This window comes from Thermosynechococcus sp. HN-54 (assembly GCF_023650955.1).
In the GTDB taxonomy this organism is placed as follows: Bacteria; Cyanobacteriota; Cyanobacteriia; order Thermosynechococcales; family Thermosynechococcaceae; genus Thermosynechococcus.
Window position 1 is genome coordinate 2070646 of record NZ_CP098039.1, and the last position, 56424, is coordinate 2127069.

Annotated in this window: 56 protein-coding genes, 1 pseudogene and 1 CRISPR repeat array (2 of these 58 cut by a window edge); of the genes and pseudogenes, 31 read left to right on the plus strand and 26 right to left on the minus strand. The window is 52.9% G+C overall.

Going from position 1 to position 56424, the window contains the following annotated elements; translation table 11 throughout:
- A protein-coding gene (locus tag NBE99_RS09950; protein WP_250681929.1) for a putative PEP-binding protein crosses the window boundary here: on the minus strand, positions 1 to 396 show its 5' portion. 1644 nt of this gene lie to the left of the window's left edge; 396 of the gene's 2040 nt are visible here — the first part of the coding sequence; it begins with the start codon at positions 394 to 396; its stop codon lies off the left edge, out of view.
- 51 nt (positions 397 to 447) lie between these two features.
- Positions 448 to 2679 (minus strand): bifunctional (p)ppGpp synthetase/guanosine-3',5'-bis(diphosphate) 3'-pyrophosphohydrolase, encoded by a 2232-nt coding sequence (locus tag NBE99_RS09955; protein WP_250681930.1) that lies wholly within the window; start codon positions 2677 to 2679, stop codon positions 448 to 450.
- 217 nt (positions 2680 to 2896) lie between these two features.
- Here NBE99_RS09955 and NBE99_RS09960 point away from each other — a divergent pair, with 217 nt between their 5' ends.
- Positions 2897 to 3580 (plus strand): hypothetical protein, encoded by a 684-nt coding sequence (locus NBE99_RS09960; RefSeq protein ID WP_250681931.1) that lies wholly within the window; start codon positions 2897 to 2899, stop codon positions 3578 to 3580.
- Here the strand turns inward: NBE99_RS09960 and purE are convergent.
- Positions 3555 to 4076: a 5-(carboxyamino)imidazole ribonucleotide mutase gene (purE, locus tag NBE99_RS09965; RefSeq protein ID WP_250681932.1), complete on the minus strand. Its 522-nt coding sequence runs from the start codon at positions 4074 to 4076 to the stop codon at positions 3555 to 3557. The two genes, NBE99_RS09960 and purE, sit on opposite strands and share 26 nt — an antisense overlap.
- Positions 4077 to 4140: 64 nt before the next feature.
- Between purE and queG the strand changes: the two genes are divergently transcribed.
- Both queG and NBE99_RS09975 read left to right on the plus strand, forming a co-directional pair.
- The gene (queG, locus tag NBE99_RS09970; RefSeq protein ID WP_250681933.1) at positions 4141 to 5079 is read left to right on the plus strand and encodes a tRNA epoxyqueuosine(34) reductase QueG; all 939 of its coding nucleotides are present in this window, start codon (positions 4141 to 4143) and stop codon (positions 5077 to 5079) included.
- A gap of 26 nt (positions 5080 to 5105) precedes the next feature.
- Positions 5106 to 6005 (plus strand): vitamin K epoxide reductase family protein, encoded by a 900-nt coding sequence (locus tag NBE99_RS09975; RefSeq protein ID WP_250681934.1) that lies wholly within the window; start codon positions 5106 to 5108, stop codon positions 6003 to 6005.
- A 69-nt stretch (positions 6006 to 6074) separates the two neighbouring features.
- Here the strand turns inward: NBE99_RS09975 and NBE99_RS09980 are convergent, their stop codons facing one another.
- A complete protein-coding gene (locus NBE99_RS09980) occupies positions 6075 to 6335 on the minus strand; it encodes a hypothetical protein (RefSeq protein ID WP_250681935.1) in 261 nt (86 codons plus the stop codon).
- Between the two features lie 179 nt (positions 6336 to 6514).
- On the opposite strand from NBE99_RS09980, the gene NBE99_RS09985 reads away from it, so the two are divergent.
- From NBE99_RS09985 to hisG, 3 genes are read left to right on the plus strand one after another with little or no spacing between them, the layout of a single operon-like run.
- The gene (locus NBE99_RS09985; protein WP_250681936.1) at positions 6515 to 7459 is read left to right on the plus strand and encodes a DnaJ domain-containing protein; all 945 of its coding nucleotides are present in this window, start codon (positions 6515 to 6517) and stop codon (positions 7457 to 7459) included.
- Between the two features lie 6 nt (positions 7460 to 7465).
- Positions 7466 to 8692 (plus strand): ATP phosphoribosyltransferase regulatory subunit, encoded by a 1227-nt coding sequence (locus NBE99_RS09990; protein WP_250681937.1) that lies wholly within the window; start codon positions 7466 to 7468, stop codon positions 8690 to 8692.
- Between the two features lie 3 nt (positions 8693 to 8695).
- Positions 8696 to 9331 (plus strand): ATP phosphoribosyltransferase, encoded by a 636-nt coding sequence (gene hisG / locus NBE99_RS09995; RefSeq protein ID WP_250681938.1) that lies wholly within the window; start codon positions 8696 to 8698, stop codon positions 9329 to 9331.
- Positions 9332 to 9333: 2 nt separating this feature from the next.
- Here the strand turns inward: hisG and btpA are convergent, their stop codons facing one another.
- Complete coding sequence (gene btpA, locus NBE99_RS10000) at positions 9334 to 10224, minus strand: photosystem I biogenesis protein BtpA (RefSeq protein WP_250681939.1); 891 nt, start codon at positions 10222 to 10224, stop codon at positions 9334 to 9336.
- Positions 10225 to 10294: 70 nt separating this feature from the next.
- Here btpA and folK point away from each other — a divergent pair, with 70 nt between their 5' ends.
- Complete coding sequence (gene folK, locus NBE99_RS10005) at positions 10295 to 10876, plus strand: 2-amino-4-hydroxy-6-hydroxymethyldihydropteridine diphosphokinase (protein ID WP_250681940.1); 582 nt, start codon at positions 10295 to 10297, stop codon at positions 10874 to 10876.
- Here folK and tadA read toward each other — a convergent pair.
- Complete coding sequence (gene tadA, locus NBE99_RS10010; RefSeq protein ID WP_250681941.1) at positions 10797 to 11291, minus strand: tRNA adenosine(34) deaminase TadA; 495 nt, start codon at positions 11289 to 11291, stop codon at positions 10797 to 10799. The genes folK and tadA overlap by 80 nt on opposite strands.
- A gap of 79 nt (positions 11292 to 11370) precedes the next feature.
- On the opposite strand from tadA, the gene NBE99_RS10015 reads away from it, so the two are divergent.
- Both NBE99_RS10015 and NBE99_RS10020 read left to right on the plus strand, forming a co-directional pair.
- Positions 11371 to 11511, plus strand: coding sequence for a photosystem II reaction center protein K (locus tag NBE99_RS10015; protein ID WP_399370463.1), 141 nt, complete (start codon positions 11371 to 11373; stop codon positions 11509 to 11511).
- A 101-nt stretch (positions 11512 to 11612) separates the two neighbouring features.
- Positions 11613 to 12365 carry a YebC/PmpR family DNA-binding transcriptional regulator gene (locus NBE99_RS10020; RefSeq protein ID WP_250681942.1) on the plus strand — a complete coding sequence of 251 codons (753 nt, stop codon included), beginning with the start codon at positions 11613 to 11615 and terminating at the stop codon, positions 12363 to 12365.
- A gap of 277 nt (positions 12366 to 12642) precedes the next feature.
- Here the strand turns inward: NBE99_RS10020 and recJ are convergent, their stop codons facing one another.
- Positions 12643 to 14889 carry a single-stranded-DNA-specific exonuclease RecJ gene (recJ, locus tag NBE99_RS10025; protein WP_250681943.1) on the minus strand — a complete coding sequence of 749 codons (2247 nt, stop codon included), beginning with the start codon at positions 14887 to 14889 and terminating at the stop codon, positions 12643 to 12645.
- Between the two features lie 167 nt (positions 14890 to 15056).
- Here recJ and NBE99_RS10030 point away from each other — a divergent pair, with 167 nt between their 5' ends.
- The 7 genes from NBE99_RS10030 to NBE99_RS10060 are packed head-to-tail and all read left to right on the plus strand — an operon-like array spanning position 15057 to position 21521.
- Positions 15057 to 15497: a hypothetical protein gene (locus NBE99_RS10030; RefSeq protein ID WP_250681944.1), complete on the plus strand. Its 441-nt coding sequence runs from the start codon at positions 15057 to 15059 to the stop codon at positions 15495 to 15497.
- A 12-nt stretch (positions 15498 to 15509) separates the two neighbouring features.
- Positions 15510 to 16499: an o-succinylbenzoate synthase gene (locus tag NBE99_RS10035; protein WP_250681945.1), complete on the plus strand. Its 990-nt coding sequence runs from the start codon at positions 15510 to 15512 to the stop codon at positions 16497 to 16499.
- Between the two features lie 23 nt (positions 16500 to 16522).
- Positions 16523 to 17836 carry a nicotinate phosphoribosyltransferase gene (locus tag NBE99_RS10040; protein WP_250681946.1) on the plus strand — a complete coding sequence of 438 codons (1314 nt, stop codon included), beginning with the start codon at positions 16523 to 16525 and terminating at the stop codon, positions 17834 to 17836.
- Positions 17833 to 18393 carry a nicotinate-nucleotide adenylyltransferase gene (locus NBE99_RS10045; RefSeq protein WP_250681947.1) on the plus strand — a complete coding sequence of 187 codons (561 nt, stop codon included), beginning with the start codon at positions 17833 to 17835 and terminating at the stop codon, positions 18391 to 18393. Before NBE99_RS10040 ends, NBE99_RS10045 begins: the two co-directional genes overlap by 4 nt.
- Positions 18390 to 19100 (plus strand): NrtR DNA-binding winged helix domain-containing protein, encoded by a 711-nt coding sequence (locus NBE99_RS10050; RefSeq protein WP_250681948.1) that lies wholly within the window; start codon positions 18390 to 18392, stop codon positions 19098 to 19100. The genes NBE99_RS10045 and NBE99_RS10050 overlap by 4 nt, the downstream gene beginning before the upstream one ends.
- Before the next feature lie 17 nt (positions 19101 to 19117).
- Entirely contained in the window at positions 19118 to 20833 is a 1716-nt protein-coding gene (locus NBE99_RS10055; protein ID WP_250681949.1) for an NAD+ synthase, read from the plus strand.
- 34 nt (positions 20834 to 20867) lie between these two features.
- The gene (locus tag NBE99_RS10060; protein ID WP_250681950.1) at positions 20868 to 21521 is read left to right on the plus strand and encodes a hypothetical protein; all 654 of its coding nucleotides are present in this window, start codon (positions 20868 to 20870) and stop codon (positions 21519 to 21521) included.
- A 6-nt stretch (positions 21522 to 21527) separates the two neighbouring features.
- Here the strand turns inward: NBE99_RS10060 and NBE99_RS10065 are convergent, their stop codons facing one another.
- Genes NBE99_RS10065 through murC form a run of 3 tightly spaced genes read right to left on the minus strand, consistent with a single transcriptional unit; the run spans position 21528 to position 24945 of the window.
- Positions 21528 to 22613, minus strand: a complete 1086-nt coding sequence (locus NBE99_RS10065) for a glycosyltransferase (protein WP_250681951.1) — start codon at positions 22611 to 22613, stop codon at positions 21528 to 21530.
- A 5-nt stretch (positions 22614 to 22618) separates the two neighbouring features.
- A complete protein-coding gene (gene murB / locus NBE99_RS10070) occupies positions 22619 to 23524 on the minus strand; it encodes a UDP-N-acetylmuramate dehydrogenase (protein WP_250681952.1) in 906 nt (301 codons plus the stop codon).
- Positions 23521 to 24945 (minus strand): UDP-N-acetylmuramate--L-alanine ligase, encoded by a 1425-nt coding sequence (gene murC, locus NBE99_RS10075; RefSeq protein ID WP_315897334.1) that lies wholly within the window; start codon positions 24943 to 24945, stop codon positions 23521 to 23523. Before murC ends, murB begins: the two co-directional genes overlap by 4 nt.
- A 353-nt stretch (positions 24946 to 25298) precedes the next feature.
- Here murC and NBE99_RS10080 point away from each other — a divergent pair, with 353 nt between their 5' ends.
- The 6 genes and pseudogenes from NBE99_RS10080 to NBE99_RS10105 all read left to right on the plus strand — a co-directional run.
- The gene (locus tag NBE99_RS10080) at positions 25299 to 26348 is read left to right on the plus strand and encodes a Ycf66 family protein (protein ID WP_250681953.1); all 1050 of its coding nucleotides are present in this window, start codon (positions 25299 to 25301) and stop codon (positions 26346 to 26348) included.
- A gap of 495 nt (positions 26349 to 26843) precedes the next feature.
- A complete protein-coding gene (locus NBE99_RS10085) occupies positions 26844 to 27047 on the plus strand; it encodes a DUF2811 domain-containing protein (protein ID WP_011056228.1) in 204 nt (67 codons plus the stop codon).
- A gap of 24 nt (positions 27048 to 27071) precedes the next feature.
- The gene (gene hemG, locus NBE99_RS10090; protein WP_250681954.1) at positions 27072 to 28475 is read left to right on the plus strand and encodes a protoporphyrinogen oxidase; all 1404 of its coding nucleotides are present in this window, start codon (positions 27072 to 27074) and stop codon (positions 28473 to 28475) included.
- 2 nt (positions 28476 to 28477) lie between these two features.
- Complete coding sequence (locus NBE99_RS10095) at positions 28478 to 28723, plus strand: type II toxin-antitoxin system HicB family antitoxin (RefSeq protein ID WP_250681955.1); 246 nt, start codon at positions 28478 to 28480, stop codon at positions 28721 to 28723.
- A gap of 159 nt (positions 28724 to 28882) precedes the next feature.
- Positions 28883 to 29962 carry a class II fructose-bisphosphate aldolase gene (gene fba, locus NBE99_RS10100; protein WP_149820867.1) on the plus strand — a complete coding sequence of 360 codons (1080 nt, stop codon included), beginning with the start codon at positions 28883 to 28885 and terminating at the stop codon, positions 29960 to 29962.
- Between the two features lie 106 nt (positions 29963 to 30068).
- A pseudogene (locus NBE99_RS10105) lies at positions 30069 to 30269 on the plus strand (IS701 family transposase); the annotation flags it as partial.
- Here the strand turns inward: NBE99_RS10105 and cas5 are convergent.
- From cas5 to NBE99_RS10155, 10 genes are all read right to left on the minus strand, one after another.
- Positions 30259 to 30888: a CRISPR-associated protein Cas5 gene (cas5, locus tag NBE99_RS10110; RefSeq protein WP_250681956.1), complete on the minus strand. Its 630-nt coding sequence runs from the start codon at positions 30886 to 30888 to the stop codon at positions 30259 to 30261. The pseudogene NBE99_RS10105 and the gene cas5 overlap by 11 nt on opposite strands.
- On the minus strand, positions 30888 to 31760 hold the full coding sequence (gene cas7i / locus NBE99_RS10115; protein WP_250681957.1) for a type I-B CRISPR-associated protein Cas7/Cst2/DevR: 873 nt from the start codon (positions 31758 to 31760) through the stop codon (positions 30888 to 30890). Before cas7i ends, cas5 begins: the two co-directional genes overlap by 1 nt.
- Before the next feature lie 28 nt (positions 31761 to 31788).
- On the minus strand, positions 31789 to 33306 hold the full coding sequence (cas8a1, locus tag NBE99_RS10120) for a type I-MYXAN CRISPR-associated Cas8a1/Cmx1 (RefSeq protein ID WP_250681958.1): 1518 nt from the start codon (positions 33304 to 33306) through the stop codon (positions 31789 to 31791).
- 473 nt (positions 33307 to 33779) lie between these two features.
- Positions 33780 to 36125: a CRISPR-associated helicase Cas3' gene (cas3, locus tag NBE99_RS10125; RefSeq protein ID WP_399370469.1), complete on the minus strand. Its 2346-nt coding sequence runs from the start codon at positions 36123 to 36125 to the stop codon at positions 33780 to 33782.
- Entirely contained in the window at positions 36052 to 36720 is a 669-nt protein-coding gene (cas6, locus tag NBE99_RS10130; protein ID WP_250681960.1) for a type I-MYXAN CRISPR-associated protein Cas6/Cmx6, read from the minus strand. Before cas6 ends, cas3 begins: the two co-directional genes overlap by 74 nt.
- A 283-nt stretch (positions 36721 to 37003) precedes the next feature.
- A CRISPR array of direct repeats spans positions 37004 to 37397; the repeat unit is 36 nt; unit sequence GTGCTCAACGCCTTACGGCATCAGTGGTAGAGGCAC.
- Positions 37398 to 37649: 252 nt separating this feature from the next.
- Positions 37650 to 37943 (minus strand): CRISPR-associated endonuclease Cas2, encoded by a 294-nt coding sequence (gene cas2, locus NBE99_RS10135; protein ID WP_250681961.1) that lies wholly within the window; start codon positions 37941 to 37943, stop codon positions 37650 to 37652.
- A 3-nt stretch (positions 37944 to 37946) separates the two neighbouring features.
- Positions 37947 to 39605 (minus strand): type I-MYXAN CRISPR-associated endonuclease Cas4/Cas1, encoded by a 1659-nt coding sequence (locus NBE99_RS10140; protein WP_250681962.1) that lies wholly within the window; start codon positions 39603 to 39605, stop codon positions 37947 to 37949.
- Positions 39606 to 39629: 24 nt separating this feature from the next.
- Complete coding sequence (locus tag NBE99_RS10145; RefSeq protein WP_250681963.1) at positions 39630 to 40223, minus strand: Uma2 family endonuclease; 594 nt, start codon at positions 40221 to 40223, stop codon at positions 39630 to 39632.
- A 41-nt stretch (positions 40224 to 40264) separates the two neighbouring features.
- Positions 40265 to 40876, minus strand: coding sequence for a hypothetical protein (locus tag NBE99_RS10150; protein WP_250681964.1), 612 nt, complete (start codon positions 40874 to 40876; stop codon positions 40265 to 40267).
- A gap of 12 nt (positions 40877 to 40888) precedes the next feature.
- On the minus strand, positions 40889 to 42643 hold the full coding sequence (locus NBE99_RS10155) for an RDD family protein (protein WP_250681965.1): 1755 nt from the start codon (positions 42641 to 42643) through the stop codon (positions 40889 to 40891).
- Between the two features lie 219 nt (positions 42644 to 42862).
- Between NBE99_RS10155 and NBE99_RS10160 the strand changes: the two genes are divergently transcribed.
- On the plus strand, positions 42863 to 43915 hold the full coding sequence (locus NBE99_RS10160) for an adenosine deaminase (protein WP_250681966.1): 1053 nt from the start codon (positions 42863 to 42865) through the stop codon (positions 43913 to 43915).
- 9 nt (positions 43916 to 43924) lie between these two features.
- Positions 43925 to 44515 (plus strand): 3-isopropylmalate dehydratase small subunit, encoded by a 591-nt coding sequence (gene leuD, locus NBE99_RS10165; RefSeq protein WP_250681967.1) that lies wholly within the window; start codon positions 43925 to 43927, stop codon positions 44513 to 44515.
- On the opposite strand, the gene NBE99_RS10170 is transcribed toward leuD, so the two are convergent.
- Positions 44508 to 45569, minus strand: a complete 1062-nt coding sequence (locus tag NBE99_RS10170; protein ID WP_250681968.1) for a glycosyltransferase — start codon at positions 45567 to 45569, stop codon at positions 44508 to 44510. The genes leuD and NBE99_RS10170 overlap by 8 nt on opposite strands.
- Here NBE99_RS10170 and NBE99_RS10175 point away from each other — a divergent pair.
- Entirely contained in the window at positions 45556 to 46566 is a 1011-nt protein-coding gene (locus NBE99_RS10175; protein ID WP_250681969.1) for a hypothetical protein, read from the plus strand. The two genes, NBE99_RS10170 and NBE99_RS10175, sit on opposite strands and share 14 nt — an antisense overlap.
- Here NBE99_RS10175 and NBE99_RS10180 read toward each other — a convergent pair.
- From NBE99_RS10180 to NBE99_RS10190, 3 genes are read right to left on the minus strand one after another with little or no spacing between them, the layout of a single operon-like run.
- Positions 46563 to 48167 (minus strand): right-handed parallel beta-helix repeat-containing protein, encoded by a 1605-nt coding sequence (locus NBE99_RS10180; RefSeq protein ID WP_250681970.1) that lies wholly within the window; start codon positions 48165 to 48167, stop codon positions 46563 to 46565. The two genes, NBE99_RS10175 and NBE99_RS10180, sit on opposite strands and share 4 nt — an antisense overlap.
- Complete coding sequence (locus NBE99_RS10185) at positions 48134 to 48328, minus strand: lipopolysaccharide assembly protein LapA domain-containing protein (RefSeq protein ID WP_250681971.1); 195 nt, start codon at positions 48326 to 48328, stop codon at positions 48134 to 48136. Before NBE99_RS10185 ends, NBE99_RS10180 begins: the two co-directional genes overlap by 34 nt.
- Entirely contained in the window at positions 48329 to 48541 is a 213-nt protein-coding gene (locus NBE99_RS10190) for a hypothetical protein (RefSeq protein WP_250681972.1), read from the minus strand.
- A gap of 306 nt (positions 48542 to 48847) precedes the next feature.
- Between NBE99_RS10190 and NBE99_RS10195 the strand changes: the two genes are divergently transcribed.
- From NBE99_RS10195 to NBE99_RS10220, 6 genes are all read left to right on the plus strand, one after another.
- Positions 48848 to 49810 (plus strand): transposase, encoded by a 963-nt coding sequence (locus NBE99_RS10195; RefSeq protein WP_399371026.1) that lies wholly within the window; start codon positions 48848 to 48850, stop codon positions 49808 to 49810.
- A gap of 90 nt (positions 49811 to 49900) precedes the next feature.
- Complete coding sequence (locus NBE99_RS10200) at positions 49901 to 51931, plus strand: GspE/PulE family protein (RefSeq protein WP_250681973.1); 2031 nt, start codon at positions 49901 to 49903, stop codon at positions 51929 to 51931.
- Between the two features lie 67 nt (positions 51932 to 51998).
- Positions 51999 to 53096: a type IV pilus twitching motility protein PilT gene (locus NBE99_RS10205; protein ID WP_250681974.1), complete on the plus strand. Its 1098-nt coding sequence runs from the start codon at positions 51999 to 52001 to the stop codon at positions 53094 to 53096.
- Positions 53097 to 53145: 49 nt separating this feature from the next.
- On the plus strand, positions 53146 to 54366 hold the full coding sequence (locus NBE99_RS10210) for a type II secretion system F family protein (RefSeq protein WP_250681975.1): 1221 nt from the start codon (positions 53146 to 53148) through the stop codon (positions 54364 to 54366).
- A 13-nt stretch (positions 54367 to 54379) separates the two neighbouring features.
- Positions 54380 to 54853, plus strand: coding sequence for a J domain-containing protein (locus NBE99_RS10215; RefSeq protein ID WP_250681976.1), 474 nt, complete (start codon positions 54380 to 54382; stop codon positions 54851 to 54853).
- Positions 54850 to 55122, plus strand: coding sequence for a DUF3143 domain-containing protein (locus NBE99_RS10220; protein WP_250681977.1), 273 nt, complete (start codon positions 54850 to 54852; stop codon positions 55120 to 55122). The genes NBE99_RS10215 and NBE99_RS10220 overlap by 4 nt, the downstream gene beginning before the upstream one ends.
- 7 nt (positions 55123 to 55129) lie before the next feature.
- Here the strand turns inward: NBE99_RS10220 and NBE99_RS10225 are convergent, their stop codons facing one another.
- Together NBE99_RS10225 and NBE99_RS10230 are read right to left on the minus strand one after the other, a co-directional pair.
- On the minus strand, positions 55130 to 55468 hold the full coding sequence (locus NBE99_RS10225) for a hypothetical protein (protein ID WP_250681978.1): 339 nt from the start codon (positions 55466 to 55468) through the stop codon (positions 55130 to 55132).
- A gap of 306 nt (positions 55469 to 55774) precedes the next feature.
- Positions 55775 to 56424: the 3' portion of a cysteine desulfurase family protein gene (locus NBE99_RS10230; protein WP_250681979.1), read on the minus strand. Its footprint extends 502 nt past the window's final position; 650 of the gene's 1152 nt are visible here — the last part of the coding sequence; its start codon lies beyond the right edge, outside the window — the gene reads right to left on this strand; its stop codon occupies positions 55775 to 55777.

Below are 56424 nucleotides of genomic sequence, written 5' to 3' on the forward strand. Positions count from 1 at the left end.
CCCGCGACCCAGTCCCCAAGGTAAGTCCACCGCTTCTTGCCAAAGATAGGTGGTGAGAACAAGATGATTCTCTCCCCCCCGTTGTTGCCAAAAGTGATGACAAGCAGCAAAAACTGTTTCTAACTCCCCCACATCCAAAGGGGGCAATTCATGGGTCATCTCCAGTGCCAGTGCCTTGAAATCCGCTGCATTGGGGGCCATCTCCTGCCAGCGATCCCAGGCCGCTTGCCACAGTGGAATGACGCCAGAGCGCAACTGTTGCCAGACACTGGTGGCAATCAACCATACAGGATGAGGCGGCGGCAAGACTTTTTGCGTCTCTTGCAGGGCAACCAATGTCGGGGAAAGGGCTTCCGCTGGGTACTGTTGTAGGGGTTCCAGAAGGAGTGATGTCACAAATCCGTTTCCTTAAATCGTCCTTGGGGGTCTGGGAGCGGACGATCCGACCTAGGGAGAACTCACTTCCGTTTGCTGACGGCGACGAATGTTGAGGACATCAGTGATTTTTCTAATTTGCGCCAAGATATGATCCAACTGCTTTGCATTCACAATATCAATACACAAATCAATAATCGCCGTGCGTCCTGGATCTGTGTGGACATTGGCTCGCCGCACATTAATTTGATTATCGGTTAAACGAGTCAAAATATCCTTAAGAATACCAACGCGATCAATCACCTCAATTTGTACATCCACAGGGTAGGTTTGAGGACGCCGTTGATTGACTTTTGTGTTCCAACTCACGGGAATCAGGCGATCGCTCGACACCGACTCTAGGTTGCTACAGCCCTGACGATGAATCGAAATACCCCGACTCCCCAGCGTCACCACGCCAATAATTGGTTCATCGGGCACGGGACAACAGCAGCCAGCAATGTGATAAACCAAGCCCTCCACCCCCAGAATCGGAGAATCACTAGGTTTGGTGGTGGCAGGTACACGGTTGACAGGAGCAGATTCCGACGGCAATTCCGGTGTGGTTGTCTCTGGACGCGCTAGAGTAATTGCCCGCAGCCGATTCACCACGAGATTCAACGTGATTTCGCCATAGCCCAAGGCGGCTACGAGATCATCGACACTCTGGTAGTTGCTGCGCTCGGCCACCTGCTGCATTTGCGGTGACTTGAGGAGCGTTTCCAAACCGGCTTTGCCCAGTTCTTTCTCTAGTAATTCCCGTCCCCGTTGCAGGTTTTCATCGCGGCGCGATCGCTTGTACCACTGCCGAATGCGGTTGCGTGCCGCTGTGGTTTTAACAAAGTTCAACCAGTCCAAACTGGGATGGGCAGTCTTTTGGGTAATAATCTCAACAATGTCGCCATTGCGCAGTGGCGTATCCAAGGGCACCATCCGCCCATTCACCCGTGCCCCCGCACAGTGATTCCCGACATCGGTGTGAATATGGTAGGCAAAGTCCAAGGGCGTCGCCCCCTGTTGCAGGGCAAGGACATCCCCTTGGGGCGTAAAGACATAAACTTCCTTATCAAAGAGATCATCGCGAATGCTGTCGAGATATTCTTGGGCATCCTTGAGGTCATTTTGCCAATCCAGCAGTTGCCGTAGCCAAGTGAATTTTTGATCGCGGGCACTCCACTGTTGCGGCAAGGAATGACCCGTTTCTTTGTACTTCCAGTGGGCGGCAATCCCATACTCAGAGACATGGTGCATGGCCAACGTGCGGATTTGCACCTCCAAGGGGCGCCCCCCAAGACCAATAACTACCGTGTGCAGCGATTGATACTGGTTGGGTTTGGGCAGGCTAATGTAGTCCTTGAACCGCCCCGGCACCGAAAGAAAACAGTCATGGACGACGGCCAGGGCACGATAGCACTCATCCTTTGTGGCCACCAGAATGCGAATGCCCGCCACATCATAGATTTCATGGAATTCTTTTTGCTGCCGCATCATTTTTTGGTAGATGCTGTAGAGGTGCTTGGGACGGCCACTAATTTCTAAGTAGCCAAAGCCCATTCCCGATAACCGCTCCTGAAGAATTTGAATTGCCTGCTGGAGTTGCGCCTCGCGATTGGCGCGTTTTTCGGCCACGAGTTCCTGAATGCGACGGTAGGCTTCTGGCTCTAAATACTTAAAGGCCAAATCCTCCAGCTCCCACTTGATCCGCCAAATCCCTAAGCGGTTGGCGAGGGGGGCAAAGACATCACGGGTTTCTTGGGCAATAGCACGGCGGCGATCTTCCGGCAGATACTCAAGGGTGCGCATATTGTGCAGGCGATCGGCTAGCTTGACAACGATGACCCGAATATCCTGCGCCATCGCCAAAAACATTCGCCGGAAACTTTCCGCTTGCCGCTCCGTCTTACTGGAGAAGCTAAACTTCGAGAGCTTGGTCACCCCCTCCACCAGTCGCCGCACCTCAGCACCAAAATTGGCTTCTAGCTCCTCTGCTGTAACAGCGGTATCCTCAATGACATCGTGGAGAAACCCCGCCGCCAAAAGAGCAGGCCCACCGCCTAAATCCCGCAGAATACTTGCCACTGCCACAGGATGGGCAATGTAGGGTTCCCCAGACGCACGCCGCTGTCCTTGGTGTAGGTCGTAGGCAAATTGAAACGCTCGACAGACCAAATCATCCCCATTCTCAGGATCTGGATTTCCCAGGCACGTCGCTAACCAATCGGGTAATTCAATATCAGTCGGCAAGCTAGGTGCAAAAGCGTTCATGGCAGCAGGCGATCGGGAGGGCAGCACAGTGGATTCGAGTACGTATATTCTAGTTCAATTTCATGCCTATCGCGTGAATCCCTATCGTCAAGACGCTCCTAAACTCTCTCAAGTGTTGCAGCTCGGGATTGTTCAATTTTGATCTCCTTTAACATAAAAATTAAGGATTTTAATCAGCAAGGGGGCGAAGCGTATCGTGGGGGTCTCACTCACACCAATGACACGTCACTACATTCTGCGTTTACTCAATCAGGGCAGGAATATTTTTGCCCTCGCAGGTCAAAGTTTAGAAAAAGCAGCGAAAGATCACGAGAATGACCTTCTTTTTCGCCTAGAATCCCTTGCTCCCTCGGAATTGGCAGCCGTGGACATAATTGTGCGCCTACACCGCTCCCTTAGCAACGAAGGAAAAGAGGAGCCTCACCAACAGGTGCAATTAAAAAGCCTTGAAGAAAAACTATGGCGAATTTTGGGTATGGACTTCCCCTCTGAGAGTCCTCAAGATGTGCCTAGGGCGCAAGTCATTCCTGTCAAAGAGCAGCCATCTTTAACGGTCGCTCAAGCCCTCGATCACTTGAACCGAGTCAGTGAATTAGCCCAAAAATACCTTGGCAAAGTCATCGTCGCGAATTATTGGCGCGCTACACGCCCCTCTAGTAGCTGGTTGGCTGACTTCGTGGTCACGGACAATGGTTACATTACCTACCATGGTTCTCTAGTGCCTCGGCAAGTGGTTGTCACTGCAAACCAACAGCAACAGTTGGAAACATGGTTAGTGAGTTTTGTTGATCAATGTCGCCGCATTCTCCCCCTCTTTCGGCATGATCTGCAAAAAGCACAGCTGTCGGGTTCTTCCCTAGGACCTGAATCAGGGATTACTGCTGTTGCAGATAAGCACTAGCGCCCAAGGTTTGCAGCTTTTCATTCTTAGCAGTCACCGTTGCCGACAATTCTTGACGGTAGGCAATCACCTCCTTCAACAGGTCAGGATCATGACTGGCCAGCAGTTGCACTGCCAGTAATCCAGCATTTTGGGCATTGCCAATGGCAACCGTGGCCACGGGAATCCCAGCGGGCATCTGCACAATTGAGTAGAGGGAGTCCAGCCCCTGTAAATAGCGGCTGGGGACGGGTACGCCAATCACGGGTAGGGGCGTTAAGGCGGCAATCATACCGGGCAAGTGAGCGGCTCCGCCAGCACCAGCAATAATGACTTTGAGACCCCGCTGATGGGCATTCTGGGCAAACGCCACCATGGCAAGGGGGGTGCGGTGGGCTGAGAGAATAGCCACTTCATGGGGAATGCCAAAGCGTTCACAGATGGCGATCGCCCCCTGCATGGTTGGCAAATCGGAATCACTGCCCATGACAATGGCAACCAGCGACATCTCTGACATCCCTCTTTCCTGAGTTCGCAACAAACTGTTTATCAGTTCCACTATCGCAAAATATCATTTCTCTATGATCACTGCTGCTGCAATTAAGGCATTTGCCCATCAGTTGGGGTTCCATCGGGTGGGGATTGTGGATTTGCGCACCTATAATGATGACCATCCTTCTGGCGTGGCTGCCCTACAACGCTGGTTAGCTCAAGGCTTCCAAGGGGAGATGGCGTGGATGGCCAACCCTCGGCGACAGGAGATTCAATCCGTCCTGCCGGGAGCGCGATCGGTGATTTCCGTTGCCCTCAATTACTATCAGCCTGATCCAGAGCCACCCCCCAAGGTGAAAATTGCCCGCTATGCCTGGGGGCGGGATTACCATCGGGTCCTGGGAAAACGCTTGCAAGCCCTAGAGCAATGGCTTCAGGCTCAGGTACCTGAGATGGACTACCGTTGGTATGTCGATACTGGCCCGGTACAGGACAAAATGTGGGCAGAGCAAGCGGGAATTGGTTGGATTGGCAAGCACAGTAATGTGATTTCACGGCAGTATGGCTCGTGGATTCTTTTGGGAGAGTTAATCACCACATTGGAGTTGACGGGCGATCGCCCCCACACCAATCACTGCGGCACCTGTACCCGTTGCTTGGCCGCCTGTCCCACCGGCGCCATTGTTGAACCCTACGTGGTGGATGCCAACCGCTGCATTGCCTACCACACGATCGAAAGCCGTGCCCCCGAACTCCCCCCCGCCATTGCTGCTCATTTAGAAGGTTGGGTTGCCGGCTGTGACATTTGCCAAGAGGTGTGTCCATGGAATCAGCGTTTTGCTCAACCCACGGATGTGGCTGACTTTGCCCCGCGATCGCCCCTCTTGAATACTTCCCCAGAGGAATTGGCCACCCTTAGCGATGCAGCATGGGATGAACTCACCCGTGGTTCTGCCCTACGGCGAATTAAACCAGCCCAATGGCGCCGCAACGCCCAAGCAGTGCTGTCAAGCAATCGGTATGATTAGAAGTGATTCAATGCGGAGGCTCACCTATGGTTCGACGACGCTCCACCCCTTGGATTCATCGTTGGTCACGGTGGTTGATTGGCGGGGTTGCCCTCGCTGGCATGGTGGTGACGGCTTACCTAACGATCGCCAAGCTGACCAACCAAGAGGTTACTTGTCCCACCGATGGCTGTGACATTGTCCTTAATAGTCCTTGGGCAACCGTGTTTGGCATTCCCCTCTCCCTCATTGGGTTTGTCGCCTACACGGGGATGCTGTCGTTGGCGGCGCTGCCCCTGTTGTTGAACCAGCCGCAGCAAAAAGAACTCCGCCGCAATGCTGAAAACACCACTTGGCTTTTGCTCTTTCTGGGGGCAACGGCCATGGCCAGCTTCAGCAGTTATCTAATGTATATCTTGGTTACAGAGATTAAGGCCACTTGTCCCTATTGCATTGCCTCAGCCGTCTTTAGCTTTACATTTTTGATCTTGACGATTATTGGTCGTGAATGGAGCGATCGCGGCCAGCTCTTTTTTAATGGTGTCATTGTTGCTGTGATTACGCTAGTGGGGGTATTTGGCATCTACAACACCCGCATGGCCACGACTGACGGCCCCGGCATCGCCATCGTCAATACCTCAGGTCCGGCGGAAATTGCCCTCGCTCGCCATCTCACCCAAGTGGGAGCAGTCATGTATGGTGCCTATTGGTGTAGCCACTGCCACCATCAAAAGGAACTCTTTGGTAAGCAGGCGGTACGGGAACTCAACTATGTTGAATGTGACCCCAATGGTGCCAATCCCCAAGTGGAACGCTGCCGTGCCAAGGGAATTCAGGGCTATCCCACATGGGAAATTAATGATCAGCTTTACTCCGGCACGCGATCGCTAAGCGAACTCAGTCAACTCAGCCAATACACAGGCCCGATGAACTTCAAGAACCAATAGGCGCAAGGAACGGCAGTGATAGAATGAATCACGCCCGTGGTGCGGTGAGCCTCATCGCAGATGATTAAATCAAAGGGGGGTAGGCCAGCCTCTTGGGTGGCGGTAAAACTTGCACTGAATCGCCCAAAATTCGCCACTGATCCGTTCTTTGGTCACCAAGTCAGTGTCAATGTCACCACTATTGTCCCGCTGCGGATACTCCCACCACAGCCACAGATTGCTAAATAAATCCTGATAGTAGGGGTCGGTGCGAAAGTAAGCCTGCATTAACTGCTCAAAGCGATCGCCCCAGTCCTGTTTTGACTCTGCTGCTGCTCGAAATTCCGCCAAAATATCATTAATCTTAGCTATGAGACTTGTCGCACTGCTAATTTTTTCTAAAATACAGCCCTTTTCTCAAACAGGCGATCATCTCCCCCTAGGAGCTTTCAACGATTGCACGGCGTCACCAACCCCCTCTATCAGCAGGTATAATCTAATGATGTCCTGCCCCTGCGGTTTCACTGACTATGCCCTGCGAGATCAATCACGGTCTGGGTCGCTTTAACTCTAAACGAGATCTCCATGCCGCCCTCGGAATTCCCCTATCGGCAGCACCGGCGGAAATTCGTAAGCGGTATCTCAAAATTGCTAAGACACTGCACCCCGACAGCCGTGATGATGAATCGAGTAAAAAACTGGCCAGTGAGTTGCTCTCAAAATTTGTCAATCCTGCCTATGAGGTGCTGTCCCAAGAAAAAGAGCGGGAAGAATATCAAGTCATTTTGCGCTTACTCGAAAAGCAACTGCTAACGGCCAATATTGTGCCAACGCCCACTTTTGACTTGGCGAAGGAAGTCTTTAATGCTGCCAATGTCGAAGAAGCTTACCAGAAGGCGCTCAATACGCTTGCCCAAGATCAATACAAAGACTTAAACAACGTGCTTAAAATCAGTGAACAAATTAGTGAACTAAATCTCATCTATTTGTGGCGATCGGCAGGGGGCAAAGCAACGGCGACGGCACCAACAGTTTCTACCCCCACTCCTCAGTCAAAACCCACGGACACTCAAGTGATGGCCACCCCTACACCCACAGGGGCCATGCCTGCCGCAGAGGTGCCCAAGACTGACCAATTTACCGAACAATACTTCCGGCGAGCAGAAGAACTCTTTAATAAGGGCATTTATCTAGAAGCCATTAAGGAACTGAAGGACGCCCTCAAGATTGACCCCCGCAGTGCCCGCTGCAATGCCCTATTGGGCAAGGTGTATCTGGAACAAGGCTCCCTGAGCATGGCCAAAATCCACTTTAATCAAGCCTTAAAACTGAATCCCCAAGAGGTCATGGCGCTACAGGGACTAGAAACCATTCAGAAAAAAGAGCGCAAGGCACAGCAGCAGCAAAAAAGTACGGAGCCGCCAAAACCAGAGAAAAAGAAATCCTCCTTCTTTGGTCTTTTTGGGAAAAAGTAACTCACTATGGTGTATCAACCTGCCTGTGGTGCCCGCGATATTCTGCCCCTCGATGTGGCACGACAACGGTGGCTAGAGCAGCGCTTGGAGCGGGTCTTCCAAAGCTGGGGCTATCAAGAAATCATTACCCCGACGATCGAGACGTTGGCCACATTGACGGCAGGGGGGACGGTTCATCCAGAGACGGTCATTCAAGTCCAAGGGAGTGGTGATGAACCCTTGGGATTACGTCCAGAATTAACGGCTTCCATTGCCCGCGCCGCCGTCACCCGTATGGCAGGAATGCAACTGCCCCAAAGGCTCTATTACAAAACCAATGTCTTTCGGCGAACAACAGTGGCGCAGTTGGGGAATCAGCAGGAGTTTTTCCAAGCGGGGGTGGAGCTACTGGGGGCAACGGGTTTAGCAGCAGATGCAGAAATTCTCTGGCTAGTGCAGGAGTGTCTTGGGGCGTTAGCGGTTGAGGAAGTCTATCTCTTGGTGGGGGATGCCCATTTGACACAACAGTTGCTCAGTACCTTCCCAACGGAACTGCAAAAAACCGTACGCCAATGCTTGGCCAATTTAGACCGCGTGAGCTTGCAGGCTCTGCCGGCCCCTTGGCGCGATCGCGCCCTTGCCCTCTTTGATCTACGGGGTAGTCCGAAGGAGGTGGGGGAACGTTTGCAGCAATGGTCAGATGTGGCTGGGGTGGGCGATCGCTTTGAGGAACTTCAGCGATTGTTGGACTTGGTGGCCAAGTCGTTGTCTATTACCCTTGATCTGAGCCTTGTGCAGTCCTTTGACTATTACACAGGGATTATTTTTGAGGTCTTGATTCCCACAGATACTGAACTGCGGTTGGTGGCTCAAGGGGGACGCTATGACCAGTTGCTGAGCATTTACCATCCCGATGGTGCGGCTGTGCCGGGGATTGGTTTTGTCTTTAATGTGGAGGCATTGCTTCAGGCGATCGCGATCCCACCGGCAGCCCTATTAGCTCCCCGCAGCCAATGGTTGGTGGTTCCCCGCACAGCCAACGCCCTAGCAGCCGCTCTGCAACACGCCCAAACGCTGCGCTTGGATGGCTCAACCCGTGTGGAGTTGGCATTGCTGGATCTCCCACCAGAACAAATCCGCGCCTATGCCCGCGATCGCCAGATTCCCTATATTGCTTGGATTGAGAGTGATGCGCCACCGCAGATCGAAGCCCTCAGTGATGGGGCAACCTATTTGCAGATTCAGAGTGTTTAGACCATGCTAACAATCGCTCTGCCCAAAGGCGCCCTGCTGAAAGACAGTATTGCCTACTTCCAACGGGTGGGCTTAAATTTTGAAGCGCTCCTTGAGCCGGGAAATCGCCAGCTCCAAGTGTTGTCTCAAGATGGGCGTGCCCGTGCTCTTTTGGTACGTGCCCAAGACGTTCCTGTTTATGTGCAGTATGGCCAAGCGCAGTTAGGCATTGTTGGCTATGATGTGCTGCGGGAGAAAAATCCCCACGTGGCTAAGCTAGCGGATCTGGGTTTTGGTCAGTGCCGGCTCTCAGTCGCCGTCAAAGCCTCTAGCCCCTACCGCAGTGCCCGCGATTTGCCCCCCCATTGCCGCGTCGCCTCAAAGTTTGTCCGCTGTGCCGATGCCTTTTTCCAACAGTTGGATTTACCCGTGGATATTGTGCCTCTCTATGGTTCGGTGGAACTGGGGCCGATTACAGGGATGGCGGAGGCGATTGTGGATTTGGTGTCAACGGGGCGCACCCTCAAGGAAAATGGCCTTGTGGAGTTAGAGCAAATTTTCACCAGTACTGCCTATTTGATTGCCCATCCCCGCAGTTATCGCCTGAACCTCAGTGGCTTGGGACACTACGTTCCGCAATTAACAGCGGCGATCGCCTGATCTCATTTTTGGCCGTGCACAAACATGGATGGCAAGGGTTCATTGATCGACCCGCGGCAGTTGCCATTGGCGCGATTGAGTTCCTGAATCTTGTGGTGGGCCCGCTGCCATGCTTCAACAAAACGGCTAACGCGAATGGGGTCAATGGGTTGTTCAATCTGACCATTGCGCTTCAGGGAACTGGCAACAATGACGCCGTTGACGTAGGGCACCAACTGCTCCACATTGTCCCACGAGGCTCCACTGCCAATAAAGAGGGGTTGTCCCTTAGCGGCGCTGGCAGCGACGGATAGATCTTCCTCAGTGGGCGGGTGCCCCGTTGCCCAACCGGAGAGGATCACCCCATCGGCGAGTCCCCGCTCAAAGGTATCGCGCACCGCAGTGGCAAGGTTGGGACTGTGGAGGGGCTGAGCATGCTTCACCATGACATCGGCGAAAATTTTGATGTCTTGCCCCAGTTCGCGGCGGTAGCGCAGAAGTTGATGGGCTTGGCCTTCAATAATCCCTTGATCCGTGGCCATTACCCCTGTCAGCACATTGACGCGGATAAATTGTGCCCCGGTACAGGCCGCGATCGCCAAACCACTGAAAGCATCATTGCGCAGCACATTTAAGCCGATGGGGAGGGCCACCAAGTTCTTTAGCCGCTGCACCACAAGGGTCATGGCACTGACAACGGCGGCATCCACCCGATCTTTAGTGAAGGGGGCATCAAAGAAATTCTCGACAATAATCGCATTGGCTCCCCCTGAGGCGAGGGCTGTGGCTTCCTGTTCTGCCCGATCAATAACGGCCTTGAGACTGCCCCCCCAACGGACGGAGGTGGGTAAGGGCAGCAGGTGGACAACACCGATGACTGGCGTTGCAGTGTGAAAGAGAGTCCGGAGATCCACAACGATTTCGGCGATAGGTGAACAGTGCAGGTATAACAGGAGGAGTGACAAGCACTCTACACGTATCAGAATGGCAGAATGCACTGACTTAAGTATATCCCCGTCTGACCCCCCCCTCGTGGCGATCGCCCTCGGAAGTAACCTCGGTGAGCCATTACAGCAACTGCGGGCTGCGGTAAAAGTGTTGGGCCAAAGGCCGGGGATCAATGTTTTAGCCTGCTCGCCGTGGTATTGCACCACGCCCGTAGGACCTCCCCAACCCAATTACTGGAATGGCTGTTTGGTTGCGCGAGTGCAGCTGTCTCCTTGGGCACTGCTGAAAACCCTTCAGGCGATCGAAGTTCAATTTGGCCGCCAACGGCAACAGCACTGGGGCGCCCGCACCCTTGATTTAGATCTGCTGCTGTATGGCGATCGCGTCATTGCCACTCCCGAATTGACCCTGCCCCATCCCCGCTTGGCAGAGCGTCCCTTTGTCCTTGTCCCCCTTGCAGCGATCGCCCCCCACTGGCGACATCCCCTCCTAGGTGAAACCATCCAAACCCTACGGGAGCAAGTTGGCGATCAGGGCATTATTGCCGTTCTCTCTGACGATGCTGGCGAAACCACGTTTGCAACTGCTGCCGACAGGCCGCCGCCTGAACCCCGCTAATCACCTGAATCCGGTGGAACACCGCTGCGCTTTGGGGAAGTTGCAGCACCGAATCAATGGCCCCTGCTTTGGGATCAGTGGTTCCGTAGATGAGGGTATGAATGCGGGCTTGGACAATGGCGCCGGCACACATTGGGCAGGGTTCTAGGGTCACGTAGAGGCGACAGCCCGTTAGGTACCACGTGCCTAGGCGTTGACCCGCGCGGCGTAGGGCAATAATTTCCGCATGGGCAGTGGGGTCATGATCGCGCTGGCGGCGATTTTCGCCCGTGGCAATGAGTTCATTCTCCGCACTGACAATCACCGCGCCCACGGGCACTTCATCGGCGTCTCCTGCCTGTTCTGCGAGGGCGATCGCCTGCTGCATCCAAAAGTCATGGATTGCTGTTTCTGATGAAGGGAGAATCTCTAGCATGGCGATCCCGTTGCCGCAGCGGCTATGGTACTATTTTTTCAGTTCTCTTGCGATCGCTGAATTCTTTTAGGAAAACACCATGATTAATGCTTTGGTTTTGGTTGCTAAACTCCCAGAAGCTTACGCCATTTTTGATCCCCTCGTGGATGTGCTGCCGGTGATCCCAGTGCTCTTTTTGGCCTTGGCCTTTGTTTGGCAAGCTGCGGTTGGTTTTCGTTAAAGACTGTATTCAAGAAAGACAACTGCAATCCAAATGATCCTGTTGCCTTGCCCCGTTGGTTCCAGCGGGGTTCTTCTTGATTAATGGAATTCGCTTCCCCTATGGCAGGTCACAGTAAGTGGGCAAACATTAAACGGCAAAAAGCACGGGTTGATGCCCAAAAGGGCAAGATCTTTGCACGGCTATCGCGGGCAATCATTATTGCGGCACGGCATGGGGGTGGCGATCCTGCCGGCAACTTTCAACTGCGCAGCGCCATTGAGAAGGCTAAAGCCGCAGGGATTCCTAGTGAGAATATCGAGCGAGCGATCGCCAAAGGCACCGGTACCCTTGAAAGTGATGCCCCCTTAGAGGAAATTCGCTATGAAGGCTATGGACCGGGGGGTGTGGCGTTCTTGATCGAAGCCCTCACCGACAATCGCAATCGCACGGCTGCGGATCTACGGGCAGCTTTCAATAAGCAAGGGGGAAACCTTGGCGAAACGGGCTGTGTGAGCTGGATGTTTGAGCAGTGGGGCATTGTTACCGTTGCTGCTCCCAAGGACGAGGGGGCTTTTCTAGAGGCACTCCTAGCAGCTGAGGTAGAAAACTACGAGATGATAGACGGTGTCGCTGAAGTTCGCTGTCCCGTGCCTGCCCTTGAAGCCGTTAGTGAAACCTTAAAAGCGCAGGGCTATACTGTCCTAGACACCGAAAGTCGCTGGGTCTCAATGAATACCGTAGAAATCACCGATGAAGAAACGGCGCGGCGCGTCCTCAAGCTGATGGATGCCCTTGAAAATCTCGACGATATTCAAAGTGTGGCCACAAACGTGACTATGAGGGATGCTCTCATGGAGGCCATGTACGTATAGGCATCCGTAGTTTTACGGGATTTGGGTAAGGATTTCTGCTCTGTTAAGACTCAGAAAATTGAGTGGAAACACGGTAGGCAGCCACAGGCAGCCGTGGGAACATAAAAAGTACGGTTGCAGGAGTGGCACCGAGGCACGTTGTGTGTAACGAGATTGAGGCTCTCCTTAGAGCTTCTCTCGATCAACGTTGATTGCCCGTGTGTTCCCGCCTTGTGTGTTTCCCCTGTCGGCTCGTGTGTGTTCCTTGTGTTCCCTGGGAAGTAATTCTGGGTGGAGTTTAGTCTGTTTCCTGAAGCGCCTGTAGGGGGGCGGCTGCAAAGTAACGACGGCGAAAGTTTTCCTCGGCGATCGCTGACTTAAAAACCTCTAATGCGGCAACGGTGTTGGCAGAGGGCTTCAGTTGGGGTGGCCATTTGCACCTAAACTCTTCTCCCCTCTGAATAACCTTGACTCCCAGTGTCTCCAGCACATTGAGGGCATAGTTCAAGGTGGCCGTTTCAATGCCAAGGTGTTCCCGCAGCCCCTCTCGTTGTAAACATGTTCCCTTTTGACTAGCTTGTTGGCACAGCATCAGGAATTCCTGCCACACTTTTAGAGCGTCCTGCTCTGGGGGGGGAGAGTAGGCCAAAATCAAGGGTTGCTGTTCCCTTTTTGCGCGCTGAATCCATTGGCGCCAGCTTTTCCTTGATGTCGGGCAGGTTTCGATGCGCAGGCCCTTGATGCTTGCCTCATGGGGGCGATCGCGATAATCTACGAGGGACTGAAAAGATGCCGCTTGGATCACATTGGTTGCACTGGGTCGCAGCTCTTGAATGACGGCTGATAGGCACGTTTGCCACTGCTCCAGCTCAATCACCAGATCACAGCGCCCTTTTGGGCAATCCCCTATCTGATGATCCCACCACTTCGCAGGAAAGGTGTGCTGGCGATCGTGGAGTAGCATTGAGACGTATTTCCTTGTGTTCTGATTCTCCCGGTTATTGTTCTCTCTGAGGTCAGTGAGTTCCACATTGCGCACCAACAATCGCGGGTTGGGATGGTAGGTTGAATCGAAGGGGGCAAGCACTTCCAGTTCCCTGAGCAACCGCTCATTGAGTTGATCCAAGGTCACTTCCAAGTCAATCCGCAAGGGTTTCGGTGTCACGATCGCTGTGCCCTCTTTTTGTGCCAAGAATTGGTTGAGGGCGGCTTCCAAAAGGGGAATGTACTCCATCTTTAGCCTGAAGCCTGCTGCATAGGGATGCCCGCCAAATCCCTGAAATAAATGCTGTTGGCTATGGAGTGCCTCATAGAGATCTACAAAGCCATCGGAACGCGCTGAACCTGCTGCCATTCCTGTGGCCGGATCAGTCTGAAGTAAAATTGCCGGACGGCCATAGGTTTTTACGATCTCATTTGCCACTAGCCCCAGAAGACTCAATGGCCAACTGTCATCGGTGAGGAGAATTACCCGCGTTGCCGAGAGATCTAATTGCGCTACTTTGGCATGGGCCATCTTAGCAATCTCTTTTTGGCGTCGCTGCCGTTCTGCATTCACTTTTTCAATGTGCCGTGCCAACTGCCGCGCTTGGCGCCAATCTTGGGTGGTCAAGAGCGTAATCAGCGATCGCACATCCCCTTGGATACGACTTACAGCATTGAGGCGGGGTGCGACAGTAAAACTAATCTCCCGTTGCCGAGCCGTGCCTTTGGACGCCCCCTTCAAAAGGACAGCAATACCGGGTCGCAGAGTTTGACTCTTGCCGAGTTGTTCCAAGCCGCGCTGGGCAAGGTAGCGGCACTCATCCCTCAGTTCGACTAAATCAGCAATCAGGCCAATAGCCACCAGATCAAGGAGATTTTCGAGGGCATACCCTTGCGTTTTCTCTGGCCATTGGGCATAAACCGCTTCCAAAAACTTGTAAGCAACGCCAACCCCGGATAAATGACATAGGGGATGATTCCAAGGCAACTGCCGCGGATTGATCAGCGCCACAGCCCCCAAGGGAGCGGGTTCAAGGGTGTGGTGATCAGTAACAATCACATCCATCCCCAACTGACGGGCAAAGGCAATTTCAGCAGCGTTGGTGCAACCCGTATCACAGGTAATGATCAAGGAGACCCCTCTTTGGTGCAGGTGTTCAAGGCCATGGCGTGAAAGACCATGGGAGTCTTGCTGGCGATTGGGAATATAAAAGTCCAGCAATTGGCATCCCAGCAGGGGCTTTAGCCCTTCCCAGAGAACGGCGGTTGCCGTCACGCCATCGGTATCAAAATCTCCCCAAATGGCAACCTTTTCCTGAGTGTCTAAGGCCTGCTGCAAACGGGCTAGGGCAGATGGCATTTCTGGAAACTCCAAGGGAGACGCAGGCTGGTAGCGTCGCCAATCTAAAAAAGCCGGCACTTGCTGATTAAGATCACGATAGCCTCGCTGCCAAAGTAACTGGGCAGTGATTGCGCCCGCATCGGGGTGCAGCATTTTGACTTGCTCAATAAAGTCTGGGGGAGCAGGGTGAGTAGAACAGGATTGCCAAGGGCGCTGCATTGACGGTCAGTTCCTAGGGAAGGGTAGCAAAGATATTCTTTAGACTATCCCTTGATCATAGCGATCGCCCCTTGGGGTCAGAGAGGCTTCCAAAAATTCCTGCCGATCTCTAGCACTGAAAATTGGGGAAGGCTACAATCAGGACAGCCATTGGGGATATCGAGAACGTGAATCATACGTTTTTAGTTGATGGGGGGCGGTGGCTGCTCAAGGGAACGTGGTTAGAGGCCAATCAGGAACCCATTGCCGTGACGGGAAGGATTTTAGTCTCCTACGGCCAAGATGACTGGTTTTCCATGGCCGCCAAGATCACGTTTCCTGATCAAGTGAAGCCAGAATTAATTTTGCAGTCGCGGGGAAAGTTGGAACTAGATGAGCAGGTGTTTACCTATGTGCTCCAACACAGCCTCTTTGGTCGGCTGGAGGGGGAGGGGTGGATCACACCCCATGCAATTGTGCAACACTTTATTCTGTTGGGCGATGCCAGCCGCTGTACGGGTTTCGAGCACTACTGGCAACTGGACGCCAATCACTACACACTCCTCAGCGGGATTCACAACAGCCATAAGCTCAAACATTTGCTAGAGGCAACCCTCGAGCGGGTTTAGTGGGGGCTAGGGGTGCGCTGGCAGTGGCGAGTGTATGAGGAACCCCTTCGGGAACCCTTGGCAACGGCGCAGGGGGTCTGGCGATCGCGCTCAGGAATTTATCTACGCCTCGAAGATGAACAAGGCCACGTGGGCTACGGTGAAATTGCCCCCCTTCCCGGCTGGGGCAGCGAAACCCTCAGCGCTGATATTGCTCTGTGCCAGCAACTGCCCACCCACCTTAGCCCAGAGGTTATTGCTGCAATTCCTGAGGACTTACCTGCCGCCCAGTTTGGTTTTGCCACCGCTTGGCAGAGTGTGGGGCAATTGCCCTATGCGATTCGCCCTTGGCCGATCTGCGCACTTTTAGGGAGTGGTCGAGCCGCCCTTGAGCAGTGGCAGCAGCCTTGGCAGCGGGGACAAACCACATTCAAGTGGAAAGTGGGTGTGACTTCCCCAGAAAGGGAACAAGGCATCCTCAGGGAGTTACTGGCAGCACTGCCTCAGGGAGCAAAATTACGCCTTGATGCCAATGGTGGTTGGGATGTGGTAACCGCAGCGCGCTGGTTGACGTGGCTCGATCGCCATGGGAACGGCAAAATCGAGTATGTGGAGCAACCCCTGCCCCCCAACCAATGGCAAGCCCTACTCGCCCTTTCTCAGACGGTGACAACGGCGATCGCCCTTGATGAAAGTGTGGTCAGTGCAACGGAATTGCAGCGTTGGTTAGATCGCGGCTGGCCGGGACTCTTTGTGATTAAGCCGGCCCTCTTTGGTTCTCCAGAACGCCTGAGCCTCTTATTTCGTCAAGGTTTAGAACCGCAGCGGCTGGTTTTTTCCTCTGCCCTTGAAGGGGCGATCGCCCGTATGGCAATTTTTCATCTCTTTGAAACATGGCAGCCCTGTCATGCCCTCGGTTTTGGCGTCGAACGCTGGCGATCGGCTCCCCTACTGACTGCCCTTGCAGATTACGCAGCGACATGGGATTACCTTGACAATTATGGTAAAAATCACTATAAGTAAAACATCCTTTACATGACAGAGCCATGACCGGTTTGAGCTTGGCCGCCAGTGATTACAGTTTGCTGACGGATCTCTATCAACTGACGATGGCGGCCACCTATGCGGGCGAAGATTTGGCTTGGACACCCGCCAGTTTTGAACTCAGTGTACGGCGACTACCCCGCGGATATACGTATTTGGTGGCCATGGGGTTGGCTCAGGTGCTGGAGTACTTGCAGCAGGTGCGGTTTACTCCCCAGCAAATTGATTACTTGAAAAGTCTAGCGGTTTTTGAGCGAGCACCCGCCGCGTTCTGGGACTTGTTGAGCCACAGTGAGTTCCGGGGGGATGTTTGGGCAGTTCCCGAAGGGACGGTGGTGTTTGCCCAGGAACCCCTGCTGCGGATTGAGGCCCCCCTCTGGCAAGCCCAGTGGTTAGAAACCTGTCTGCTCAACATTGTGAATTACCAGACCTTGGTGGCTACCCGCGCTTCACGGCTGCGACAGTTGGTGGGAGAAGAGGTAGATCTGCTGGAATTTGGCACGCGCCGTGCCTTTAGTCCTCAGGCTTCCCTCTGGGCAGCACGCTCAGCCCTCGCAGCCGGATTTACGGCCACGTCCAATGTGCTGGCGGCACAGCAGTTGGGGGTTTCCCCCACAGGCACGATGGCACACTCCCTTGTGATGGCGATCGCCACCCTCGCGGGTACAGAACAGGATGCCTTTACGGTTTTCTTGCGCTACTACCCTGAAGGAACGCTGTTGGTCGATACCTATGACACCCTCGCCGCCGTTGCCACCCTCGCCGATCGCCAAGCGGCCGGGGAAATTATCGTCAAGGCCGTGCGCATTGATTCAGGGGATCTCCTAAGCCTCTCCCAGAAAATTCGCCAGCTCTTGCCCCAAACAAAAATCATTGCCAGTGGGGATCTCGATGAAGGGGAAATTCGCCGCCTGCGAGCAGCCGGTGCCTGTATTGATGCCTATGGCATTGGCACTAAGCTGGTAACGGGGGATCCTGTCAACGGCGTCTATAAACTCGTGGAAATTAGTGGTCAAGGAGTCATGAAGACCTCCAGTGGCAAAATGACGTTACCGGGACGCAAGCAAATTTATCGCCGTCCCAGTGGGGATTGCCTTGCCTTGGCCAGCGAGGAAAATGTCTGGGGCAAACCGCTCCTCGAACTGGTCATGCAGGAGGGGCGCCCCCTTTTTCCCCCCGAGTCCTTGACGACAATTCGCGATCGCCACCGTGCCAGTTTGGCAGAATTGCCAGATACGCTCCTAGAGGTGACTCAGCCAGTGGTCTATTCCCCTGCCCTTGAAGCCCTGATTCAACAGTTGCGACAGCATCCATGACCATTGCCCTCTTTGGTACCAGTGCCGATCCGCCCACTGCCGCCCATGGGGACATTCTCCAGTGGTTGAGCGATCGCTATGACCGCGTTTTGGTGTGGGCAGCCGATAATCCCTTCAAAGGGCAGCAAACCCCCCTGCCCTATCGCCAAGCCATGCTCAATCTCCTAGTGCGCAGCCTCAACCGCCCCAATGTCGAACATCGCCCCGAACTCAGCCACCCCTACACCATCCATTCCGTGGAGCAGGTGAAGCAGCAGTGGCCGAATGACCCCCTCACCCTTGTGGTGGGCAGTGATGTTCTCGCTAAACTGCCCCAATGGTATCAGGCGGAGAAACTTCTGGCTCAAGTGAAGCTCTTGGTCTTGCAGCGTCCGGGTGTTGTCATTGACCCCAAGGACTGGCAAGCCGTGCGGCAACTGTGTCCCCAAGTAGAATTGGCTAACTATCGCGGGCCAGCGGTCTCCTCCACCACCTATCGGCAACAGCGGGATGAACAACAACTCCTGCCGGCGATCGCCCAGTATATTCAGCAGCAAGGACTCTACTCGCAGTCATGACGGTCTCTTCTGTGCCCCTTGCGGAATTTGTTGTCGGCGTGGACAACGTCATTTTCTCCGTAGATACGGATCAAAATCGCCTCCTTGTACTGCTGGTTCAGCGACAACAATCGCCGTTTGCGGGCTATTGGAGCCTTCCCGGCACCCTCGTGCGGCAGGGGGAATCCCTTGAAGCCGCTGCCTATCGCACCCTTGCCGAAAAAATTCGCGTCAGTAACCTCTACTTAGAGCAGCTGTACACCTTTGGCGAACCGGGGCGGGATCCGCGCGAGAGCACCTATGGTAAGCGCTATCTCTCAGTGAGTTACTTTGCTTTGGTGCGCTTTGCCGATGCGGAACTGATTGCCGCCGGCGACTGTCCCGTGCAGTGGTTTGCCCTGAATGCCTGTCCTGAACTGGCCTTTGATCACAGTAAAATCTTGGCCTATGGTCACCGCCGCCTCTGCAATAAGCTGGAGTACAGCCCCGTCGCTTTTGATGTGCTGCCGGAGTATTTCACCCTCAATGATCTCTATCAGTTCTACAGCACAGTCTTGGGGGCCAACTTTTCTGACTACTCCAATTTCCGCTCACGGCTCCTCAAACTCGGCATTTTGCAGGATACGCACCAAAAAGTGATCCGCGGGGCGGGTCGACCGGCAACGCTCTACCGCTTTGATCGCGAGGCCTTCGCGCCCCTTAAGGATAAGCCCCTAGTTTTTGTCTAACCCTTTGAGGAACTCCTATGGCTGTGCATCTGTGGATTGCTCAACTGAACCCCACCGTCGGTAGTCTCAAGGCCAATGCCCAAGCGATCCTCACCGCAGTCCAGCAGCTCCGCAGCCAGCACCCTGTGGATCTGGTCATCACCTCTGAGCTGGCCCTGTGTGGCTACCCCCCCAAGGATCTACTGCTGAACCGCTATTTTGTTGAGGCGATCCAAGCGGAACTCCAGCATCTGGCCGCCACTTTACCTGCTGAGGTTGCGGTACTCGTGGGCACCGTCTTGCCGAATCCTGCCGCTGGCATCAAGGGCGAAAAGCCCCTCTACAATGGTGCAGCCCTCCTCAAGGGGGGACAGGTACAACAGGTCTTTGCCAAGCAGTTATTGCCCACCTATGATGTCTTTGATGAATGCCGTTATTTTGCTCCCGGCAGCACTGAGAATCTCTTTACCTTGACGACAGCCACTGACCAGATCAAAATTGGCGTCACCATTTGCGAAGACCTTTGGAACAATGAGCAGTTTTGGGGACAGCGATACTACGAGCGCAATCCCGTTGCTGAATTGGTGGCTCAAGGGGCTGATCTGATTGTGAATCTCTCGGCATCACCCTACTGTGTGGGGAAACCGAAATTACGCCAAGCGCTGATTGAACATACGGCTCGGCAGTATGGCTGCCCCTTGATCTATGCCAATCAGGTGGGGGGCAATGATGACTTGATTTTTGATGGCAGCAGTTTAGCGGTGAATCGTCAGGGTCAGATCGTTAGCCAAGCCAAGGGGTTTCGTGAGGACTACCTAGCCGTGCACTGGGAAGGGGGAGACTTACAACCGCAGACGATCGCCCCTGCAGCCACGAGTGAGCCAGAGGAAATTTGGCAAGCCTTGGTGCTAGGGGTGCGGGATTACGCCCGTAAATGTGGCTTTCAACAAGTGGTCATTGGCCTCAGTGGGGGGATTGATTCCGCCTTGGTGGCGACGATCGCGACGGCAGCCTTGGGCAGCCAACAGGTGCTGGGGGTCTTGATGCCCTCTCCCTACAGTTCCGATCACTCGATCACCGATGCCAAGGCGTTGGCGACGAATCTAGGGATTGCCACGCAGGTTTTACCCATTGCGCCGCTGATGCAAACCTACAGCGAGGTACTGGCGCCCCTATTTGCTGGAACCCCCAGTGGGGTGGCGGAGGAAAATATCCAAGCCCGCATTCGGGGCACGCTGCTGATGGCGATCGCCAACAAGTTTGGTCACCTGCTTATTTCCACGGGTAATAAATCTGAACTGGCAGTGGGCTACTGCACCCTCTACGGCGATATGAGTGGTGGCCTTGCGGCGATTGCCGATGTCCCCAAAACCCGTGTCTATGAACTCTGCCATTGGCTGAATCAGCAGGCGGCTCAGGGACAGCCGATTCCCGATTTGGCGATCGCCAGCTCCGTTGTCATTCCCCCCCACATTCTCACCAAAGCCCCTAGTGCTGAACTCAAACCCGGCCAAACGGATCAGGATAGCCTACCGCCCTATGACATTCTCGATGGCATTTTGGCGCGGATGATCGATCGCCACCAGTCAGATCAGGAAATTGCCGCTGCGGGATACGACCTAGACCTCGTGCAACGGGTGCGCCGCATGGTTCAACGGGCGGAATTTAAACGCCAGCAGGCGGCACCGGGCTTAAAGATTACTGACCGCGCCTTTGGTTCCGGTTGGCGGATGCCGATCGCAGCCCAGTGGTAGGCTGAGGGTAGCACTCAAAGCGGGGCGCAAGAGGATGGTAGTGGGTTTGATTGGCATCGCTATCGCGATAGTTATTTTTTGTCTTGTTCTTTTGTTTGTCAATCCGCAGCCCAATCCGGCGATCGCGAACCCCCTCAAGGAGGTGTTACTTCCCTTGGGTTTTCAGTTTCTTGATACCGTCGATCCACTCCTGCCAGACATTAAAGCCACGCTCCGCGCCACTGCCTATGAAGGTGTCCTTGAGCAAGCCTATCGCCGAGGCGTTGATGATCTTGTTCTCTGCGGGGTAGCTGATAGTGACAACAATCATCTAGTGGCAATGATTGCCCAGCCCTTTCCCAGTGAGCCGTGGATTTTGCTACATCTGCCCAGTGCCAAAGGCATGATTGGCTCCATGGTGCGCAAGATGTTTGATGTGGCGCTGTCGCGATGTCACTTTGTTAGAGTTGAGCCTGAAGTCCTCGGAGTCCCTAGTACCCAATTTGAACTCTACACCCAAACCCGCGCCGCCCTGCCCACCTTTGAGGCCAAATTGATCAATGTGCTGCCCCACTGCGGCAATCTGATCCTGCGCTCCAGTGGTCAGAAACTCCTGATTGAGCGACTGTCGTTGACCCGTCAGGAACCTTGGGAGGAGGAAATTTGGCAACTGGTACGGACAACCACCCTGATCCAAAACGCTCTATAAACCCGCCTAGCTGAGTGAGAGAAGTCCCATTGCTTGCAGTTCTTGGGTGAGGCGCTGGGCTTCCGCAGGATTTTGATCTTGCCATAGGTTAATGGCCTGACGCAGTTTGTCAAGGGCAGGTCTGACTTGTCCTAAACGCAGCAGCAGTGCCCCCTGATTTTGATAGGCCAAGGCACAGGTGGGATCCAAGGCTTGCAGGCGATCGTAGGTGGCAAGGGCATCCCCCCAGCGTTTCAATTGCTTTTGAGCCTCCGCCAGCCGCAGATAGGTTGCAATGTGCATTACTTCAGGGGTAGGGGTTCTGAGGGCAGTTTCATAGGCTTGGATTGCCGCTTGCCACTGGCCGCGTTCAGCGTAAAGATTGCCCTGTTGATAGTAGAGTTCATAGGCAACGGCGGGGGGAAGTGTTGTAACCTTTAATCCCTGCTCCAGACAGTGCTGAGCCTGATCTAGGGCGCCAGCAGCCAAATACACACCGGCCAATTTACTCCACAGGTAGGCATCCTGCGGGTGCTGCTCAAGGTGGCGGCGCATGATCCGCTCGGCTCGTGCCTGTTTCTGTTGCCGCTGGGCACCAAGATAGCCACTATGGACAATGGCGACACCGTTAACATGACCAATTTGCCAATGGGGTTGCCGCTGTTGCAGGGCGAGAACGCTGTCATCAATTGTTTCGTGGTAGGGACGCTGAAAACACAGGTCGGGATGGCAACGAAAGAGACGCGAGACATAGGTGTAGGGGGGCACAACGCCCAATTCCTGCCGCAGCAATGTCACCACTAGCCAATTGGGCTGCTGGCAAACCTCAGGCAGTACAGCGGCAAATGATGGTGTGAGCGTTTCATCCGCATCGAGAACCAGTACCCACTCGGTGGTGACATACTTCAGGGCAATGTTGCGAGCGGCAGCAAAATCCTCTTCCCAAGGAACTTCATAAACCTGTGCTCCCCAATCGCGGGCGATCGCCACCGTTTCATCCTGTGACCCTGTATCCACAATCACCGCCTCATCCACAACGCCGGCAACACTGGCCAGACATTGGGGTAAGCGTGCCGCCTCATCCCGCACAATCATGCAGAGGGTGATGGCCATAGGAACTAGGCAAAGTCACCAATCAGCTTCACTTCGGGGTGCAGCCACACCGACCAGCGATCCGCTACGGCGGTTTGCACATGGCGAATCAAGCGATAGACCTCCATGGCTGTTGCGCCGCCACAGTTGAGAATAAAGTTGGCATGTTTTTGGGAAACTTGGGCGCGGCCCATCTGGTAGCCCTTCAAGCCCGTTTGCTCAATTAACCAACCCGCTGTTCGCTCTTGGGGATTGCGAAAGACACTGCCACAGTTGGGGAAATCGTAGGGCTGTGTCCGCAGGCGATCGCTCAAGTGTTTTTGGGTGTCGGCTTTTACTTGGGCCGGATCATGGCCGGGTTCCAACTGCCATGTGGCTTGCAGAACCAATCGCTGGGTGTCCTGAAGATTCGATGTACGGTAGCCATAGCCCAACTCCCGTGCCGACACCACTGCCAGCGTGCCATCGGGTTCCAAGATCACAGCTGACACAAGCCGATCCGCTGTACAGCCCCCATGGGCACCCGCATTCATCACCACTGCTCCCCCCACGGTACCGGGAATGCCGACAATCCACTCCAAACCGCGCCAGCCCAGTTTTGCCGCATAATGAGCCAGCTTCGGCAAGGGATACCCCGCACCCACCGTGAGTTGTCCCGTCTCAAGATCACTCGTGAGGTAACGCAGGTGCTTTGTGGAGATCACGAGTCCCGAAACGCCCTGATCACTCACCAGCAGATTCGATCCTGCCCCCAACACCGTAATCGGCAGTTCCTCCTCCTGTGCCCAAGTGTAGGCGGCTTGCAATTCAGCAACCGTATGTGGTTCCACAAACCATTCACCACAGCCACCCACATTGAGGGTGGTAAACTGCGCAAGAGAGACTTGATGTTGTAGGGGGCACTGGGTTTGGGGCAAGCAGGTCAAGGTCATAGGGCGATCGCCTCAGTGAGGGAAGCAACGCTCAACTGTTTTTGATCCGCCATTACTGACGGAATGAGTTGGTTCAGGTTTCCAGCCCCAAGGAAAATCACTAAATCACCGGGTTGCAGGACATGGGCCAAATGCTTTTGCACCGCCTCAAGGGTAGGACAGTAATCCACCACAGGATGATACTGGCGGGCACAGGTGGCGACATCGGCACCGCTAATCGTGCCGGGATTAGGCTCCCCTGCACTATAGATATCCGTCAAGATCACATGATCCGCCGCGGCAAAGCACTGGCCAAAGGCCTCTAAAAATGCTTGGGTGCGACTATAGCGATGGGGTTGAAAGACAGCCACCACCCGTTGCCAAGGGGCTTGCATTCCCACTTGTAGGCGGGCTGCCTCTAAAGTAACCATAATTTCACTGGGATGGTGGGCATAGTCATCAATAAAGCGAATGCCATTCACCTGTCCGCGTTCTTCAAAGCGGCGGCGGGCACCCCGAAACTCCAACAGGGCAGCGGCAATGGTGGCAAAATCAATGCCAAGGTGACGTCCGACAGCAATCACTGCCAGAGCATTTTGCAGATTGTGGGCACCCAAGACACTGAGTTGCAGAATGCCAAGGGATGTGCCCCGCTCCCAAACCCGTGCCGTGGTGCCCTCAGAGGTGTATTGAATATGATCCACGCAGTAGTCCACATCGGCTTGGCGTTGCAGGCTATAGGTCAACAGGCGCCGGTGATGCAGGCGATCGCGGATATTCGGGCAATCGGCACAAGCAATAACAATGTCTGCCTGATCGGCAAACTGCTGAAACGTGGCTACCACCTCTTCAAGAGAATTGTAGTGATCGGGGTGGTCGAGTTCGATATTGGTAATGATGCCAATGTACGGATGGAATTTGCGCAGGGAGCCATCGGACTCATCAGCTTCGGCCACTAGGTAGCCACTCTTACCCACACGGGCGTTGCCCTGCCACGCTGCCACCTCACCTCCCACAATAATGGTTGGATCTAGCCCTGCCTGCAACAGGAGATAGGCAATCATGCTGCTGGTGGTGGTTTTACCGTGGGTACCGGCAACGGCAATGCTTTGGCTACGGTGCATCAGTGCCGCCAGCACATCGGAACGGTGAAAAATGGGACAGCCTAACCGTTGAGCCGCTTGATATTCGGGGTTATCGCTGCGAATGGCGGTGGAGCAGATGACTTGAGGCAGAGAGGTAAAGGGATACGTTTCAAGGTTGGCGGCACTCTGGCCAATAAAGATCTGCACGCCTAACTCAGCCAGTTGCTCCGTCAAACGGTTGGGGTGCAAATCTGACCCAGACACCCTAAAGCCCTGCTTGGCCAGAATATAGGCAAGGGCTGACATACCAATACCACCAATGCCAATGAAGTGGAATGGACGCTCATTAAACTCCATCACTGGCTGATTTGCCACAAACAACTCCTTCACGCCACCAGAAAGAAATACTTGAATCAATAATTAATATCAATGAGTATCAATAGACTAATATCAATAGGCATAAATCCTTAGGCTCATCATAGCAGGTCACCTTCAATCTCCATGGGCTAATACTGGCAGATCCAAGGCAAATATGTCACGCTGATCCAAAAATTTTTTGCAAACAGTTTATTTAGGGCGACAGCACCTTCCTTGGTTGGGAGCAGGACTTCGACAAAGAATAAACTCTGGCAGAGACAAATCCAGTGCGGTGTAAGGTATAAGGTTGATACCGTCTTGTCGGTGTGCCGTTATCTTGCTGAGGACTGGGAATGCTGACGAACTTGCTGGCTTGGAGTATGGCGATCGCCAGTTTAGGCTTGTATCTATTGGGGTTCTTCCTGCCGGAACTGTACCGTAGGTTTGATCTGATAGCCAGTGGCGCGGGATTATTCTTTGCCCTAACTCTGTGGATCTATGGCGATCGCATTGGCGGTGGATTGCTCCTAGGAACAGCCGCCGCCGTTGTTTTAATTCTCTGGTTTGGCTGGCAGAGCCTCAGCTATCGCTGGCAACTCACCTATCCGGGCGATCGCACCGATACCCAAAAAGCCCAAGCCCTCTGGCAAAAAGTCCAGTCTCTGCTCCCCGAAGGCACCTTTGCGAAGATGGGTGAGCAACTCCAAGGCCTCATCAGTCGCCTGCGCGATCGCCTTCAGAAACAGCCGGATCGCCCCCCGCTTCCCGTGGATACCCCACCACCGCCGATGGATACTGGCGATATCAAAGAGGATCTGTGGACAGGGGAAACAAGCACCCCCAGTACCGTTGCCGAACAACCCACCCCAGCCACTGAGGCAGCCGCCGCAGTTCCAGAAGAATCGGCTGCACCTGAACCAACGCCAGTCGCAGAAACAACGGCCAGCCCAACCGCGGAGACTCCTACAGACACACCGGCTGATCACGAAGGGGTTGCCGAAATTCCTGCCCCAGAAGCGCCTAGTGTTGAAATGCCGCAGTCGCCAACTGCTAGCACCCCAGAGGAGCCAGAACCAGCAACGGTTACTGCTTCAGAAGAACCTGTGGCCAGCTCGGTAGAACCAGCCCTCCCTGAGACCGCAGTTGAGGCTCCAGAACCCACAGTCCCCCCCGAAGCAGTAGAAGCACCGCCTCCCGTCTCTGAATCTACTTCCGATGCTGAACCCACAGAAACGATGCCACCAGCTCCAGAATCGCCTACCTCTGCCGCCGATCTCCTAGGGGATATTCCCGAAAGTAGTGATGTTGAGGATGAGGCAACGTCAGAGGGGATAACCATCGAAAACCCAGAACATACTCCCCCTGAGGATGATGACTGGCCACCCCGTGAAGCTCGTCTGTAATAAAGTCATGGATTCCTGACTTTTTGCGTTTTTATTTTCTCTGAGCAGAATCTTAATAGAACCTTAATTTTCCCCTAACTTTCCCCAAAAATTCCCCAATTTCACCAAAGTTTTCCACAGATCAAGGGGAAGTTTTCCACAGGCCTTGACGTTGTTATCGGCCTTCGGAACTTTTCTGGGGATAACTCCCTGTTGAGGGGTTGGGGAAAACCTAAGGGGCACTGAAAGTCTGGAAATGCTCATTCTGTCGTGGATTGCGATCGCCAAGATGGGCAAAAACAAGGATTGACAGACCCTAGGACAACCCAGACAATGGAGTTCCACGGATAGAGATTCACTTGCTCTGAAACCTTGTGAATGTAGGGCTAAATCCCGCTCCAAGTCAGGGGTTTGGGGATTTGGTCAGAACTTTTATGGGAGTTTTCCACAGGTTTACCCAGGGCGAGTTGATTGCGCCTGCAATTTTGTCTTGGTTTTATTGAGGTAACTCACGGTATGAACGCTCAAGCCACGATTAGTATTCTTGCCGAGATTCCAGAGGAGCTACACGAAACCCTGAAATACTACCTCGAGCGGCATCCCGATTGGGATCAGGATCGCGTTTTTGTGGCCGCACTCTCGCTCTTTTTGCTGCAAAATGGAGAATGCGATCGCCGCACGGCACGGGTCTATCTCGACTCGTTGTTTAAGCGATCCTAAGCGTTTTGGAGGGGAGCAGCACGGGTGAGTGAGGTAGATGTCGCAATTGTGGGCGGTGGCCTGAGTGGCCTGAGTGTTGCTTGGCGGTTGCAGCAGACTGCCCCCCAGTACAGTGTGGTTCTCCTAGAGGCCAGCGATCGCCTTGGGGGTAATATCACCACAGAAGCAGCCGAAGGCTTCGTCTGGGAACTGGGACCCAATAGCTTTGCACCGACCCCTGCTCTGTTACAACTCATTGCTGAAGTGGGCTTGCAGTCGGAGCTGATTCGGGGCGATCGCCACCTACCGCGCTACATCTACTGGCGGGGGCAACTCTACCCCCTAGAACCCACCCGTCCCCTCGCCCTGGCCACCTCAAATCTCCTCAGTCCTTGGGGAAAAGTGCGAGCAGCCCTTGGCGCCTTGGGGTTTGTGCCCCCCTATCTGGGCAGTGGCGATGAGTCAGTCAGTTCATTTTTCGGCCGCCATTTGGGTCAAGAGGTGGCTGAGCGCCTAGTGGCGCCCTTTGTCTCTGGAGTCTATGCAGGTGATCCCCAACAACTGAGTGCTGCCGCCGCTTTTCGCCGCATTGCCCAACTAGAAAAACTTGGAGGAAGTCTCATTGCTGGTGCCCTGCGCCTTCGGCGTCAACAACCCCCTAAACCGAAGCCGCCTACCAGTGTGCAGATGCAATCGGGGGAACTCGGCTCCTTTAAGGAAGGGTTGGCAGCCCTACCGCGGGCGATCGCCCAACACCTGAAGGCACCCCTGCACCTACAAACCCCTGTTCAAGCAATCACTCCAGAACCCAATGGTGGCTACTTGCTGCGCAGTGGTGAGCAAACGTGGCACGCCCGCAGTGTGGTCTTGGCAACACCCGCCTATCAAACCGCAGAGTTGGTGGCGCCTTTTCAGCCGGCGATCGCCCGTGTTTTAGCTACCATCCCCTATCCCACCGTAGCCTGTGTCGTTTTGGCCTATCCCGCCGGACTTGGGCGCAGTGTCCGCCCCGGCTTTGGGGTACTCATCCCTCGCGGTCAGGGTATCCGCACCCTTGGTACGATTTGGTCTTCTTGCCTATTCCCCCAACGCACCCCCGCTGGTTGGCAGGTCTTTACGAGTTTTATCGGCGGTGCCACAGATCCTGATTTGGCAAGCCTCAGCGAAGAAGCCATTGTCCAGCAGGTGCAGCAGGACTTGACCCGCCTCCTTGATTTACCTCCAGCCAAGGCACGTTTACTCGGCATGAAGGTTTGGCGACGGGCGATTCCCCAATACATGGTGGGCTACCCTGAGCAGTGGCAGCAGGTGACCCATGCCCTCAGTCAAACCCCCGGCCTTTTCCTCTGTAGTAACTATGCTGAGGGTGTCGCCTTGGGCGATCGCGTCGATCATGGCAATAGAACGGCTGCTGCTGTTGCTGCCTACCTTTCAGGAGGCCAGCCCTAGGGATGTTGCTGTCGGACTATATGAATGCGGCTCTTGAGCGGGCTACCTATCACTTCAATGCAGAGGATGGCCTGATCTATGGTGAAATTACAGACCTTGAGGGGGTCAAGGCCCATGGCAAGACAGTGCTTGAATGCCGCGAGCATCTCTCCGAACTCTTGGAAGATTGGATCTATTTCCATGTCTCGCGGGGCATCCCTGTACCAGTGATTAACGGCATTGAAGTTCCCGTACGCGAGATTTTTTGAGTCTTATCCTCTTTGGATACCCCTTATCTATAGAAAAGGGCTGTATTCTCAATAGGCCAGCGATCGCTCTCCTGTAACATAAACGAGCAAACATAGCCTAAGATTATCGGTAAGGTTAACGAAGCGATACATCCGCTCTACTAAGGAGGACATAACCCTATGGCACTCGTACCCATGCGCTTGCTGCTGGATCACGCAGCCGAAAATGGTTACGGCATTCCCGCCTTCAACGTCAACAACATGGAGCAAATCCAAGCCATCATGCAGGCGGCCCATGAAACCGACAGTCCCGTGATTTTGCAAGCATCGCGGGGTGCCCGTAAATATGCTGGGGAAAACTTCCTGCGTCACCTGATTTTGGCTGCGGTGGAAACCTACCCCCACATCCCCATTGTTATGCACCAAGACCATGGTAACGAGCCTGCCACCTGCTACTCCGCCATTCGCAACGGTTTTACCAGTGTGATGATGGATGGCTCCCTCGAAGCCGACGCCAAAACCCCCGCTAGCTATGAGTACAATGTGGCCGTCACCAGCGAAGTGGTAAAAGTCGCGCACTCCATTGGTGTTTCTGTGGAAGGCGAGCTGGGCTGCCTTGGCTCCTTGGAAACTGGTAAAGGGGAAGCCGAAGATGGCCACGGGTTTGAGGGTGCCCTCGATCACTCGATGCTGCTCACCGACCCCGATCAAGCCGTGGATTTTGTGGAGCGCACCCAAGTGGATGCCCTTGCAGTGGCCATTGGCACCAGCCACGGTGCCTACAAATTTAGCCGCAAACCCACCGGTGAAATCCTCGCCATCAGCCGCGTGGAAGAAATCCACCGCCGTTTGCCCAACACCCACTTGGTGATGCACGGTTCTAGCTCCGTGCCCCAAGACTTGATTGACATCATTAACCAGTACGGTGGCACCATTCCTGAAACCTACGGCGTGCCTGTGGAAGAAATCCAAAAAGGCATCAAGAGTGGTGTGCGCAAAGTCAACATTGACACCGACAACCGCCTAGCCATTACCGCTGCGGTGCGTGAAGCCCTCGCCTTGGCACCCAAGGAATTTGACCCCCGTCACTTCCTCAAGCCGTCCATTAAATACATGCAAAAAGTCTGTGCCGATCGCTATCAGCAATTTGGTACCGCCGGCAACGCCAGCAAAATCAAGCAACTCAGCCTCGATGACTATGCCGCCAAATATGCCAAAGGTGAACTGAAACAAGTAACTCAGAAAACCGTGGTGGTCTAGGCACTCTGCGATCGCTGAGCAACGATAAGTAACGTGATAGAGGGTGGCTACGGTCACCCTTTATTTATCTCCTTGCTTGTATTCCTCCTTAACTATCGAGGAACCTATGTCTACCAGCAGACCTGCTCGACCCACCCTTCAGTTTGTAGATGAGTATTGCGAACTGTACAGAGACTTGTTTTCAGACGTGCGCAGCTTTGAAGCCTTCACGTACCTGCATTTGGGCATGATTAGTGACATTAAACGCAAGTCCTTACCTGCCATTGCAAAAGCGGTGGGTTTAGAGAATCAACCACCTAGCCAACACTCGTCTTAGGAATGGTGACCCAACAATCTGATTGAAAGTCTGGACTGAGCCGAAAGCGCTGGAACATCCCTTTGGTTGTGTGGCGATCGATCCAGATGGGCAGGCTAATCAGACCGCGATTGTCTTTAATGAGCCAGCGAATGGTGCCGTCAGTTTCACGATAGGGGCATACCCCATTAACCAGTGCCCACGACTCCCCTAGGCTGAGGCCACCAAAGCGGGCAATTTGCTGAGGTGTATTGAAGGCGATCGCCAGCCGATCAACTAGCTTCAGGGGGGCATTTTCCTCACTCGAATCAACCTTGACCACCAGTTGCACATCGGTGAGCAGTTCATGGTGATTCGGCTTGGAGAATTTACTCGTGGGATAGGTGCCGAGGCGATTCTTGCTGAACTTGTGATGCCGCTGTTTACGCAAAATGCGAGAAATGGGTGGGTCAGCACCGATGATGCCAATAGCTAGTTTGACCCCCCGATGTTGATCTAAATTCTCTTCACCGATCAGGGAAAGGAGCATGCCATAGATCGTGGAGGGGGGGGGATAGCGGTAGGTCTCCTTAAAGTCGCGGGCAAAGCTGCGGGGAAAACTGGTACAGGGACAATCAATGTAAAGTTGCATTAGGCGGGCACCTCAAGCTTGAGTTGTTGCGTTAATTGTGCTTTGGCGTGGGCGATCGCGTCCTTGACCCCGCGATGAACCTGAACCCCTAACGCCTCTAACTGGTGACCATAGGGGGTATCGGCAATCTCACCGCCAACAATCAGCTCCTCGGCTTTCACATCTCCCACTTCAACCAGTCGCATTAGCCGCGGGCAGCCCACCGATTCCCCAATACGCTTAAACACGTCCATAATCCAAGGGCTGGGATCATCGGTTATCCGAATCACAATGGACTCTGGACGAAAGTCGTACAAAAAGCGGGCATGATTGCCACCGACATGACGCACCGCACCAATGGCATCGAGGGCAAGGAGGGCACGCTCTGGTTTCTTCAAACTCTCTGGTGTGAGGGCGATCGTATATTGGTAGGCAGTGCAGTGCACCTCTGTACTGTGGATCGAGGTTTTCCCCTTTTCCCCCCCTTTCGAGCCAAAGGTAATATCCCCCCAATAGGGATCGAGACTCATGGCACGACTCACTTCTAGGGCACCTCGCCGTTTTGTAGTGGCATCCTCGTTATCTTTTCCTTTTTTGGCATCCATATAGCCAAATAGGTCATCATCAATGTATTTTTCAGCGCTGAATTGCTCATCCTTGAAGCTATACCTGTCAGTCTCAGGGTTAAATGTGCGATTCACCTCTTTTTCGTAATGATTTTGAAAATACTCCCGCAATCCCCAACGGATCGCTTCTGCACTGACAGTTGTGTATTGATCGTTGCCACGGGTGATTTTTTGCAATGTTGAGAGAGTACTGCCATCCCCTTCCCCGCGGTTGTTGGCTGCGATAGCAGTGGTCGTTACAATCGTTGCAAAAAGATGCTTTGTCATTTCATTACTCCTGAATGAGAGACAGAAACTATTCATCGGCAAAGGAAAACATTTCCTCTTCGGTGGCATCCCCTTCATCCCTTGATTCCAAGGGGACATCAACACCATTCAGAGCGTCTCCTTTCTTACTGCTGTAGGTGGCGATCGCCAGCAAGACCAAATCCCTTGCCCGTCGCCAGTTTTCCTCACGATGAATCCAGTGAACAATTTGCGGGCCTTTATCGCGAGCGGCTTTGCTACGAAACTGGCTGAGGAAATCCACCAAGGCAGTGGCAAATTCCTGTTGCGTACTCGGACGTTGGAATCGATAGATAACCTTATCGGTCACTTGTCTATAGTCTGGATCGCGACCTTGCTTCTTAGCTTGCTGAATCTGCCCGTACAGGTATTTACTAAAAGCACCTTGTACCACCTCAAAGAGCACCTGTTCATCGGTATTCAAGTATTCGGTCATTTTTACCAACCCTTGACGTTCATAGAGCTTATTACGTTTGTAAAACTCAAAGAAACCTGCATACCAAGGTTGACCTCCAATTAAATTGTCACAAATCCAAGGCAGTGCTTTAGAAACAGCTAACCAAGTTTCACCATTCTCCTTTTGTCGCACATGAGCAGGAAAAACTTGGCGTGCGACTTCATACAACTTGAGGACTTCATCGGTAACCTCTACACGGTACACTGCCTGTTTCAAATAAGCCTGCTGCGCATCCCAGACTTGCTTGCCTAACTGATAAACCTCACAGTAGTGCACACCAAACTGCTGCGCTTCTTCGACCACCTTTTCCTGCAACAGAAAATGCAACGCAGATTCACCGGCGCCACTGCTACGAAAGTCTCGATACGTGCACCCGGACATCGCGCGACGGCGCTTGACCCAGTGCTTTAGATTTTGAACTTCAGGAATCACCAGTGCTGAGCGGGCAGAGAGTTTGCCACCAACGGTTTGGGGAGGAAGTTGGTAGTAGCCACAGGCAAGGGGTAAAAAGAGCAATGCCAGAAACCCTTGGGGCGACTCTTGATAAGGACCATTGACAAAGCATTCCACCAGTCCGGGCAGATGATTTCCCTTTAGGGGAATTTCTTTCTTGAAGGCTCCCTTACTGTTAAAGGCCTCCTTGATGTCGCTGGTGTAATAACAGCTCTCTAGGGGCTTCACCTCAATCTGGATCTCTGGTTGATCCGGCTCAATTAAGAACGTGCGAGTGATAGAAGTGTTGCTGAGTTTGCGCTGTGTATTGTGCTGAAGGAATGTGGTGAGTACCCCCTGCGTAAAGGTATATTGCCCCTGTTCATCAAGCTTGAGGGCAGGAACCTCTAGATAGCCTTGGTGATTAATCTGATAGGTCTGCTTTAGCAGCCATGTTACGACCTTTTGATCGGTTTCCTCCCACTCCAATTCAACCGCCTCATCGGTGACCTTCCAAGTTAAGGGAGCCTGCTCACGTTGGCTGTCCAACTCGGATAGGGCTAGGGCTAGCCCCGCAATCCCTGCTCGATGGGGCAACAAAAAGTTTGGATCAAAGATTGACAGGGTAAATTGGCGCATAATTTTGCTGAATGATCTTGACAACTGTCCAGTAATCCGTGCCTCTCTTTTAGCAATCAAAATCAACGATGACTTCACTGCCTTCGAACTGGCAGATGTATGGCAGTTTCCCGGTATTCTTAGCACGGTTGAGTACGCTACCAGAAATCCCCAGCCTTTTAGCAACTACTGGAGTGGGGAAGGAAGCTGGCTCTAATGTGTAGCGGGGTAGTGGTGAATGATTCATGTGGTTGCATTTAGATACTACAATTCCAGTATAGCTTTCCTAGAGGTTAGCTGCAACCATTTGAAGAGCTGCTCTTAAAATTACCAGCCTATCCAGAATCTAGTCCTAGAAGGCTGGCAGAAAACGCCTCAAGGCAATCGGTGGTTGTAGAAGACCGCCTAACCAGCAGTTCAGAGCTTAGCGGCAACGTGCCCAACGCATGAAGCATCTGTGGTAAGCACGTATCCATCATACCGCTTTCTTTTCCTTAGATTCCATAAGCACCTAACTCTTGGCAATAGCCCCATTGATTGCTAGGGGCAATGAGATAACCGCTCTTATGGCGCTGCCAACCTTTGATGTTTTTGGTAGGGAGGGGAAGGGTGTATCGGGGCAACTCACTCGACTTAAGTGGGGCAATTTTTTCTAGGTCCTGTTCGAGGAGAGCAGTTACGGTATAGCCTGCTTTGCGTAGAGGAGCAGAGTACGTTTTCCATTGGCCATCTAGCCAGACACAGTGATCTTTGGGGGTGGGTTGGGTATTACACTGTTCTAGCCAAGTGGCTAGTTGCGCTTGGGTAACCTCTTGACCGACAAAGTTTCGCACCAATGCCCATCCCGCCTCTAGCTCATCTGCACTGTAGGGAAAACCTGTCTTTTCGTCAGGGTAAAAGAGGGCATCAAGGGCGTGGCCGCAGTACTGACGATTGAGGCGCCCCAAGCGCTGGATTAGCCCTGCGGGGTCAGCAATCTGAGTTACTAGGAGTGTTGCCGACAAGTCCAGCGACATTTCTGCCACTTGCGTGGTGATGGCTAGGAGGGGTTGATCCTGTTTGAAGGCCTCTACCACTTCGCGGTGATGGTGCACGCGATCGCCATAACGAAAGCGACTGTGATACAACAAAGGTTGAAGTCCGCAGGTTTTGGCTTGCTGATAGGTCGCGATCGCTGTATCCACCTGATTGCAAACCCACAGAACTCTACCGCCTTGGTCTAGTTCCTGCTTAACGCGATTCCAATCCGGCTGTGCAAGTTCATGGAAACGATAGCGGCGCAAGGTTTCTAGCTCCTGAGGACCTTGGATAATAGCAATTTCCTCTCCCACTGCCTGCTGAATCGCCTGCACCTGCGCCGGTAAAAATGAGGCGGACATCAGCAAAATTGGCGCTTTAACAACCTTCAGAAACCGCAGCAGCGCCCCAAACAACGCTTCGTCATAGCAGTGAACTTCATCAAAGACGAAAGCAGCATTGGCAAGAGCTGGAAAGCAATATAGGGGACGTCGATGACATTGCAGGAGTCCCAAAACGGTATCCACAGTGCAAACATTGACCTTGGCCCCCCACGCCTTGAAGGCTTCTAATTTCTGAGCGGTCTCATTAACGGCTCCATCACCATTGTCTTCCTCCTCCCCTGTGCAAGCTAACTCTAAATCAATATCCGAGCGAGAGTGCAACAGCTCTGACTCTACTTGGTTGTGAACATAGCCCAGAAAGCCCTCAGTGCTAGTGCCTGTTGTTGGATAACAAAAGAACAACTTCCGTCCAATGCCATGGCATTGTGCCCAGCAGTAGGCACCAAGGGTTTTACCCGTACCGCAACCGGCACGTGCTAGGGTTACTCGCTTGGACTTATCCTTCAGTTCAATTTGAAATGGATGCAGTGGCTGCTGACCCCGCCGTGCATCAATCACTTTTTGCAGATCAGCCTTAACCAAGGTCTGTTCTTTTAGTGCTTTTTGGATCCACTGCTGGAGGTTGGTTGCAACCTGTGCTGACGCCGAGCCAATGGCATCTGCTGCCACAAGCAGTGCTTTCACAACAGCAACAAACACAGTGTCTGGCTTCCACTCAATAAAAGCGTTTAAGACCGCTTCACGTTTCTCCTTAATCGTTTTAATCTCCCATTCTGGCGAGAATGGGAAGGCAGGAATTGTCCGAGGTAGTCCTAGGGTTCTCACCCCATAGCGAATTAGCTTGTGGAAGTAACGATGATGGACATACCAGTACAGGTAAGGATCTCCACTGCCCTCGCGGATGTCCCCCAGTTCACTGGTGTCACGCCCCTGCTTACCGCCTAATTTGAGGTGATGTCCTCCTGCTGCGGCGATCGCAGTCATCAAGTCAGCATTGGGGCATTGGCCAAGCCAGTCTCGGAACTCCCACGCCAGCAAGACAGACCCCACTTCATGACGAATCAGTTGTGGATATTGCAAGGGGTTACGTTGAGGCTGCACAGATCGCTTTGAACCCCTGAGGGGGTACCTTACCACACCTTGAAATTGGTGATTGGCCTTACCCCAATCATGCAAATAAGCAGCCAGTTGGGCAGTCGCCCGCAGAGTTTTTTGTTTTTGGATGTCATCCCCCAATCCGAACTGACGGAGGAGAGTTGTTCCCAGTGTCTCTACTAAAGTTGTAATTGATTGTACAACCGCAGCTGTATGACCAACCAAATGATCAGTTCCTCTCCAGTTAGCGCTGCTTGGGAGGGAAGATTTTGCCAAAAGAATATCGGGTTCTAGTTTTGGTCGAGAACAACTAGGCGGCATCCAGTTCCTCCTTGACTGGGTAAAACCAGCCGCAGCCAAAATGTTGTCGTCCTCCCAATCCATGCCATTGTAGCTTCAGCGAGTCCTCGGCATTGAGGTTCTCAACAACCACGCTGTAGCCTACGACTTTTTTGCCCTTCACTTGAATCGTGCGCCGTGCTAAATTACCATCGGGATCAGACGGAATAAAGGCTCTTCCCTGAATCCCCAGATAGGTGAGGCTTTTTTGGCAAGACTCTAGGAAATAGCGAGGAACGTCTTGGTGATCAATTGCCTCTAGTTTGAAGGTGACCAACCGAGCAGCGAGGGTTCGTGACGGTTCTGGCAATGTAATGCGCGGCTGCACAAGGCGAATAAGATGCCCCTGAATATCCAACACTTGGTTCTGAAAAAAGCGGTACCACGTCCGCACTTGATTGATAGGACAGCGAAGGCGAAAGCGCGAAGCACGATTTAGATAAATCATTCCCTCGCCGTTGGGAACTCCAGCAATACTGCTAAGGTGAAGGTCACTCGGTATATCCGAAGGTAGATCTGACCCTCCTGATTGTTGCAACTGTTTTTTAATGGCAGAGTACAATGCATAGCCATGATCTGCTGGCAGCGTTCTTCCACGCAAGCTGTAATGAATTTCAAGAAAGTGACACTGATCGGCCATTGTCGAATTCCGAAGAACTTTACTTTATTGACTAAACTTGAGCTTCCTCATTACTTACAGTTGCTCGCCAAGGGCAATTCTTATGTAGCAGGTCGTTCATTTTTTAAGATTCATCTGGTTTCAATAGTTATCATACCCAACCCATTACAGTCATAATTTAAAAATAATATTAGTCTATTTCTAGAGCCTATGTTAAGCAACCAAGGTAGCAAAAAAACTTTCTTGGTTAAAATTCTTATTAATTCTTAAAAAAAGACAATTTTAAGGATTTTAAGGATTCAATGTGCTCAACGCCTTACGGCATCAGTGGTAGAGGCACAAACTGGCAAGGCGAAGGTAGTTTTTCCGCAGGAGACGTGCTCAACGCCTTACGGCATCAGTGGTAGAGGCACTTCTCCACAAAACTTGGCAGCGAACCTGGTAGTTTGTGCTCAACGCCTTACGGCATCAGTGGTAGAGGCACGAAACTTACTAAAATCGAGACTACCGCGACAAATGTGCTCAACGCCTTACGGCATCAGTGGTAGAGGCACGGGGTGACTTCGATTCTGGCCGTCCCAAAATTCTGCTTGTGCTCAACGCCTTACGGCATCAGTGGTAGAGGCACGTTAAGGAGTGGCGACAGGAACTGCGTGCTCACCGTGCTCAACGCCTTACGGCATCAGTGGTAGAGGCACAGCGGCACCCTAGAAATGCCTCTATAACTAGGTTAGCACAGTCACTTTTCAAGCACCTCAGGCACTTCGTTTTTTTGTGACTGTAAAATTTTTAGCCTCGGCCAGTATTCAGTTGTCAATCCCGCTCTGGGAAATAGGTTCAGAGATTTTCAAGCACCTCTAAATCTAACAAAAACTCTCAAATTGAGTCAAGAGGCTGTATTTGAATATCAGCCGTGTCGGAGAATATTTGAATCCAGAGGTGCTTGCACGCTAAAAGATTTTGAAATTCTGCTCTGACATTGGCCATGTTCCGGCTCGGTTGCAAGCGCATACCCGCTCCACACATTGGCTACACAATCCGACGATTAGGAGGCTATCTTCCTGCATGAGGATTTTTTCGAGCTGCCAGCGCAGCTTTTCCCGCTCCCGTGGCGTGAGACGACAGCGAAAAATTGAGAACTGCAATCGTTCACCGTAACCCTCTAACTGCTTATAAACCTGTCGCCATCGCTTGGGGTCGCGGATGTCGTAGCAGATGAGGTACCAATTTTTCGATTCACCCATAGGTCAACGCAAAATGAGTTTACCAAACAGCCCTGCCTCCCCACACCATTCCTTTTCAAGCAAACGCACTTCCAGCTCCAAGAGTCGCCGATAGGTGAGCGAGTAGTTGGTCACTGGGTGCTTCCACGTTTCACCTTTGCGGGCTTCATAGAGTTCAATGAACTTACGCCGACCATAGTCACTGAGCCATACGTGATCTCGGCGTACCTCAAAGCACTCGTCAAGGTTCCACTGCATGCGGTTAATCGAACCAATCACCACCATATCCACAAGGGGGACGCGGAAAATTTCCATCAAGTCCAACGCAAGGGGCGGTGCTTGGGTACGGGGCTGATGATAGAAGCCAAAGGCTGGTTCAAGACCAACCGTGAGAATGGCATTCATTACGTCCTTGAGGAGCATGCCATAGCCAAAACTCAGCAGCGCATTAAAGGGATCCTTTGGCGGACGGCGATTGCGACCGTTGAAGCGCAACTCCTTCGGGACTTGATCCCCCAGAAGATAGGGCAATCCCGAAAAATAAAGGGCAGCGAGGTTGCCTTCAATGCCGCGTAGAGCCTCTAGAGAACTGGCGTAGGAGATGGTACTGAGGAGCCGCTCCATTTGCGTGGTGATGTCTTGCAACGCAGGTAGATCGTCTTGGCGATTCCGCTGTCCTCGTAGCAGCAGGCGGCGCTGACTCTGTCCGCGACAATTCACCAGTAACTGGGCAAGACGTAAACACTGGTCTGGGTTCGTCAACGCTTGATACTGACGAATGCGCCGCTGAATACTGCCTTTGCGGTTGTCAATGCTGCCAATATAGCGTCCACCGCTACTGATGAAGTGAATGCCGACCTCCCGATGGGCACATAAATGAATCGCAGGTGTGGTAATTTGGGCAAATTTGTGGATCACCACTTGCCCCACCTGCTGGATAGGTAACTTTTGCTCTGGTTCATCTTGAATTGCAATCCTGAGCTGCTCGCCGGCTCGCTTGATTACCGCTTCGCCAACAGTGACGTGAATAATCTCCCGTTCATCATCCCGCGGAAATAACCGCAGGGGCGAATGCTGAGGATCGTGAGCTAATCGCCCTTCCTCTGGGAGGCATACGGGTGCTAAGGAACAGTTGAGACAGAGCTTTTCATTGCTGCATATAGGGGGGCGCTCCAAAGAGGCTCGCAGTTGACGCGCTTGCTCAATCGTGTCCCGCACTAGTTGGCGGCCTGCGTCATCAACAGGCACACGCACAGTAACGTTGTCACGGTGATAGTGAATGCGACCTTCGGGGATAGTGACGCCGAGAACAGTTTCCAGTAAACAGGCATAGGCAAGAATTTGCACCTTGTCGCTATACCATGCTTGGGGTTGCTGCTGGCGATCGCGATAAGAACGGCCGATTTTGTGCTCATAGGGAATCAAATGCCCCTCCAGGGTGCGCAATGCATCGACTCGTCCCCGTAAACCCAGAGCTACGCTTTCAAGATTGAATTCCTGCCAATCTTCCCGTTCTAGTTTTTGTAGCTCAGCGTGGAGCCGCCGCCCCGCAAAGACGGATTCATTTTGGGTATACAGCTCCTCAACTTCTTCGAGATAAAATAGCCGCCGACAGTAGGCAAAAGCACGCAGAGAGCTAACGCGCAGTGTTTCCGTTTCAGCGCAGGCAACAGTCTGTTCCATATCAAACCTTTCAGTGAAAAGGACTCACTGGTTTATCCATTGGCCTGAGTGGGAGAATGCAAGAGAAAAGTGGGGCAGAATTTCTTCTCCTGAAAGAGTTGCTGGCAGAGACACGCTCTCTGGTGTGTGCTGGGGGCAGTAAATTTCTGCAATGTGCTGCTGGGGGACAATCAACCAGCCAAGGCGGCAGCCATGGTCTATGTACTCCTGCATTTTTGCCCTTAGGTGAGACAATTCGTCATTAGGAGATGCCAGTTCAATGATAAAGTCAGGGCAAAGAGGCACAAACCCTTGACGCTCCTCAGGTGATAATCTCTGCCAACGTTCCTTGGCAATCCATGCGACATCGGGTGAACGAATGGCACCATTGGGTAGGCGGAATTCGGTAGAGGAGTCAAAGACTTCACCCAGTTGAGTTTGGCGATTCCAAAGACTGATGTCAGCCGTGAGGGCGGCATTGTAGCGACCGGTTTCGCCACCCGTAGGGGGCATAGCAATCAATTCTCCCGAAGCAGTTAATTCAAACCGTAGATTGGGATTAGCTTTGATAATTTCTGCGAATTGCTCTTCAGTGAACCGGATGGTTTTGGGGAGATACACTGGGAGAGCACTGTTCATGGCTGTTGTCACGCTCTACATGCTGGCCGCATGCTAGAAGTCTAACGATTTTTCCACCACTCAAAACTGCGTTTCCAGTCTCGCGATCGCGGCGGCAATTCCTGCAACGAGGCTGCCACATGGTTAAAGACTTGCTCCACCACGGGTAAGGGCACTTGATCTTCCGCTTCAAAGAGAATGGCCAGCCGTTGCCCCCCCTGGAGATGCATCAAATATAACTCTTGGTGAATCGGTCGGGGGGTCGGATAATAAAACACCTCACCGCGTACTCGCCGTCCCAAAATGCGTCGCTCAATCTGTCCGGGGGCTGCTGAGAGGGGGCCACCCACTTGGGTAAACCGCAGCCAACTGCGCAACTCTTGATCCGAAAGACCCCCTAGGACTTCACTTGTTTTAGGGAGGCTAATCAGGCTGACCATTAGCTCGTGCTCCCCTGGTACGGCATTGGCAGGATAGACGACGGCAACGCCATTCTCGCCAAAGGAGGTGGGCGCTGAAAATTGCAGGGGCGTTTCAAAGGATAACCCCAGCAGTTGATAGCGTTGGGGGGCAGGGGCAACCGCCTGAATTGTCGGCTCGCTTGCCCGACTCATGAGCAGGGGAAATGCTCCCAAGAGGGTCAGACTGCAACCAAGGCTCAGCAGCAAACGCATAAATGCCTCACACTAGGGGGATGACTGGTATTGTTGACGGTAGGCAATGTATAGACCTTCTAGAAACTCTTCGGCACTCAAGGAAGGCCAGTGGGGGGGATAGTTTGGTAGCAACAGGGGTTCCAATTGTTGGCGTAGCTCTTGAGCGGCTTGATAACGACCGACCGGACTCAGGCGATCGCGACTATTGAGGTAATTGCGTACGAGGAGATAGTGTTCGGGGGTTATCTGTTCCCAGTGGGCGAGCGATCGCAACTCCTGCACCCAACTCATCTGGGGTTCCTGAACTGTGGCAGTTTTAGGTGCAAACCGTGTTGCCTGCTCATCTTGAATCACAAGGGTACCTGCCACCATATCTCCCAAGCGTTTTTCTGATCGGGATAACGTTATTAAGAGGGCACCTATACCAAAAAAAGCAAAATCAATGGATTGCAGCAAACTGCGCAGCGTGGCTTCCTTGAGACCAATGGGACGGCCATTATCTTGGACAACGCGAATCTCGCCATAGCGCTTGCCGGGGGTTTGCCCCTGCCAGTAGGTTTCAAAGAAAATGTAATAGCCGTTGTAGAGGGCAAACATCACCAACAGGTAAATGCCCAAACTCCAAGCTTCAATACTTTGGCCACTGGCAGGCAGCACCTCGATCAGCCACGGATAAAGTGCATAGAAGTAGATGTAACCCGCGACTAGGGAAAAGAGCACAAGCGCGGTGTAGAGAATGACTTGATCAATTAGCCAAGCAAGGACACGGCTGCCAATTCCCGCTAGGGCAAAGTCCAACTCGATACTTTCTGGTGTACGCAGGCTGACCCGCCGCAACCAACGCAAGGGATTGACCGCTTCAGGGCGCACTTGAAACGCTGCTCCCTCGTTGCGTACCCGCAGATCCCAGTAGAGAACCGCTTTGATCCCTTGCCATAGGGGGAGGAGGAGAACTGCGACAAAGAGGCCAGCCACGGGAATAATCATGACGCTGTTAATAATACTCCCAAGGATATTCGCGGGAATCGTTGCTAGGGAAGCAACAAAGAACACGGTTAGGGTATGCCATGCCTGTCCTTGGGTGAGTTGCCAACTGCGCTGTACAGCTTTGACAGGAGTACATTCCGGTTCAAGGGCTAAGACCACATCAACGAGGGATAGCCGTGCCGTGAAGTAGGTAATCACCAACAGGGCAAGCAACAGGAGCAACAGGACGCCAAGAACAAAGGTTAAAAACAAAAGAGTGCTCGCGGGTTCAGTGGGGGTATTCTGCTGCACCAGTTGCACTAAAGGCCATCCCACCAAGTAGATGAGGTAACCGATCGCTCCCAAGACCACATAAACCAAAAGCAAAATGACACCGACCAGCAGAGTGGCCAGCAAGTAATTGAGCATTTTGGGAAAAATGAGGCTGCGGGCTGCCGATTCTGATTCTTCAAGGGCAGTGAGGACGATGTAGATGCGGCGAGAAAGCAGGGCGCCACTGGCCATCAGCCGTGTCCAACCAAAGAGATACAAGGGCAAGGCGACTAAGAGGCCAATTCCCGTCAACCAGAGAAAGGGCAGAGTATCATTGACTGCACCGGCGAGGAACCCACCGATGATCAAGGTCACGCCCACGCTGAGCACGGCGGCAATCGTCAGCAGAAAAAACCATGCGTGGGCAAAAAGGCTCAAGAGAAAGTAGCGATCGCCCTGACGACGGTATAGCTCTAAGGCAATCGTGACCACGTTACCGCTAGAGAGAGAATGGGGAAGCCGTCCTCGCCGTTGAAAAGGCAACATTCGCGACACCAAACCGATGGAGGATCGAAATAATCCTAGCGTTCTCGCTGATTTTTCCCCCTGCGACTTTTGTAAGATTTGTTAACATTAGAACAATCCAGTTATTCTTTTTCTTTTACTCGTTTCTTTCTATCGAGTGATCTATGGCTGAGGTGTGGGCATTGACCCCTCTGGCCAGCTTAGGTATTGGTTGCGTTTTGGCCAGTTCAAGGAGCAGGTATGGCACTGTACGCAGAACTACATCGGCATTTGGGTGGCTCAGTTGTACCGCGTATTCTTTGGCGGTATTTTCAGCGGAACGATCGCTCCCTTGCGGAGCGCTTTCCCAACTATCAGGAGTTTGAAACGTTCTATACTCGCCCCCGTCAATCCCTCGAAGAATACCTCGAACTCCACACATTAGTGGAGAGTGTGCAAACACCGCAAACGCTGCCCTATTTCATTTTTCGTTTGATTCGCGGCGCCTATATTTTTGAAAACTTGGCCTACTTGGAGTTGCGTTATACGCCTTACTTGCGCACCGATCCGCAGCGCTCCGAGAGCGATCGCATTGAGCAGATGGCCGAGATTGTTAAAACGGTGGGTCTGGCTTGCCAAGTACCAGAGTACCCAATTATCACCAGCCAAATTCTCTGTATGCACACGCGACTGCCCTATGCGGTGAACCGTGCCATTGTTGATCTGGCGGCGAGTTTTCCCCAGTTTGTCTGTGGCATTGATTTAGCCGGGGGCGATAGCGTCTATGGCGATCGCATGCAGGAATTTGTCGAACTCTATGCTTATGCCCGCGATCGCGGCCTGAAAACCACGGGTCACCTCTACGAAACGGTCAATGGCTGCTATCCTGAACTGCTGCCCTACCTGCAACGCATTGGCCATGGCATTCAAATTCCGCTGCGGTATCCAGAGTTGCTGCAGGAAGTCGCCGCTGCCGGTCAATGCCTTGAAGTCTGCCCCACCACCTATTTTCAAACGGGCACCCTCGAGAGCTACGAGCAATTGCGGCTAATCTTTGAACGCTGTTTTGAAGCGGGGGTAGATGTGGCCATCTGTACGGATAATGCGGGACTGCACAATGTGCGGCTACCCTTCGAGTATGAAAACCTACTCACCCATGACATTCTTAACTTCAAGGAGTTGCAGGCCTGTCAGGAAGCAGCTTTTCGCCATGCCTTTGCTTGGCCCCATGCGCAACCGCCGACCCTCCTCCTGAGTAACCTGCTTCAGGGCAATTCCCCCCAAACTGCACTTGCAGGCTGCGCAATCCAGTAAGATAGGCCTATGAGCAAGATTGAACGCATTACGGGTCGTGGCCTTCCTCTGCGGGGCAACGATATTGATACCGATCGCATTATTCCCGCACGGTTTCTCCGCTGTGTCACCTTTGATGGCCTTGGGGAGCATGTCTTTGCCGACGATCGCCAGTCGGGACAGCATCCTTTTGACTTGCCTCAGTACCAAGGGGCGCGGATTCTGGTGGTGAATGCCAACTTTGGCTGTGGCTCGAGTCGTGAGCACGCACCGCAGGCGATCGCCCGTTGGGGGATTCAAGCAATTGTTGGCGAGAGTTTTGCGGAAATTTTTGCAGGCAACTGCTTGGCAATGGGAGTTCCTTGTGTCACAGCTGCCCCAGAGCAGGTACAGGCACTGCAAACCCTTTTGGAAGATCAGCCCAGTACGGAACTGACCCTAGACCTGCACACGCTGACCCTGACGGCGGGCGCTCAAGTTATTCCCCTAACCATGGCGGAAAGTACCCGGCAAATGCTCATTTCTGGTCAGTGGGATGCCTGTGGTCAACTCTTGGCCAATTGCGACAAAATTCACGCAGTAGCAGCGCGGCTGCCCTATATGCAGTGGGCGGTTAGCTAATCTGTCGCAGTAGCCAAAGCCAAGCGCCAAAGAGCCAACGCAAGCCTTGCCAGCGGCGCGATCGCCCCAATGCAATTACCTCTGGTAGCTCAAAAAGCTGGTACACTGCCTGCGCCCGTTGCCACTGCCGTCGGCGCAAGAATCGCCATGTTCCCGCCAAGATAAACTGGTGGAAAAAGTCGCCTTGGCACTCCCGTAGCGCCGCGGGTGAGAGGATCTTGAAATCAGCAGCAGCGGTAAAAATTTGTCTTAGGGTTGCCAAGGTCTGAGCGTGGAACATCCCCATCGTCAGAGCCTGATCGTGAATCGTGTAAGCTGCCGTTGCGCGGGGAACCGTGTAAACGCCCTTGCGAGCAAAAAACCGTAGCCATTGGTAGAGGTCTGTGGCTTCGCCGTAGGCGGGATCAAAATAGCCAACCTCCTCAAGGAGCGATCGCCGCCAGATCAAGGCTGGAAACCGTACAAACGAGGAATGACGCAGCAATTGGCGAAGGGCTTGAGCCGGGGAGAGCCATCCCTGCCGTCGGGGAATTTGCCGTCGCAAACAGCGTTGATGCTGATCCACCAAATGCACCCCAAAGAGAAAGACATCAAACGCAGTGCCCTCCCTAGTGAGAATTTCGAGAATTGTGGGTATTCCTTGGGGGAGCAAGTAATCATCGTCGTGCAACAGCAGGATAAAGTCCCCTGAGGCCTTCGCCACGCTTGCGTTCCAATTGGCCACCATTCCCAAGCGCTGAGCATTGTGCTGGTAGTACCAGCGGCCTGACCATCCAGCGAGTAAATCCTCCACTGCTGCGGGGGTGGCGGAATCATCGGTAATGATTATTTCCACCCGATTCTGGCTCTCAGGGGGCAAGGCGGCGACGACTGAGCGAACCGCCTGCGCCAGTCCTTGGGGACGGTGGTAGGCTGGAATGCAAATACTCAATAGCGGTGGTTTGTGCCATTGTTGGGAACTTGCACAGTTTGCTGCATAATCCATTGGGGTAGTGCGTTCATTCAACAGACTTTCGGGCACTGTTTTCGGAGCGATTGCTATGACCTCTGCCACCGTCGATCGCCAACGTTTGCAAGCGGCTTTGGCTTCTCTCAACCTTAGTTTAGAGGCAGAACTCACCCAATATCGCTGCCATCGCATGGTACAAGCCCATTCCCCCTTTGAAGCCCCGCCTGTTCCCGAATCTGCGATCGCCCCAGAACCGAGTGTCATCCCTACCGCTGCCGCAGAGACGGCTTCCCAAACCGTTTTTCCCGTGGTCAACTCTTTAGCCCTCACCCCTGAGACAGCACCAGCCACCGATGAACGTGCCGACGAGGGACTTGCCGATCCATTTTTCGAGTTTGATCCCACAGATTTAGCAGAACTCTTGCCCCAGTCCTATCCCAGTGATCCCCCTGCACCCCAAACACCCAACCCCACAAAGCGCCCCTTTGCCTCTACCCGTGAGCTACTCAAGCAGGTACGAAAAAACCAACAGCGTCCTTGGTTCCAGCGGCGGGAGAGCAATAGTCAACATTTAGTGCAACGCTGGTTAATTGTGGTTGGCATTCTTGCCGGCTTTAGTGGCGCAGCCCTGTGGTGGTTCAACCGCCGACCCTCTCCCGTTGCTACATCGCCCTCCCCCGTACCTTCAACACCAACAGCAGCATCACCCACGCCACCCGTCGGCCCTGATATGACGGCACGGGAATTTCCTGATGTTAATCGCAGCACCCTTGCCCAATTGGAACCGGCCACTGAACCCCCAACCAGTGAATCTCCGACCCCTGCAACCAGTCCAACTGCGGGTGCCTCACCCACCCCCACAGCCAGCCCAACCCCAGCTGAAACCGAACATACAACACGACTTTTTGTCGAAAAAATGCCCAATGGTCGCTACTATGTCCTGGCTCCCTACAAGGAACCGGCGGATTTAGAGAAGGCGCAAGCAGTCGTGCCCGATGCCTTTTTGGTGGGGAGTGGGGAGGAAACCAAGATTCAACTGGGGATGTTTGTGGACGAAGCTTCGGCTCAAGCGATGGTCAATCAGTTGCGCGATCGCCTCTAGGGGCTGAGCCAGCGATCCCCAGCCTTGCCATATCGTTCCTGCCACTGCGACCAAGGGACATTTTCCCCTTCTAGGCGAAAGGGGTAGGGAGCTTCACTCCACCAGTGGTTCCCCTGCAACGTTAGCGTTTTCAAAAAGGCTTCGCCCTTAAGGGTAGTCAGGAGTTGCTCTTGGCGGCTGCCAATCCAATTGCCCTCGAGGTACCAATCTTGAGACGTAATCGTGACTGCCTCACCGGTTTCTGGCAGCGTGACGGTTCGCGGGGAAGGATCGCGGACACCAATTTGTGCCCCTTGGTTTTCCCAAATCCAGTTGCGGCGCAGGGTGACATGGGCAGCCGCCCAGCCAAAAATGCCGGGGGTTTGTAGATAGTTCGGGGCAATGCTGTAGTTATAGGCAATTAAGGAATCTTCAATTGTGACTGGGCCTGTGCCCGCCTCTAGGAAAAGACCGACAACGGCATTGCCCACAAATTGCGATCGCCGAATCTCGACGTTTTGATTATCCGTATCAAGCCATAGACCGGCCGCTTGGTTCTCAATGGCGCGGTAACGATCAAAGACGGCGTGGCGCAAATGAAAGTACTTATCCCCCGCATCCCAATCGTAAAAGCCTGCCCATCCCCCCCGCCAATTATTGCCTTGGACGAGAACTTGCTGGACTGTGAAGTCCCGTAAATGAACCCCCGCCATGCCCCGCCAGCCATTTTGCAGAAACTGCGTTCGCTCCACCCGCAGGCGATCGCTCTGGTGGCTTTCGAGGCCACCCCAATTGTTGCCCCAAAATATGCAGTCAATCACCTGAATATCATGGCTGCGTTCAATGCGTACCGCTTGGGTAAACGTGCCGCCATAGTGCTCAAAGCGCAGCCCCACCAAACTGATAAAACCACTGTCTAAGATTCGTAAGGCCTCACGGTGAACCGCTACTTCCAATTCCCTAGGTGAGATGCCGGTAGGAATTGCCACATACAGTTGCTGCTCTGCATCATCCACATAGAAATCATTCCCCTGCAATTCCATAAATGAGAGTCGCTGCCGCAGGGGAGTCTCCTGCCACCACACCAGTTCGCCCCGCTGCGCCACTCGGGGTAACTCAATATCAAACGCTGTCCACGGGTTACCGGAAAAGCCCCACCCCAATGTCCACGGGTGACGGTAGATCGTCACTGCTGAAGTGGTAGAGACTGCTTGCCAATCTGACCATTGTTGACTGCCGCGCAAAATCACGCGATCGCGAAGCGCGCCCTTCGGGCGATCGCCCCCCTTGGCAATCAGTCGTAGGGGCGTCTGCCGATGATGAATCGTTCCCAGCGTCTCCCGATAAATCCCGCTATAAATGTAAATGTTTGTGGGGCGATCGTGCGCCTGTGCCCACGCCAAAGCAGCACCAATAGTGCGGAAAGGGGTTGTTGGAATTCCCTTGCCGGCATCACTGGCTTGGGGATGTGCTGGGTTCACCTCTAGGGTCAGGGGCGAGGCTGGAATAGCTGCAATTCTTTGTTGCCCCGTCAATATTAGAATTAGAGCTAGGCAAAGCGCAATCAGCCAGACATATGGCCACTTCATCACCGCAGCGGTCGGGCCAAATAGGGCAGCCATAGAGCGATCGCGGCCACAACAATCAGGAGCACCCCAAGGGGCAAGTCAATGGATTGCCAAAACAAAAATCTCAGGGACACCGCTTTTGCATTCTGTACGGAAAAGAGGGCGATTGCCCCACTGCTAATCATCCAGAGTAAAAAGAGCAAAAAGCGGCGCATTTACTTCCCTTCCGCTTGGCGAATCATCTCCTCCGTCTTATGGTAGCGGTTATAGGTGGAAAACCCCGTAAACATTCCCTTGAAAAAGCCATTGAGTTGCTCGCGGGTACTGGCACTGGCCGTACTCAAAGGTGCCGGCAAAAAGCGATCGCCAAAACCAACAAAAACCAAGCCAACCACTAGCAGCGGCACAATCACCTCTTTGACACGCATAGGGCAAGCCTCCACAGGACGATGGCAGAATCGAGAGGACGCACTAACAGGGAGAACAGATAACTAATAGTTTCTAATGTGCCGCAGGATTGTAAATAATTTTCAGCTTACGCAAAAGATGGCGATCGCGGTTACAAAACGTCTATAACAAGAATTGTCAACAAAAATGTCAATAAAAATAAACCGTGAAAATACCCATGAAATCCCTAGGAAAGCAGAAGTGTTGAAAGATAGTTTAAGAGGCTAGAAAAAAGGGAAGAAATGTCGTATTCTTCCCTCAAAAGAAGAAAAATTAATCAGCTTACTATGGCATCTTTTTCAGTTCTTGTCAAGTCTATTCTCAAGCAGCTCAGCCCTTGCGACTACCCCGTCCTCAACTCTCAATTGTTCTTCAAAATCTGGTTGACCTACATTCTCGACCAAGGATTAACCAGCATGAGAGCCTTATTTTATCGCTTGAATCATTCGGGGATTACAGTGGATATGTCCACGTTTTCCAAGGCGAACAAAACTCGAACAACCACCTTATTTGAGAGGATTTACACTCATCTCATGTCTCAAGCTCGCAAGAGACATCGTTGTTCAAGTCTGATGCTGTTTCCTATTGATTCAACCGTCATTACCCTGACGAGTAAGCTCTTTTGGTTCTACAAATACCATCAAGTGAAGTTAATTACAGGATTTGATTTAACAGAGAACATCCTGGGTAAGGCAGTAGTCTCTTTTGGGGAGAGACATGACCTAAGCTTTCAAGACGAGATTTTAGAAATGATCCCTGAGAATGCCGTTGCCATCATGGATAGAGGGTTTGCGAGTTGGAGATTTTTAGAGCGGCTGAGTGAGAGGAAGTGTTTATTTGTTGTGCGTATCAAGAATAACATGAGAATGAAGCTCAATCATGAGAGATACCGAGTGGTTCAATTTTTTGATGAGCATGGAACAGAGTTTCGTATTGCGACGAATCTAATGCATCTAAGTGATGAGGAAGTGAGTGAGCTGTATCGGCATCGGTGGGGGATTGAGAACTTATGGAAGTTTCTAAAGATGCATTTATCATTAGACAAGCTGATTACGAAGAGTTTGAATGGGGTGATAAATCAGATTTATATGGTTTTGATTGGGTACTTAATTTTAGAGCTAATGGAGATACCTGAATACTTTGGCAGGAAGCTATTAGACAAATTGCGATATTTGCAACTGGAACTGAGTCGCCGCTGCTCGATAGTGCATTGGAGCTTTGATTGGCAGCCAGAGCTACTTGTCACTTAGGATGTTAAGTTTTGTTGCAGAATTCAACACTTCTGCTAGGAAAGTTGTTGCTACTATAGTAGGCAAGCCATCCAGACCCCAATGCGCCCTATGGTTAACACATCGTCATCTTCTTCATCCGCTCGCAAAGCGCTTACCGTGCGCGGCAGAGCCGCTAGCCCCACCGAACGAGCCATTGTTGCCTCCGGTTACGCCAGTATCGATCAGGTGCGGGAAGCCATGAACACCGCCCGCAAAACAGGCAAGTCCCTCGTAACCGTGTTGCAGGAGATTACGGGCACCACCATGCCCCCCGATGTGTTACGTCAGTACCACAAGCAACAACTTTTTGAACTTAAAGTCATCTATGGTGTCGATTGCCTTGATCCCGAACTCAATCGTTTTCCCACCGAGCAAATCGAGCAACTGATCAACACGATTGTACCGATTGACACCTGCCGCACCTACCAAGTCATCCCCATTGCCAAGCACCTCGACGCCGATCCCCCCTACCTGCTGGTGGCGATGGTGGATCCCGACAACCTGCAAGCCATTGACAACCTCACCCGGCTGCTGCGCAGTCACAACCTCACCCTGAAGCGGATGGTGATCACCCTAGAGGACTACCAACGCCTCATTGACCCGATTCTCAACAAGCAGGTAGCTGAAACCGCTGCCAGCAAAAATGCCCCCGCTGCTATCGGTGAAATCAACATCGAAGAAGACATCGAAGCCATGGGCGGCCTCGAAGAAATTGAAGGGGAGCAGGAGGCTGACCTTGCCGAGGCGCTCAAAGGGGCAGAAGATGCTCCCATTATTGCGCTTGTCAACAAAATTTTGGCCAAGGCTCTCACCGAAGGAGTTTCCGACATCCACATTGAACCCCAAGAGGAATACCTACGGATTCGTTTCCGTAAAGATGGGGTGCTCCACCAGGCCTTTGACCCCCTGCCGAAGAAGATCGTGCCAGCCGTAGTTTCCCGCTTCAAAATTTTGGCTGACCTCGACATTGCCGAGCGGCGTGCCCCCCAAGATGGCCGTATCCGCAAAATGTTCCAAGGGCGACGGGTGGACTTCCGAGTGAATACCCTCCCCAGCCGCTGGGGCGAAAAAGTGGTACTGCGGATTCTCGATAACTCCGCCACCCAATTGGGTCTCGACAAACTGATTACTGACCCTGAGAGCCTTGCCATTGTGCGGGAGATGACCAAGCGCCCCTTTGGTTTGATTCTGGTCACAGGCCCGACGGGTTCAGGGAAAACCACCACACTTTACTCAGCGCTGGCTGAATGTAATAGTCCTGGTGTCAACATCAGTACAGCGGAAGACCCAATTGAATACACGCTCCCCGGCCTGACGCAGGTACAGGTTATTCGCGAAAAAGGTATGGACTTTGCCTCCATTCTGCGTGCCTTTCTCCGCCAAGACCCCGATGTGATTCTGGTGGGGGAAACCCGCGACAAGGAAACAGCAAAAACCGCTATTGAAGCTGCCTTGACGGGTCACTTGGTGTTAACCACTCTGCACACCAACGATGCCGCCAGTGCCGTTGCCCGTCTCTCGGAAATGGGGGTGGAACCCTTCATGGTCTCCGCTTCCTTAATTGGGGTCGTTGCCCAGCGACTCATGCGGCGGGTATGCAGTGAGTGTCGCATTCCCTATACCCCCACCCGTGAGGAACTGGCACGCTTTGGCTTGTCCGCTTCCAAGGATGTCAACCTCACCCTCTACAAAGCCAATAAACTGACGCCCGAGCAGATTCAAGCAGCCAAAGCCAGTGGCCAGCCGATTTGCAGCAAGTGTGGCGGTGTGGGCTACAAAGGGCGCTGTGGGGTCTATGAAATTATGCGGGTGACGGAGCGCCTGCAAAGTCTGATTACTGAGGGTGCCCCCACGGAGCGGATCAAAGAAGCGGCGGTTGAAGAGGGCATGAAAACCCTGTTGGCCTATAGCCTGAACCTTGTCAAAGAAGGCGTCACCACCCTCGAAGAAGTCGAGCGCGTCACCTTTACGGACACGGGTCTCGAATCAGAACTCAAGGCCAAACGTAAGAGTTCTTTAACCTGCCGTACCTGCGGTGCCGAGGCCCAGCCCGAATGGTTAGAATGCCCCTATTGCATGACACCCCGCTTTGTGGATTAACAGGATTACTAACGTATTCGATAAATTTTCGTGTTGTTGACCAAACTGCTTAGACGAGGAATACCCTATGGAGTTAATGATTGAAGACTTAATGGAGCAAGTGGTGGCCAATGGTGGCTCTGATTTGCACATCTCCGCTGGCTTACCCCCCTACATTCGCATTAGCGGCAAATTAACGCCGACAGACTACGAGCCACTCACCCCAGAGCAATGCCAGCGCCTGATCTTCAGCATGCTCAACAATACCCAACGTAAGCACCTAGAGCAAAACTGGGAGTTGGACTGCTCCTATGGTGTACGGGGTTTAGCACGGTTCCGCGTCAATGTGTATAAAGACCGGGGTACCTATGCTGCTTGCTTGCGGGCTTTGAGTTCCAAAATTCCCACGTTTGAGCAGTTGGGATTGCCCAACATTGTCCGCGAAATGAGTGAGCGGCCACGGGGCTTGATTCTGGTGACTGGGCCTACAGGATCAGGGAAAACCACAACCTTGGCGGCGATGATTGACTTAATCAACAAAACCCGCGCTGAGCATATCCTGACGATTGAAGACCCCATTGAGTTTGTCTATGAACCAATCAAGAGCCTGATCCACCAACGGCAGGTGGGGGAAGACACCAAGAGTTTTGCCAATGCCCTACGGGCAGCGCTGCGGGAAGACCCCGACATTATCCTTGTGGGTGAGATGCGTGACTTGGAAACAATTCAGCTGGCTATCTCAGCAGCGGAAACGGGTCACTTGGTCTTTGGGACGTTGCACACTAGTTCAGCCGCCCAAACCGTTGACCGTATGGTGGATGTGTTCCCGCCAGAGCAGCAACAGCAAATTCGCGTCCAGTTGTCGAACTCGTTGGTGGCAGTCTTTAGCCAAACGCTGGTTCCTAAGAAAAATCCCAAGCCTGGTGAATTTGGGCGGATTATGGCCCAAGAAATCATGGTGGTGACGCCTGCTATTTCCAACCTGATTCGCGAAGGCAAAACCTCGCAGATCTACTCGGCGATTCAGACCGGCGGCAAGCTGGGGATGCAGACCCTCGAAAAAGTCTTGGCCGACTACTATCGTGCGGGGATTATTACCTATGAGGCAGCAATGGCCAAATCCTCGCGTCAGGATGAGCTGCAACGTCTCATTGGTGCGGGTGCACCTGCGGCAGCAGCGCGTTAGGGAGTGGTCGTTGAGAACAAAAAAGGTGACATCAAAGAGGTATTGAGTCATGGCAACCTATGAAGTGCGGATACGGGATGCCCAAGGCAAGTACAGAACCGTACGGGAGGAAGCTTCGACCCCTCGAGAAGCGCGCATGGCCTTGCAATTGCAGGGGGTACAGGTTCTAGAGGTCAAGGAGGCCAAAAAACTTACCCTCAAATCGGATCTTGACCTGAGCTTCCTCTCAAAAATTACCGTGAAGGATAAGGCGATCTTTGCCCGTCAGTTTGCGGCACTGGTGAATGCGGGCGTGGCCTTGGTGCGTGGGATCGGTGTTTTGGCAGATCAATGCACCAACCCGAAACTGAAAAAAATCCTCATGGCGGTCAACAATGACATTCAACAGGGGAGTAGCTTGGCTGATGCAATGCGTCCCCATCCTGAGGCCTTTGATAATCTGTTTGTGGCCATGATCCAAGCAGGGGAAACGGGGGGGGTGCTTGATGAGGTGCTCAACCGTCTCTCAAAGTTGCTGGAGGATCAAGCCCGCCTCAATAACCAAATCAAGTCCGCCCTGACCTATCCCGTGGTGGTGGGGCTGCTGGCGGTGGGGATTTTCTTGGGGATGGTGATTTTCCTGATCCCCGTGTTTGAGGGCATCTTCAAACAGTTGGGAGGCGAGTTGCCTCCCTTTACCGCCATGATGGTGTCCCTCAGTCAGTTCCTGCGCACGCCTCAGTATATGGCATTGTTGATTATTTGTGTGGTGGGCTTGGTATTGGGGATTCGCTTTTATTACAATACCCCGGCTGGCCGGCTGATGATTGATGGCTTGCTGTTGAAGCTACCCCTCTTTGGCGATTTGGTGGAAAAAACAGCGGTGGCACGGTTCTGCCGCACGTTTGGTTCGCTGTCCCGTTCAGGGGTGCCGATTTTGCGCTCCCTTGAGATTGTCAGTGCCACAGCGGGTAACCAAGTGATCTCCAATGCTATTGATCGTGCCGCGAAGGAGGTGCAAACGGGAGGGATGCTGAGCCTTGCGCTGCAACAGGAACGGGTCTTTCCAGTGCTGGCGACCCAGATGATTAACGTGGGGGAAGAGACAGGGGAACTGGATAAGATGCTGATGAAGGTGGCAGACTTCTATGAAGATGAGGTTGAGCAGGCAGTGAAGGCTCTCACCAGTGTGATGGAACCCGTGATGATTGCAGTGCTAGGGGGTATGGTAGGGTCAATTCTGGTGGCGATGTACCTACCGATGTTCAAGATCTTTGATCTAGTTAAATAAGCCGCACCTTACCATGGCACATCTGTCCCCGTCGCGAACCCACTACGAGGTTCTAGAGGTGACTCCCACGGCCTCGTTGGCAGAGATTCGCCGTGCCTATCGCGAAAAGAGTAAGCTCTATCATCCGGATACAACGACGCTGCCGGTGGCGATCGCCCGCGAGGAGTTTCACCGCCTCAATGAGGCTTATGCAGTGCTCACTAACCCTGAGCAGCGGCAGTGGTATGACTTGCAATTGCGGCTGCGCGCCCAGCTAAAACAGCCCACTACAACGGGGATGGGCGTGTCTTCTCGCCCTCAAGGCTCTGGACGTTCTCCCAGTGTTCCCCCAGAGGATCGCCCCCTTTCGCCGGGGGAGTTATTTGCTCTGTTTATCTTGGGAATCACGTTTGTCGGCTGCTTGGTTCTGGCGGTGATTGTCGGCTTGTCTCAACAGGGGCAAGAATGGATCTTGCAAATGGTTAGTCGTATTTCTGAACTCGGATGAATACTTTACCTCACCCCCAAACTCCCCTGTACAACCATGCCCTACCCCAAATTGAAGCTTGGCTACAGCAAAAGGGCTGTGTGCGGGATGAAACAGATATTCACTGCTGGGAGGTTGAGTACCCGCAGTGGTCAGCTCGGATTTGCTTGGATATTGAGGAACTCCAAGTGATTTATCACGATCGCCTCGAGGGCAGTGTTATTCAGCGCTCTTTTAAGTACTCCTGCCCCCGCGCTGATGTGGAAGAAGCGATTTTTGCTGGCCCCTAGACAACCATCACATCATGATGGTCATTGCTGGCGTTGTTTTACTGGCTGGCTTGCCGATCCGTTTCAGACCAAAAATCCAGAGAATTTGATCTTCAATGGCTGCTGCCCGTTCCTTTGCCCCTGCTTTCAGCAAGAGTTGACGGGTCATCATCAGCTTCTCAATTTCAGCTACTTGGGTGCGGACTTCTTCTTCGTCCAAATAGAGACTCTCGAGCACCGCATTCAAGTCTGCTTCGGGATCGGCCACTAAGCAAGCCCCTTCCACCACCACGGATTTGAGCTGTCCTTGGTATTGCCGCAACAGACGGCGAATTGTGTAGGCAGTAACGGGCAATAATTTTGTCATGTTGTGTTCCCCCAACTACTATGCCGGCATCTTATGAATTTGAATTGATTTCCCACTGTCCACTTCCACCCATGGCCAAATTTTGCGGGGGATCAACAGGGGACATAACTAATCGTTATGACAAATCGTTAATAATTGATTTATCGTACGTTATCATTCTATGAATTTTGGAACTTGGAGATTATCCGTAGTTTCACGTAAAAGCACTTTTAGATGTGATTTAGATCACGGAAACCATCATATTATCGGCATTTGGGAATATTATAAATTTATATTAAGAAATCATGACTATTAAGAAATATAAATCTATCTCTGGTGGCGTAGTTGTTGAATGCTGTGGTGAATCTGTTGAAGCGCTAAATCAATCTCGGTCTCTGTGGTGGTACGTAATAAACCAAATCGCAGCGAAGCACGAGCAAGGGTGGGCGATCGCCCCAAGGCAAGAAGAACGTGGGAGGGTGTGGGTTTGTCGCTACTACAGGCTGCACCAGGGGAGAGGGCGACATGGGGATAAATGGATTGCAGGAGGGCATTGCCCTCAACTCCACCAATACTGACATTGAGACAGTTGGGTAAACTCTGTTGCCAATCGCCATTGAGATAAATGTCCCCTAGGGAGGCTAAGCCCTGCCACAGCCGCTCTTTAAGGTGCCGCAAGTGGGGAATATCCGTTGCTTGACGTTCCTGAGCCAGTTGTACCGCTGCGCCAAAACCGACAATAAGGGGGGTAGCCAAGGTGCCGGATCGCCAGCCCTGTTCTTGACTGCCGCCATGAAGTTGAGGGGCGAGTTGGACGCGGGGGCGATCGCGTCGCACATAGAGGGCACCAATGCCCTTGGGGCCATAGAGTTTGTGGGCCGTCAGAGACATCAGATCCACCTGAAGTGCTTGAACATCCAAGGGGATTTTGCCGAGAGCCTGTGCTGCATCGGTGTGGAATAAAACTTGGCGATCGC

Bases quoted from the DNA above. Each gene is read 5' to 3' on its own strand.
- NBE99_RS09955 (WP_250681930.1), bottom strand. From the start codon at position 2,679: ATGAACGCTTTTGCACCTAGCTTGCCGACTGATATTGAATTACCCGAT.
- NBE99_RS09960 (WP_250681931.1), top strand. From the start codon at position 2,897: ATGACACGTCACTACATTCTGCGTTTACTCAATCAGGGCAGGAATATT.
- purE (WP_250681932.1), bottom strand. From the start codon at position 4,076: ATGTCAGAGATGTCGCTGGTTGCCATTGTCATGGGCAGTGATTCCGAT.
- queG (WP_250681933.1), top strand. From the start codon at position 4,141: ATGATCACTGCTGCTGCAATTAAGGCATTTGCCCATCAGTTGGGGTTC.
- NBE99_RS09975 (WP_250681934.1), top strand. From the start codon at position 5,106: ATGGTTCGACGACGCTCCACCCCTTGGATTCATCGTTGGTCACGGTGG.
- NBE99_RS09985 (WP_250681936.1), top strand. From the start codon at position 6,515: ATGCCCTGCGAGATCAATCACGGTCTGGGTCGCTTTAACTCTAAACGA.
- NBE99_RS09990 (WP_250681937.1), top strand. From the start codon at position 7,466: ATGGTGTATCAACCTGCCTGTGGTGCCCGCGATATTCTGCCCCTCGAT.
- hisG (WP_250681938.1), top strand. From the start codon at position 8,696: ATGCTAACAATCGCTCTGCCCAAAGGCGCCCTGCTGAAAGACAGTATT.
- folK (WP_250681940.1), top strand. From the start codon at position 10,295: ATGGCAGAATGCACTGACTTAAGTATATCCCCGTCTGACCCCCCCCTC.
- tadA (WP_250681941.1), bottom strand. From the start codon at position 11,291: ATGCTAGAGATTCTCCCTTCATCAGAAACAGCAATCCATGACTTTTGG.
- NBE99_RS10015 (WP_399370463.1), top strand. From the start codon at position 11,371: ATGATTAATGCTTTGGTTTTGGTTGCTAAACTCCCAGAAGCTTACGCC.
- NBE99_RS10020 (WP_250681942.1), top strand. From the start codon at position 11,613: ATGGCAGGTCACAGTAAGTGGGCAAACATTAAACGGCAAAAAGCACGG.
- recJ (WP_250681943.1), bottom strand. From the start codon at position 14,889: ATGCAGCGCCCTTGGCAATCCTGTTCTACTCACCCTGCTCCCCCAGAC.
- NBE99_RS10040 (WP_250681946.1), top strand. From the start codon at position 16,523: ATGACCGGTTTGAGCTTGGCCGCCAGTGATTACAGTTTGCTGACGGAT.
- NBE99_RS10045 (WP_250681947.1), top strand. From the start codon at position 17,833: ATGACCATTGCCCTCTTTGGTACCAGTGCCGATCCGCCCACTGCCGCC.
- NBE99_RS10050 (WP_250681948.1), top strand. From the start codon at position 18,390: ATGACGGTCTCTTCTGTGCCCCTTGCGGAATTTGTTGTCGGCGTGGAC.
- NBE99_RS10055 (WP_250681949.1), top strand. From the start codon at position 19,118: ATGGCTGTGCATCTGTGGATTGCTCAACTGAACCCCACCGTCGGTAGT.
- NBE99_RS10060 (WP_250681950.1), top strand. From the start codon at position 20,868: ATGGTAGTGGGTTTGATTGGCATCGCTATCGCGATAGTTATTTTTTGT.
- NBE99_RS10065 (WP_250681951.1), bottom strand. From the start codon at position 22,613: ATGGCCATCACCCTCTGCATGATTGTGCGGGATGAGGCGGCACGCTTA.
- murB (WP_250681952.1), bottom strand. From the start codon at position 23,524: ATGACCTTGACCTGCTTGCCCCAAACCCAGTGCCCCCTACAACATCAA.
- murC (WP_315897334.1), bottom strand. From the start codon at position 24,945: ATGGAGTTTAATGAGCGTCCATTCCACTTCATTGGCATTGGTGGTATT.
- NBE99_RS10080 (WP_250681953.1), top strand. From the start codon at position 25,299: ATGCTGACGAACTTGCTGGCTTGGAGTATGGCGATCGCCAGTTTAGGC.
- NBE99_RS10085 (WP_011056228.1), top strand. From the start codon at position 26,844: ATGAACGCTCAAGCCACGATTAGTATTCTTGCCGAGATTCCAGAGGAG.
- NBE99_RS10095 (WP_250681955.1), top strand. From the start codon at position 28,478: ATGTTGCTGTCGGACTATATGAATGCGGCTCTTGAGCGGGCTACCTAT.
- fba (WP_149820867.1), top strand. From the start codon at position 28,883: ATGGCACTCGTACCCATGCGCTTGCTGCTGGATCACGCAGCCGAAAAT.
- cas5 (WP_250681956.1), bottom strand. From the start codon at position 30,888: ATGCAACTTTACATTGATTGTCCCTGTACCAGTTTTCCCCGCAGCTTT.
- cas7i (WP_250681957.1), bottom strand. From the start codon at position 31,760: ATGACAAAGCATCTTTTTGCAACGATTGTAACGACCACTGCTATCGCA.
- cas8a1 (WP_250681958.1), bottom strand. From the start codon at position 33,306: ATGCGCCAATTTACCCTGTCAATCTTTGATCCAAACTTTTTGTTGCCC.
- cas3 (WP_399370469.1), bottom strand. From the start codon at position 36,125: ATGGATTGGGAGGACGACAACATTTTGGCTGCGGCTGGTTTTACCCAG.
- cas6 (WP_250681960.1), bottom strand. From the start codon at position 36,720: ATGGCCGATCAGTGTCACTTTCTTGAAATTCATTACAGCTTGCGTGGA.
- cas2 (WP_250681961.1), bottom strand. From the start codon at position 37,943: ATGGGTGAATCGAAAAATTGGTACCTCATCTGCTACGACATCCGCGAC.
- NBE99_RS10140 (WP_250681962.1), bottom strand. From the start codon at position 39,605: ATGGAACAGACTGTTGCCTGCGCTGAAACGGAAACACTGCGCGTTAGC.
- NBE99_RS10145 (WP_250681963.1), bottom strand. From the start codon at position 40,223: ATGAACAGTGCTCTCCCAGTGTATCTCCCCAAAACCATCCGGTTCACT.
- NBE99_RS10150 (WP_250681964.1), bottom strand. From the start codon at position 40,876: ATGCGTTTGCTGCTGAGCCTTGGTTGCAGTCTGACCCTCTTGGGAGCA.
- NBE99_RS10155 (WP_250681965.1), bottom strand. From the start codon at position 42,643: ATGTTGCCTTTTCAACGGCGAGGACGGCTTCCCCATTCTCTCTCTAGC.
- NBE99_RS10160 (WP_250681966.1), top strand. From the start codon at position 42,863: ATGGCACTGTACGCAGAACTACATCGGCATTTGGGTGGCTCAGTTGTA.
- leuD (WP_250681967.1), top strand. From the start codon at position 43,925: ATGAGCAAGATTGAACGCATTACGGGTCGTGGCCTTCCTCTGCGGGGC.
- NBE99_RS10175 (WP_250681969.1), top strand. From the start codon at position 45,556: ATGACCTCTGCCACCGTCGATCGCCAACGTTTGCAAGCGGCTTTGGCT.
- NBE99_RS10180 (WP_250681970.1), bottom strand. From the start codon at position 48,167: ATGGCTGCCCTATTTGGCCCGACCGCTGCGGTGATGAAGTGGCCATAT.
- NBE99_RS10185 (WP_250681971.1), bottom strand. From the start codon at position 48,328: ATGCGCCGCTTTTTGCTCTTTTTACTCTGGATGATTAGCAGTGGGGCA.
- NBE99_RS10190 (WP_250681972.1), bottom strand. From the start codon at position 48,541: ATGCGTGTCAAAGAGGTGATTGTGCCGCTGCTAGTGGTTGGCTTGGTT.
- NBE99_RS10195 (WP_399371026.1), top strand. From the start codon at position 48,848: ATGGCATCTTTTTCAGTTCTTGTCAAGTCTATTCTCAAGCAGCTCAGC.
- NBE99_RS10200 (WP_250681973.1), top strand. From the start codon at position 49,901: ATGGTTAACACATCGTCATCTTCTTCATCCGCTCGCAAAGCGCTTACC.
- NBE99_RS10205 (WP_250681974.1), top strand. From the start codon at position 51,999: ATGGAGTTAATGATTGAAGACTTAATGGAGCAAGTGGTGGCCAATGGT.
- NBE99_RS10210 (WP_250681975.1), top strand. From the start codon at position 53,146: ATGGCAACCTATGAAGTGCGGATACGGGATGCCCAAGGCAAGTACAGA.
- NBE99_RS10215 (WP_250681976.1), top strand. From the start codon at position 54,380: ATGGCACATCTGTCCCCGTCGCGAACCCACTACGAGGTTCTAGAGGTG.
- NBE99_RS10220 (WP_250681977.1), top strand. From the start codon at position 54,850: ATGAATACTTTACCTCACCCCCAAACTCCCCTGTACAACCATGCCCTA.
- NBE99_RS10225 (WP_250681978.1), bottom strand. From the start codon at position 55,468: ATGACAAAATTATTGCCCGTTACTGCCTACACAATTCGCCGTCTGTTG.